Origin of the sequence: Arthrobacter sp. 18067 (assembly GCF_902706295.1) — a bacterium.
Taxonomy (GTDB): Bacteria; Actinomycetota; Actinomycetes; order Actinomycetales; family Micrococcaceae; genus Arthrobacter.
In genome coordinates this window covers 57,672-114,768 of the sequence record NZ_CACSJJ010000018.1, presented here as the reverse complement: position 1 = coordinate 114,768, position 57,097 = coordinate 57,672, and the positions used below count along the sequence as shown (strand labels likewise).

The following is a 57,097-nucleotide window of genomic DNA, read 5'->3' as shown; positions in this document are numbered from 1 at the left end:
GGTGGCGGACTGGAAACGCAGGTTGAACAGCTCTTCCTTGGACTTGCGGAGTTCTTCAACGAGACGCTCGTTGTCGAAACCGTCCAGCTGTGCGGGTGCGAGATCCTTCGACCCTACTGCCATTTCTATTCACCACCTTCGCGACGCACAATGCGTGCCTTCAACGGGAGCTTGTGGATTGCCAGGCGCAGGGCCTCGCGAGCTACCTCTTCATTGACACCGGAGAGTTCGAAGAGAACCCGGCCCGGCTTGACGTTTGCGACCCACCATTCCGGAGAACCCTTACCGGAACCCATGCGGGTTTCGGCAGGCTTCTTCGTCAGCGGACGGTCCGGGTAGATGTTGATCCAGACCTTGCCGCCACGCTTGATGTGGCGGGTCATCGCGATACGAGCGGACTCGATCTGACGGTTGGTTACGTATGCCGGGCTGAGAGCCTGGATACCGTACTCACCGAAGCTGACCTTGGTGCCGCCCGTAGCAGCGCCGGAACGACCCGGGTGGTGCTGCTTACGGTGCTTGACTCGACGTGGGATAAGCATTTAAGCCTGTCCTCCTTCTGCTGCCGGAGCAGCAGCTTCAGCGGCCGGTGCTTCAACGGCAGCGGGTGCTGCCTCAGCTGCCGGACGGTCGTTACGACGACGGCGGTCGCCACCCGGGCGGCCCGGACGGTCTCCTGCGCGGCCACGGGACGGAGCAGCAGCTGCCTGCTGAGCCAGTTCCTTGGCGGTTACGTCACCCTTGTAGATCCAAACCTTCACGCCGATACGGCCGAAGGTGGTCTTGGCTTCGTAGAAGCCGTAGTCGATGTTCGCGCGGAGGGTGTGCAGGGGCACACGGCCTTCGCGGTAGAACTCCGAGCGGGACATTTCTGCGCCACCCAGACGGCCCGAGCAAGCAACACGGATGCCCTTGGCACCCGCACGCTGTGCGGACTGCATTGCCTTCTTCATCGCACGGCGGAAAGCCACGCGGGAAGTCAGCTGCTCAGCGATGCCCTGGGCAACAAGCTGTGCTTCCATCTCGGGGTTCTTGACCTCGAGGATGTTCAGCTGAACCTGCTTGCCCGTGAGCTTTTCGAGCTCGCCCCGGATGCGGTCTGCTTCAGCGCCACGGCGGCCGATAACGATACCCGGGCGTGCCGTGTGGATATCCACGCGGACACGGTCGCGGGTGCGCTCGATCTCGACCTTGGCGATGCCGGCGCGCTCCATACCGGTGGACATGAGCTGACGGATCTTGATGTCCTCGCGGACGAAGTCCTTGTAGCGCTGTCCGGGCTTGGTGCTGTCAGCGAACCAGTGCGAAACGTGGTCGGTGGTGATGCCGAGTCGGAACCCGTGCGGGTTTACTTTCTGTCCCACTTAGCGAGCCTCCTCTTTCTCCGGGGTTGCGACAACCAGCGTGATGTGGCTGGTCCGCTTCCTAATGCGGTAGGCGCGGCCCTGGGCACGCGGCTGGAACCGCTTCATGGTCGGGCCTTCATCAACAAATGCTTCGGTGATGAAGAGGTCGCTGTCGTCGAATGCAACGCCGTCACGGTCCGCGAGGACACGTGCGTTGGCCATTGCCGACTGAAGTACCTTGAATACCGGCTCCGAAGCTGCCTGGGGGGCAAACTTCAGAATTGCCAGAGCCTCATTCGCTTGCTTACCACGAACAAGGTTGACGACGCGCCGGGCCTTCATAGGCGTTACGCGGATGTGACGCGCAATAGCCTTGGCTTCCATTGCTTTCCTTCTCTCGTCTAAGACGTAAGGTCAGGCGCCTAGCGGCGCTTGCCCTTACGGTCGTCCTTAACATGGCCGCGGAATGTCCGCGTGGGAGCGAATTCGCCGAGCTTGTGCCCGACCATCGACTCAGTGACAAACACCGGGATGTGCTTGCGTCCGTCGTGTACGGCGATCGTGTGCCCGAGCATGTCGGGGATGATCATCGAACGGCGGGACCAGGTCTTGATGACGTTCTTGGTGCCCTTATCGTTTTCCCGTGCGACCTTCACAAAGAGGTGCTGGTCAACGAAAGGACCTTTTTTCAGGCTGCGTGGCATGTGTCCAGGCTCCTATCGCTTGTTCTTGCCAGTACGGCGGCGACGAACAATAAGCTTGTCGCTCTCTTTGTTCGGACGGCGGGTACGGCCCTCGGGCTTGCCGTTCGGGTTAACCGGGTGACGTCCACCGGAAGTCTTACCTTCACCACCACCGTGCGGGTGGTCAACCGGGTTCATGGCTACACCACGGACAGTCGGGCGAACGCCCTTCCAGCGCATACGGCCGGCCTTGCCCCAGTTGATGTTCGACTGCTCGGCGTTGCCGACCTCGCCGACGGTTGCGCGGCAGCGCACGTCAACGTTGCGGATTTCGCCGGAGGGCAGACGCAGCTGTGCGAAGCGGCCTTCCTTGGCAACGAGCTGTACCGAAGCACCTGCGGAACGAGCCATCTTGGCGCCGCCACCCGGGCGCAGTTCAACTGCGTGGATTACGGTACCAACCGGGATGTTGCGCAGCGGCAGGTTGTTGCCCGGCTTGATGTCAGCGTCAGGACCAGCCTCGACGAAGTCACCCTGGGACAGCTTGTTAGGAGCGATGATGTAACGCTTGGTGCCATCAACGTAGTGCAGGAGTGCGATACGAGCCGTACGGTTCGGGTCGTACTCGATTTCGGCAACGCGGGCGTTGATGCCGTCCTTGTCGTGACGACGGAAGTCGATCAGACGGTACTGGCGCTTGTGCCCACCACCCTTGTGACGGGTGGTGATCTTACCGGAGTTGTTACGGCCGCCAGTCTTGTGCAGCGGACGAAGCAACGACTTTTCCGGAGTCGATCGCGTGATTTCAGCAAAGTCGGCTACGCTCGAGCCACGACGGCCCGGGGTAGTCGGCTTGTATTTACGGATTCCCATAATTTATTTCCTCGTTAAAGTGGTCTCCGCTACGCGAGCGGACCGCCGAAGATGTCGATTGTGCCTTCTTTGAGGGTGACAATTGCACGCTTGGTGCTCTTGCGCTGTCCCCAGCCGAATTTGGTGCGCTTGCGCTTACCGGCACGGTTGATGGTGTTGATCGAGTCAACTTTGACCGAGAAGATCTTCTCTACGGCCAGCTTGATCTCGGTCTTGTTCGAGCGAGGGTCCACCAGGAAGGTGTACTTGCCTTCGTCGATCAGACCGTAGCTCTTTTCCGATACGACGGGTGCAAGCACGACGTCGCGCGGGTCCTTGATGGTGGTTACGCTCACTTGGAGGCCTCCTCGTTCTTTGCCTTGTCAGCGACGAACGCTTCGAAAGCAGCCTTGGTGAAGACCACGTCGTCGGAGATAAGCACGTCGTAGGTGTTCAGCTGGTCTGCGTACAGAACGTGAACATCCTGGAGGTTGCGCACGGAAAGTGCAGCAACATCGTTGGCGCGCTCGATAACGACGAGCAGGTTCTTGCGCTCAGTGACGGAGCGCAGCGAAGCCAGTGCGTCCTTGGCGGACGGCTTGGTGCCGGCTACCAGTTCAGCGATGACGTGGATGCGGCCGTTGCGGGCGCGGTCAGACAGAGCGCCGCGGAGTGCAGCAGCCTTCATCTTCTTGGGGGTGCGCTGGCTGTAGTCACGAGGGGTCGGACCGTGGACAACGCCACCGCCGGTCATGTGAGGAGCACGGATTGAACCCTGACGGGCGCGGCCGGTGCCCTTCTGCTTGAACGGCTTGCGACCTGCACCGGAAACCTCGGCGCGGGTCTTCGTCTTGTGGGTACCCTGGCGTGCAGCAGCGAGCTGTGCGACGACGACCTGGTGCAGCAGCGGCACGTTGGTCTGGACGTCGAAGATCTCTGCAGGCAGGTCTACCTTGACAGTGCTAGTCATTGAACTAGGCTCCCTTCACGGCGGTGCGTACGAGTACGACCTGGCCGCGGGCACCGGGAACGGCACCCTTGATAAGGAGCAGCGACTTCTCAACGTCAACAGCGTGAACCGTGAGGTTCAGCGTGGTGTGACGCTCGGCGCCCATGCGGCCGGCCATTTTCAGGCCCTTGAAGACGCGGCTCGGGGTGGATGCGCCACCGATGGAGCCAGGCTTACGGTGGTTCTTGTGGGCACCGTGGGAAGCGCCAACGCCGTGGAAGCCGTGACGCTTCATAACACCGGCAAAGCCCTTACCCTTGGAAGTGCCGACGACGTCGATCTTCTGGCCGGCTTCGAAGATCTCAACAGAGAGCTCCTGGCCCAGCTCGTAGGATGCGGCGTCTGCGGTACGCAGTTCGACGACGTGGCGGCGAGGAGTTACGCCAGCCTTTTCAAAGTGACCAGCCAGCGGCTTGGTGACCTTGCGGGGGTCGATCTGGCCGTAGCCGATCTGGACGGCGACGTAGCCATCTACATCTGCGTTGCGCAGCTGCGTGATGACGTTGGAGTCAGCCTGGACGACAGTTACCGGGATGAGCTTGTTGTTCTCGTCCCAGACCTGGGTCATGCCGAGCTTCGTGCCCAGCAGGCCCTTTACGTTACGGGTTGCGGTCATAGTCTCTCAGCACCTCCCTAGAGCTTGATTTCGATGTTCACGTCTGCGGGCAGGTCGAGACGCATAAGCGAGTCAACAGCCTTCGGCGTGGGGTCGATGATGTCGATCAGACGCTTGTGAGTACGCATTTCGAAGTGCTCACGGCTGTCCTTGTACTTGTGAGGAGAGCGAATTACGCAGTAAACGTTCTTCTCCGTGGGCAGCGGCACCGGGCCGACTACCGTTGCGCCTGCGCGCGTGACCGTCTCAACGATCTTCCGCGCTGAAACATCAATGACCTCGTGGTCATATGACTTCAGCCGGATGCGGATTTTTTGTCCCGCCATGTCGCCTGACTCTCTTTCAGCTAGTGCTGCTCTAGTTAGGGCTGCTCTGTTTACTTACCTGTTGTTGTGGCCGCCGAAGCGTTTGAGGATTTACCACCACACGCCGCACAAGCTGAATCCGGATATTCCGGGTTCCTCAACCTGCCGGCGCACCGACCCCCGCGGTCGGGCGTGTCGCGATTTCCACGCAGACTCGACCGCATTCCATGGGGTTCAGGGTTATGTTTGGGCTTCCACCTGGACCCTGACACCCGGCATTATCCGGATCGGGACACGAAGAAGCGCTTGAACAACTCATCCAGTATGGCGGAAATATGAGGCAAAGGCCAATCGGCGGTATAAGGGCCCCGCAGGACCATTGCCCGGGTGCCTGCGCCTGAGGAAGATGGGTGCATGACCGTCCAGGATTCAGGCTCCGTGGAAGATCTTGCCGCGCGCCTGCGTCCAGGTTTCACACTGGGGGTGGCCTCGGCAGCTTTCCAGATTGAAGGATCCCTGACCGCTGATGGCCGCGGTCCTTCGGGCTGGGATGCCTTTGCGGAAAAGCCAGGAGCAATAGTCGACGGCGACTCCCCCACCGTAGCCTGCGACCACTACAACCGCTCCGATGAAGATGTCGCCTTGATGCAGGAGCTTGGCGTGGACTCCTACCGCTTCTCGTTGTCCTGGCCGCGGATCCAACCCGGCGGCAAGGGCTCCATCAATCAACGCGGCCTGGACTTCTACGATCGCCTCATAGACAAACTCCTGGCCGCCGGCATCTCCCCCATGGCCACCCTGTTCCACTGGGACACGCCATTGGAACTGGAGCATGCCGGAGGATGGATGAACCGGGACACTGCCGAGCGCTTCGCCGTCTACTGCGCGGCCGCAGCAGACCGCTTCGGTGACCGCGTTGATCACTGGGTCACGATGAACGAGCCCGTGTCAGTCACCGTGCAGGGGTACTCGTTGGGTGTGCACGCCCCGGGCCGGCAGCTGCTGTTTGATTCACTGCCTGCCGCACATCATCAATTACTGGGACACGGGATGGCCGTTCGGGTCCTCCGGGACGCCGGCGTCAAAGGGCAGATCGGGGTGTCCAACATGCACTGCCCCGTCGAGTCCGCCAGCAACAGTCTTGGCGACCGGCTGATGACGCAGGCGCTGGACCTGATCCTCAACCGCATCTATGCCGACGCGATACTGCTTGGCCGATACCCCAAGCCACCCTGGCCCATGAAGCCGTGGTTCCGCTCACTCGGGACCATCCACGACGGTGATCTTGAACTGATCAGCCAACCTTTGGACTTCTACGGGCTCAACTACTACTACCCCGTGAAGGTGGCAGCGGGCCCCGGGCCGGCGGAGATCCCCACCGGGAGGTCACCGGAGATGAGCGAAGTTCCTTTCCACCTGGCCGCCTACCAGGAGTATGAAACCACAGGGTTCGGCTGGCCTGTTGCGCCGGATTACCTGGCGTTGCTGCTGCGGCAAATGAAGGACCGGTACGGGGACGCACTTCCCCCGGTGTACATCACCGAAGGCGGGGCAAGTTTTCCGGAACCGCCCCACGTTGATGGCCCTCTTCAGGACACCAACCGCATTTCCTACCTGGCTGAACACCTCGGCCACGCCCTGACAGCAACAGGCCCCGGCGGTATTGCCGAGGATGTGGACCTGCGCGGCTACTACGTCTGGACGCTGCTGGACAATTTCGAATGGGCAGCGGGCTACTCACAGCGCTTCGGGTTGGTCCATGTGGACTTCCACACACAGGAACGGACTCCCAAGGAGTCCTATTACTGGTTACGTGCGTTGGAGCGGGCCCGCTCCCATGAACCCTAGCCCAGGCTTGCTAAAACGACGGGTTACTTGTTCTTGTTGGCACGCCTGATGCGCTTTGCGCGTTCAATCTCGCTCCGGAAATTCTTACGGCCCCACAGCACGCCGCCACCGATGGCGGCAATGACTGCCAGGAAAATCAGGAATTCCATGCTGCGCTCCTCTTCGTAGACTGCCAGATTATCGGATTCCGTCCCGACTGCTGTCCGGGCTGACATCGCCGGCTTCCCTTTCCGCCACTGGCACCGGCCCAGGCAGATCCGGTTTCCGGTTCAAACGCCACACCGCCAGAATAATCAGCGCCAAGGCAACGAGCGCCAGCATGGCGAAGGCGTACGAGCGCAGGGCCCACATCACGCTCAGCGCAACACCAGTGGCACCCCACCAAACCAGGACCCTTTCGGCCAACAGCAGCCCTGCGACCAGGAGTACCGCGTGACCCACCAGAACATACAGCTGCTGGGATGCGGTGCCGCCAAAAATGATACCCAAGGACGTCAACGACAAGGCGCCTGCGGCGATGCAGAGCCGAAGCAGGCCGTCGCTCCGTTGGCCCCTGATGTAGCGCAGTCCTGCTAAAACAGCGACCGCCAGGACGTACCACTGCGCAACCCAGAACCACTCCGGCCCGGCGTCACCTACGAACAGCACGGCACGTTGGAATGCCGCCACGGAGGCCAGCGCCGCGATCTCTCCAGCCAGCCACTTGCTGGACGGCAGCTCAACAACTATCAGCACACCGGCCGCCACCACCAGGACGAAGCCGACCCATGAGGTCTCATCGCGGACCATTCCAACGGCAGCCGAGGAGACCAGAGCCACCGCCGCGGTACCAACAACTGCATTCCGCCGAAGGGGCTGCCCGTCGATGGCCATCCCGCCAAACAGCTTCACTGCATACAGGGCCACTGCTGTACCAACACCGCCCACCAGCCAGGGAACGTAATCGCCCCACACCCCCGGGGGCATCCCCCTCAGCAAACCCTCGACGGCGGGCACGGCACCTACCAGCACGGAAGGGGCCGCGCCGAGATAGAGGGCGGGCAGGTTCTCGACGTGCGAGGCAGCGAACAGTACGCAGGCAAAAACAACTACGGCGAGCCCTGTCAGGGAAGAGGACACCTCAAGCGTCAACAGACCACCCGTCACCACGAAAGCAAGCGCCGCGATGAACCAGAACCAGCGCTCCGTGGAGTGCAGTCCAGCAAGCTGTCCGGGACGGAAGACTTCGCGAACAACCCGTACAACCATGAACAAAACGGCGAGCCCGAGGAGCACCGCTGGCACCTGCGCCCTGTCCAGCAGCGGTTGGTGGAGCCACGTACCGGCCGGGTACAGCAAGAACGGGCCCGCTGCAATCACTGCACCGCCCAGCCCAGCGACACCAAAGTACTGGGACCCACGCACACGCAGGAAGCGCCTGGCGATCCCAGCGGACGCCACGGCAAGTGCCAACTCAACGATGACCACCCAACGGCCGCCGCCGTCGTAATTCCCCGCCAGCAGGTAAGCCGCGGGCAACAGGAGTTGGGCAGCCAGCGTGACCCATGCTGTTCCCTGCTCGAAAGCGATATCCACTCCCCGGCCCCGTTGGACCAAGGTCACCACATGCTGCAGCACGAGGACCACAGCCACGGCCAAAGACACGGTGGTGCTCGACTCTGAAAGATCCCCCACAAGCACCCCGACGAAAGCCAGCGACAGGACACGAAGCCCAAGCATGTAGCTGCCCCGGACAATCCGGTCCCGTTCCACAGCAACCATGAAACCGCAGTGGGCCGCGAAGACCCCCAGCAGGATCTCCAGGTCCCGCACATTCCCCATCCGAAGCGCCAGGAGCAGCACAATGGCTGCGGGCGCAAAGATCCAAGCTCCGTGGTTGCGGCGCAGGATCACACCGCAGAGAACCGCCGCCAGGGCCGCTGCAATGGCCGCCGCCCCCGGCTGCCACCCCTCATGCTGGAACCGCTCTCCCCATGCAGTGGAAACAGTCAGGACCGTGGCTGCCCCGGCCATGACGATTACTACGGCTCCGGCGTCGATCATGGAGGCGTGGGGGAAACGCCGCCGGCTTTGCTCCCGTAGGGGAAGAACCAATTGCAGGGCCGCCACCGCCGCTACTACCAGCGGGACTGTGGGAAGCTCACCGGCCAAGCTGATGTTCCAGCCATGCTGTGTTGCGTCAAAGTAGGCCGATCCGGCCAGCAACGTACCTAACGCTCGCGCCATCCACCAATAGCCCTGGCGGTGGAATGAAACCGGGATCCGAAGCGCGGTTGCCACAACGTACGCGACGGTCACCAAGAGGACCACGTTTGCCAGAGCCAACGAGACAACTGCCGCCGCAACCACGCCGGCAACAAGGGCTGTGGCTGGAGCAAGCGACTCCCCCAGGGTTGGCCGCCAGGACCCGGAGCGGGCGTTGAGCCGTGCCGACGGGAACAACAGCAACCCCGATGCCACCCCTGCGAAGAGAACCAGCAGCACTCCTGCCTGGACAAACGGGTGTCCCACCGCGTGGTCGAAGATGGGCAGGACAAGGAGGATTGCCATGGCGAGCCCGGCGAATCCAGCAAGGGACGCCTGCGGGGCGAGCACACGGATACCCCTGCGCTCCAGCCCCGCACTTAGCATCTGCTGAATCACCGCCGCTGCCACGAGCGCCACCAGGGAGAAAGCGATCCGGTCCGGGCTCTTCTCGAAGATACCGGCAGCCACCGCGGGTACTGCCGCCGTCAAGGCAATCCGCCCGGCAACCACCAACTGGCTACGGAGGGAAGCAGGCCGGACAACAGCCAGCAGGAACCAGTACAAGCCGGTAGTCGCCAGGAGCGCGGACACTGGCCAGGCTCCCAGCAGGCCAGTGAACGGCACGGACACCGCGAGGACGACGCCGGGTGCAAACTCCGTGCCGTGGGCCAGCTTCCAGCCCACAACCATGGCGGTGACCATGGTGACAGAGAGCGGAGCATAGGTGGGCAGCTCGTAAGCCCCGAGACCCAAGACGACGGTCAGGATGGCTGCCGTGGCCAACTGCAGGCCCAGGCAGGACACCGCATCGTTCCACCAGGGACCCAGCTTAAGCCGCGTGCCCCAGAAAGCAACACCCAGGGACTGGACACCACAGCAAACGGCTGCGGCAAACAGCACTGCGCTGACATCCGTGGTGATATCCCAGACCGCACCCAGCAACGCCAGGGTCAGGGCGGCACGTGCAGCGTAAAAGTGTTGTAGCCGGTACCGCGTCTGCGGCACGAAGGCCATCACCGCGAAGTAGGCCCCGCACATCAGCATCACCAACGGGTATTCGCCCTTGGACAACAGGTACGGCGTAAACGTCACCGCAAGCGCCACCAACGGCACCACAAAGGGATGGAGCACCATCAGGGGACGGACATAGAGTGGCGGCAACCATCGCGGACGAATCAACGCACCCAGCGTAAGGATGATGGCGATCCCGATGAGCGCTGTGAAGTACCAGACCAAAGCACCGCCCAAAACGGAGACCCCTGACCACGCCGTGGAGACAACGAAGCTCAGGGAGAGGAAGGCCAGGACCCTGTTATCGAGTCGCACCGCAGTGTAGGCGTACACAGCTGTCCCGAGCAGCGAGGTCACCAGCCACGCTGCAGGACCGTTGGGCAGTACAAAGTTGTACATGGCAAGGCCGATGACAGGGACGAGCGCCAAACCCGTACCCACGAAAGCCACCGCAGCCGGACGCAAACGGGGCATTTTCGCGTGAATTACCAAACCTGCCACATAGAACAGGGTGGTGATGAAGCAAATGCCCGCGAAGCGGAAGAGTGCTGGCAGGCTCGTGCCCACAAAGAGGGCACCCGCGGCTACCAGGAGGAGACTGGCGACATAGAGCGTGACGTTGATGTTCTGTTGGTCGCGCCTGGCTTTGCGCGCTGCGGCCGCCTCGGGAGTCTCCCGTGCCATCGGGGCCTGCAGCCCTACCGCCCAAGGCTGCTGCGCCGCCACGACCGGGCGCTGCGGTACCACGGGAGGCTGGGCTCGCGACGGCGCCAAGGGAACCGGAGCTGGAAATGGGATGCCCACGTGTGTTTGAGGATGTACTGGTCGGGAGGCCGGCATCGCGGGTCGGGCTGCAGCAGCAGGAGCAGGCGGAGCAAACGACTGGGGTGCAGGCACCTCCACTACCCCCTTCTTTGCCTCGGCATCGCGCCAACCCGCCAAGTGGCCAGCCATGTATCCGGCTTGATACGCACGGTGTTCGGCCATTGCCGTCGAGGCGGCAACCCCGTCAGCGTCCTTTCGTCCCCGATTCCGACCCACGGAATGGCTGACCGCTCCCGTCACAGCAAGGAGTATCAGTACTAGCAGGACTTCCATGGCTACTCCTTGATGTCACAGGGCATAGGAACACTGTGTTTATCCATTCGATAGATAAATAGTAGCAAAGAAGAGCCCCATCGCCGAAGCGACGGGGCTCTTCTTTGCGTAACTACCGGCAGGGCCGGAAGGTCACTGATCTACAAGTAGTGACTACTTGATGATGCTGGTGACACGTCCCGAACCAACGGTGCGGCCGCCTTCGCGGATAGCGAAGCCGAGGCCCTCTTCCATAGCGATCGGCTGGATGAGCGCAACGGTCATCTCAGTGTTGTCGCCAGGCATAACCATTTCCGTGCCTTCCGGCAGGGTGATAACGCCGGTTACGTCCGTGGTACGGAAGTAGAACTGCGGGCGGTAGTTGGAGTAGAACGGGTTGTGACGTCCGCCTTCGTCCTTGGAGAGGATGTAGACGTTAGCTTCGAAGTCGGTGTGCGGGGTGATGGAACCCGGCTTGACGACAACCTGGCCACGCTCGACATCGTCGCGCTTCAGACCGCGGAGCAGGAGGCCACAGTTCTCGCCGGCCCATGCTTCGTCGAGCTGCTTGTGGAACATCTCGATACCAGTAACCGTGGTCTTCTGGATCGGGCGGATGCCAACGATCTCAACCTCGGAGTTGATGGCGAGGGTTCCACGCTCGGCGCGGCCCGTAACAACGGTGCCACGACCGGTGATCGTGAAGACGTCTTCGATCGGCATCAGGAACGGCTTGTCGCGGTCACGTACGGGGTCCGGAACGGACTCGTCGACAGCTGCCATCAGGTCCTGGACGGACTTGACCCAAACCGGGTCGCCTTCCAGAGCCTTGAGGCCGGAAACGCGAACAACCGGAGCCTCATCGCCATCGAAGCCCTGCGAGCTCAGGAGCTCACGAACTTCCATTTCGACGAGGTCGAGGAGTTCTTCGTCATCAACCATGTCGGACTTGTTCAGTGCGACCAGCAGGTAGGGAACACCAACCTGGCGGGCGAGCAGAACGTGCTCACGGGTCTGAGCCATCGGACCATCGGTTGCAGCAACCACGAGGATTGCGCCGTCCATCTGGGCAGCACCGGTGATCATGTTCTTGATGTAGTCAGCGTGACCCGGGGCGTCTACGTGTGCGTAGTGGCGCTTCTCGGTCTGGTACTCCACGTGGGAGATGTTGATGGTAATACCGCGCTGGCGCTCTTCCGGAGCAGAGTCAATCGACGCGAAGTCGCGCTGCTCGTTGAGATCCGGGTACTGGTCGTACAGCACCTTGGAAATGGCGGCAGTCAGCGTCGTCTTACCGTGGTCAACGTGACCAATGGTGCCGATGTTGACGTGCGGCTTAGTCCGCTCGAACTTTGCCTTTGCCACAGGTTCCTCCTAGAACGATTTCAAGTGAAGTGCTCCTCGGCCGCGCTTTTCGCGGCAGAAACTTTAGCAAGTCTACTTGGGGGCTTGGTTTTGGTGAAATTGCAGATTCAGGAACCAATGGTAGTTCCTCGAGCCTGTTTGCGCAGGGGCCGGGCCGCGGCTCTCGCCGCAGCCCCACCTCATACGCTTAGATGCCTTCCCGATACCGGAATTGCATCCGTTACCGGGAGATTACTCGCCGCGGGTTTTCTGGATGATCTCGTCGGCTACTGCCTTCGGGACCTCCGCGTAGCTGTTGAACGTCATGGAGTACACAGCGCGACCCTGGGTCTTGGACCGGAGGTCACCGATGTAGCCGAACATGCCGGACAGCGGAACGTGTGCACGGATAACCTTCACACCTGCTGCGTCTTCCATGGACTGCATCTGGCCACGGCGGGCGTTCAGGTCACCAATAACATCACCCATGTATTCCTCAGGTGTGCGGACCTCAACATCCATCAGCGGTTCAAGCAGAACAGGGTTCGCCTTGCGTGCAGCTTCCTTGAAAGCCATACGGCCGGCGATCTTGAACGCCATTTCCGAGGAGTCAACATCGTGGGACGCGCCGTCAATGAGCGTGGCCTTGATGCCCACAACCGGGTAGCCGGCCAGGACGCCGTCGTTCAGTGCATCCTGGATACCAGCGTCAACGGACGGAATGTATTCACGCGGAACGCGGCCACCAGTGACCTTGTTCTCGAATGCGTACAGCTCGCCGGAAGCGGTGTCCATGGGCTCGATCGCGATCTGGATCTTTGCGAACTGACCCGAACCACCGGTCTGCTTCTTGTGCGTGTAGTCATGACGCTCGACTGCGCGCTTGATGGTTTCGCGGTAAGCAACCTGCGGCTTGCCAACGTTTGCCTCGACCTTGAATTCGCGGCGCATGCGGTCCACCAGGATGTCCAGGTGGAGCTCGCCCATGCCGGCGATGATGGTCTGGCCAGTGTCTTCGTTGAGGGAGACCTGGAAGGTCGGGTCCTCAGCGGAGAGCTTCTGGATGGCCGTGGAGAGCTTCTCCTGGTCACCCTTGGTGTTCGGCTCGATGGCAACCGAGATCACGGGCTCCGGGAAGCTCATGGACTCGAGGACGATCTGGTTGTTGGCATCACACAGGGTGTCACCCGTGGTGGTGTCCTTCAGACCGATGGCTGCGTAGATGTGGCCGGCGGTAGCGCCCTCAACGGGCATTTCCTTGTTGGCGTGCATCTGGAACAGCTTGCCGATACGTTCCTTCTTGCCCTTGGTGGAGTTAACCACCTGGGCGCCGGCCTCAACGTGACCGGAGTACACGCGGACGAAGGTCAGCTGACCGAAGAACGGGTGCGCAGCAATCTTGAAGGCGAGGGCCGAGAACGGCTCGTCAGCAGAGGGCTTGCGGGTGAGTTCCTTCTCTTCGTCGCGGGGATCGTGACCGATCATCGGCGGGACGTCGAGCGGGTTCGGCAGGAAGTCAACAACAGCGTCAAGCATCGGCTGGACACCGCGGTTCTTGAACGCAGAACCACAGAACACCGGGTAGAGCTCGGAGTTGATGGTCATCTTGCGGATGCCGGCCTTCAGTTCCTCAAGGGTGAGTTCTTCACCTTCGAGGTACTTCTCCATGAGCTCTTCGGAAGCCTCGGCCACAGTCTCTACGAGCTGTGCGCGATACTCTTCAGCCTTGGCCTGGAGGTCCGCCGGGATTTCCTGCACTTCGTAGGAAGCGCCCATCGTGACGTCACCCTTTGCGTCGCCAGGCCAAACCAGGGCGCGCATTTCGAGGAGGTCAACAACACCGATGAAGTCGTTCTCAGCGCCGATGGGCAGCTGCATGACCAGCGGCTTGGCACCAAGGCGGGAGATGATGGTGTCTACGGTGAAGTAGAAGTCAGCGCCCAGCTTGTCCATCTTGTTGACGAAGCAGATACGCGGAACGTTGTACTTGTCAGCCTGGCGCCAAACAGTCTCGGACTGCGGCTCCACGCCTTCCTTGCCGTCGAACACTGCGACTGCGCCGTCGAGGACGCGCAAGGAGCGCTCAACCTCAACGGTGAAGTCCACGTGGCCCGGGGTGTCGATGATGTTGATCTGGTTCTTGTCCCAGAAGCAAGTCACGGCGGCAGACGTGATGGTGATGCCGCGTTCCTTTTCCTGTTCCATCCAGTCAGTCGTCGAAGCGCCGTCGTGCGTCTCGCCGATCTTGTGGTTCACACCCGTGTAGAACAGGATGCGCTCGGTAGTGGTGGTCTTGCCGGCATCGATGTGGGCCATGATGCCGATGTTGCGGACCTTATTAAGGTCGGTAAGCACGTCCTGTGCCACGGGGTCTCCCTTTCGGATGGACTACACGTTCGCCGCCGGCTCAGTGAGCCGGCGGCGTCCGGAAAGTTTTTACCAGCGGTAGTGTGCGAAGGCCTTGTTGGACTCGGCCATCTTGTGGGTGTCTTCGCGACGCTTCACAGCGGCACCAAGACCATTGGAGGCATCCAGGATTTCGTTCTGGAGGCGCTCGGTCATGGTCTTCTCGCGGCGGGCCTTGGAGTAGCCCACGAGCCAACGCAGAGCGAGGGCGGTGGAGCGACCCGGCTTGACCTCAACCGGAACCTGGTAGGTGGCGCCACCAACACGGCGTGAACGCACCTCGAGGGAAGGCTTGACGTTGTCCATGGCCTTCTTGAGAGCGGCAACGGGGTCGCCGCCGGACTTGGCACGTGCACCTTCAAGTGCACCGTAAACGATGCGCTCTGCAGTGGACTTCTTGCCGTCGACAAGAACCTTGTTGATCAGCTGCGTGACCAACGGGGAGCCGTAAACGGGATCGGAAACTAGCGGCCGCTTCGGGGCCGGACCCTTGCGAGGCATATTACTTCTTCTCCATCTTTGCGCCGTAACGGCTGCGAGCCTGCTTGCGGTTCTTGACACCCTGGGTGTCGAGTGCGCCGCGGACGATCTTGTAGCGGACACCCGGAAGGTCCTTCACACGACCACCACGGACGAGCACGATGGAGTGCTCCTGGAGGTTGTGGCCAACACCGGGGATGTAAGCGGTAACTTCCACGCCACCGTTGAGGCGAACACGTGCCACCTTACGGAGAGCCGAGTTCGGCTTCTTGGGGGTGGTGGTGTAAACGCGGGTGCAAACACCGCGGCGCATCGGGCTGCCCTTCAGCGCGGGAGCCTTGGTCTTGGAGACCTTCGGCGTGCGGCCCTTACGGACCAGCTGGTTAATCGTAGGCACTTTCGTGTTCTCCGTTGTTTGATCTCTGCCCCCACACACAGGCGCCAGCCTGAGTAAACGTGGGAACTTTGGCGTTGCTCGTGCAGCCGGCCGAAACTCCGGTAGGCGTGCAAAAGTGCGGCATTCGTTGCGCATGTTGCCCGCAACCCGGAAACAGGCTCCACCCAGCACCATGAGAACAAAACCAAAATGATGCTGCGGCGGCCTTCATCCACTGCCACACAGAACAATTACCAAAAGTCTAGCACGGCTTGATCTGGCGCCTTAATCGGGTGTATGGAGGCCGACGGCGGCAGCCGGGTGCCGCCGTCGGCCTCCACTCCTCCGGTTCTCGCCGTGCACGAGTGCATTAACGGGTCGGGCCCCGCACTCAAGAGTGCGGGGCCCGACCGTCAAAGCGCTGACTGCCGCTTTTAGCGGAAGTCGTTGCCGAGATCGTAATCATCCAACGGGATGGCGTGGAACTCGGGAGCACCGTCGCCACCCAGGGCGTCATAGGAGAAGTCGGTGAAAGCGCTGGGGCCAGTGAACAGGCTTGCCTTTGCTTCTTCCGTCGGCTCCACAGTGACCTCTGTGTAGCGGGGCAGACCCGTACCAGCCGGGATGAGCTTACCGATGATGACGTTTTCCTTCAGGCCGAGCAGAGGGTCGCTCTTGCCTTCCATGGCCGCCTGCGTCAGGACGCGGGTGGTTTCCTGGAAGGAAGCTGCCGACAGCCAGGACTCGGTAGCCAAGGAAGCCTTGGTGATACCCATGAGTTCCGGACGACCCGAAGCCGGGGACTTGCCCTCGGATACGACGCGGCGGTTCTCGTCTTCGAAGCGGGCACGCTCTGCAAGCTCACCGGGGAGCAGGTCGGAGTCGCCGGATTCGATGACGGTTACGCGGCGCAGCATCTGGCGGACGATAACCTCGACGTGCTTGTCGTGGATACCAATACCCTGGCTGCGGTAAACGCCCTGAACTTCGTCCACGAGGAACTTCTGTGCAGCACGCGGACCCATGATGCGCAGAACCTGCTTCGGGTCCACCGGACCGTTGATCAGCTTCTGGCCGACGCTGACGTGCTCGCCGTCCTCGATGAGGAGGCGGGAACGGCGCAGTACCGGGTAGGCAATCTCTTCGGAACCATCGTCCGGAGTGATGACCAGGCGCATCTGGCGCTCGGACTCTTCGATGGTGATACGACCGGCTGCTTCAGCAATCGGTGCGACACCCTTGGGAGTACGGGCTTCGAAGAGCTCTTGGATACGGGGCAGACCCTGGGTGATGTCGTCGCCACCGCCGGCGGAAACAGCACCACCGGTGTGGAACGTACGCATGGTCAGCTGGGTACCGGGCTCACCGATGGACTGCGCGGCAATAATGCCCACGGCCTCGCCGATGTCAACGGTCTTGCCAGTGGCCAACGAACGGCCGTAGCACAGTGCACAGGTACCGACCTTGGACTCACAGGTGAGTACGGAGCGGACCTTGACCTCGGTGATGCCTGCAGCCAACAGCTGGTCGATAACGACGTCGCCGCAGTCGGTGCCGCCGGCAGCCAGGACATTACCCTGGGCATCGACGACGTCGACAGCCAGCGTACGTGCGTAAGCGCTGTTCTCGACGTTCTCGTCCAGGACGAGCTCACCATTGGAATCCGGCACGGCGATCGGCGTGAGCAGACCGCGTTCGGTACCACAGTCCTCTTCGCGGACGATGACGTCCTGCGAAACGTCCACCAGACGACGGGTCAGGTAACCCGAGTTGGCGGTACGCAGAGCGGTATCGGCCAGACCCTTACGGGCACCGTGCGTGGCGATGAAGTATTCCAGCACCGACAGGCCCTCGCGGTAGGAGGACTTGATCGGGCGAGGAATGATCTCACCCTTCGGGTTGGCCACAAGACCACGGATACCCGCGATCTGGCGGACCTGCATCCAGTTACCACGTGCACCGGAGGACACCATACGGTTGATGGTGTTCATCGGGGACAGGCTGTCACGCATCGCCTGGGCGATTTCGTTGGTTGCCTTGTTCCAGATTTCGATCAATTCCTGGCGACGCTCGTCGTCGTCGATCAGGCCCTTGTCGTACTGGCCCTGGATCTTGGCAGCCATGGCCTCGTAGCCGGCCAGGATGGCAGGCTTGGAGGTAGGCACCTCGATGTCGGAGATGGCAACCGTGACACCCGAACGGGTGGCCCAGTAGAAGCCGGCGTCCTTCAGGTTGTCCAGCGTTGCCGCCGTAACAACCTTCGGGTAGCGCTCAGCGAGGTCGTTGACGATCCGGGACAGTTCGCCCTTGTCGGCAACAGCCTCTACCCAGGGGTAATCCTCAGGCAGCGTCTGGTTGAAGATGACCTGGCCCAGGGAGGTCTGGACGAGAGCCTGCTGACCGGGCTCCCAACCTTCCGGAGCTTCCCAACCTGCGTAAGGCACGAAGTCGTCCAAACGGATCTTGACCTGGGAGTTCAGGTGCAGATCACGGGCGTCGTAAGCCATGATGGCTTCCGAAACCGAGGAGAAGATGCGGCCTTCGCCGGCAGAGCCGACGCGCTTGGTGGTCAGGTGGTACAGGCCGATGATCATATCCTGCGAAGGCAGGGTCACCGGACGGCCATCGGACGGCTTCAGGATGTTGTTCGAGGACAGCATCAGGATGCGTGCTTCGGCCTGGGCTTCCGGGCTCAGCGGCAGGTGGACTGCCATCTGGTCGCCGTCGAAGTCAGCGTTGAAGGCGCCACAAACCAGCGGGTGAAGCTGGATTGCCTTGCCTTCCACAAGCTGGGGTTCGAAGGCCTGGATGCCGAGGCGGTGCAGGGTAGGTGCACGGTTGAGCAGCACCGGGTGTTCGGTGATGATCTCTTCCAGCACGTCCCAAACCTGCGGACGGTAACGCTCGACCATGCGCTTTGCCGACTTGATGTTCTGGGCGTGGTTGAGGTCAACCAGGCGCTTCATCACGAACGGCTTGAAGAGCTCCAGGGCCATCTGCTTGGGCAGACCACACTGGTGCAGCTTCAGCTGCGGACCGACGACGATGACCGAACGGCCGGAGTAGTCAACGCGCTTGCCGAGGAGGTTCTGGCGGAAACGACCCTGCTTGCCCTTGAGCATGTCGCTCAGGGACTTCAGCGGACGGTTGCCAGGACCCGTGACGGGACGGCCACGACGACCGTTGTCGAAGAGGCTGTCAACAGCTTCCTGAAGCATGCGCTTCTCGTTGTTGACGATGATCTCCGGAGCACCCAGGTCAAGCAGGCGCTTGAGTCGGTTGTTGCGGTTGATCACACGGCGGTAGAGGTCGTTGAGGTCCGAGGTCGCGAAGCGGCCACCGTCCAGCTGGACCATCGGGCGCAGTTCCGGCGGGATCACCGGGACGGCGTCCAGAACCATGCCGAGCGGGCTGTTGTTGGTGGTCAGGAACGCGTTGACAACCTTCAGGCGCTTCAGGGCACGCGTCTTGCGCTGGCCCTTGCCGTTCTGGATGGTGTCGCGCAGGGACTCAGCCTCAGCCTGCATGTCGAAGGTCTCAAGACGCTTCTTGATGGCTTCGGCACCCATGGAGCCCTCGAAGTACAGACCGTAACGGTCGCGCAGTTCGCGGTACAGGCCTTCGTCGCCTTCAAGGTCAGCGACCTTGAGGTTCTTGAAGCGGTCCCAGACCTGCTCGAGGCGCTCGATGTCGGCGTCGGCACGCTTGCGGACGTTCGCCATCTGGCGGTCAGCGGAGTCGCGGGCCTTCTTCTTGTCGGCAGCCTTGGCACCTTCGCCTTCAAGACGGGCAAGCTCGTCTTCAAGGTCGCGGGCGATCGTGGCGATGTCGCTGTCGCGGTTGTCCACCATCTGCTTCTTCTCGAGGTCATGCTCAACCTGGAGGTTCGGCAGTTCAGCGTGACGGCTTTCGGTGTCAACGCTGGTGATCATGTAGGCAGCGAAGTAGATGACCTTCTCAAGGTCCTTCGGTGCCAGGTCCAGAAGGTAGCCCAAGCGCGAGGGAACGCCCTTGAAGTACCAGATGTGGGTTACAGGCGCAGCCAGTTCGATGTGGCCCATGCGCTCACGGCGCACCTTGGCGCGGGTGACCTCAACGCCACAACGCTCGCAAATGATGCCCTTGAAGCGGACGCGCTTGTACTTGCCGCAGTAGCATTCCCAGTCGCGGGACGGGCCAAAGATCTTCTCGCAGAAGAGGCCGTCCTTCTCGGGCTTGAGCGTGCGGTAGTTGATGGTTTCCGGCTTCTTGACCTCACCGTAAGACCATCCGCGGATGTCTTCCGCGGTGGCGAGGCCGATCTGCATGAGGCCGAAGGAGGATTCGCTGGACATATGGTCCCTGTTCTCTCTTGTTCTCTAAATTCTGAAGTCTTGGTTACGGGAAGAGGGAGCTGTTCCGACGGACAGGTGTTGAGGCTGTCCGCCGGAACAGCTGCTAGACCTCTTCTACGGAACTGGGCTCTGCACGAGACAGATCGATGCCCAGTTCTTCCGCAGCCGTGAAGACTGCGTCATCAGAGTCACGCATTTCGATCGTGGTTCCGTCGGTGGAAAGAACTTCCACGTTCAGGCACAACGACTGCATTTCCTTGATCAAGACCTTGAAGGACTCGGGAACGCCAGGCTCAGGGATGTTCTCGCCCTTGACGATGGCTTCGTAGACCTTCACACGACCATGGATGTCATCCGACTTGATCGTGAGGAGTTCCTGAAGGGTGTAAGCGGCACCGTAAGCTTCGAGCGCCCACACTTCCATTTCACCGAAGCGCTGGCCACCGAACTGAGCCTTACCACCCAGCGGCTGCTGCGTGATCATGGAGTACGGGCCGGTGGAGCGCGCGTGGATCTTATCGTCCACCAAGTGGTGGAGCTTCAGGATGTACATGTAGCCGACGGAGATCGGGTCCGGGAACGGCTCGCCGGAGCGGCCGTCGAACAGACGGGTCTTGCCGGATGAATCGATCAGGCGGTCGCCGTCACGGGTCACGTTGGTTGAGTCGAGCAGGCCCGTGATTTCTTCTTCGCGGGCGCCGTCGAACACCGGGGTGGCAACGGTGGTCTGGCCGGTTTCACGGGGCAGGTTCGGGAGGTTCTTGACCCACTCCGGCTCGCCTTCGATCTTCCAACCGGTCTTGGCAACCCAACCGAGGTGGGTTTCCAGGACCTGGCCAACGTTCATTCGACCCGGAACACCAAGCGGGTTCAGGACGATGTCCACCGGGGTACCGTCTGCAAGGAAGGGCATGTCCTCGATCGGGAGGATCTTGGAAATAACACCCTTGTTGCCGTGACGGCCGGCGAGCTTGTCGCCGTCGGTGATCTTACGCTTGGCTGCAACGTAGACGCGGACCAGCTGGTTCACGCCCGGGGGCAGTTCGTCGTCGTTGTCGCGGTCGAAGACGCGTACGCCGATGACCGTACCGGACTCGCCGTGGGGCACCTTCAGGGAGGTGTCGCGGACTTCGCGGGACTTCTCGCCGAAGATGGCGCGGAGAAGGCGCTCTTCCGGGGTCAGTTCGGTTTCACCCTTAGGGGTGACCTTTCCGACCAGGATGTCGCCGGCTTCAACCTCGGCACCAATGTGGATGATGCCGCGCTCGTCCAGGCCTGCGAGGACTTCCTCGGACACGTTGGGGATGTCACGCGTGATTTCCTCGGCACCAAGCTTGGTGTCGCGGGCATCAATTTCGTGCTCCTCGATGTGGATGGAGGAAAGAACATCCTCAGCAACAATGCGCTGCGACAGGATGATGGCGTCCTCGAAGTTGTGGCCTTCCCATGACATGAATGCCACGAGCAGGTTCTTACCGAGGGCGAGCTCACCCTGGTCCGTTGCCGGACCGTCAGCGATGATGCCGCCAACTTCAAGGCGCTGGCCTTCGTTGACCAGGACACGGTGGTTATAGCAGTTGCCCTGGTTGGAACGGGCGAACTTGTTGATGCGGTAGTTGGTCTCGGTGCCGTCGTCGTTGATCATGACAACCAGCTCGGCCGAAACCTCGGTGACCACACCTGCCTTCTTCGCGATGATAACGTCACCGGCGTCGACGGCTGCTGCGCGCTCCATGCCGGTGCCCACGAAAGGAGCCTCGGAACGGACCAGCGGCACGGCCTGGCGCTGCATGTTGGCACCCATGAGTGCGCGGTTTGCATCGTCATGCTCGAGGAACGGGATCAGGGCTGTTGCCACGGACACCATCTGGCGCGGGGAAACGTCCATGAACTGGACTTCGCCGGCGGGAACCAGAACAGGCTCGCCTCCACCACCACGGGCACGGACAAGGACGGTCTCTTCGGAGAACTTCTTGTCAGCATCCAGCGGAGCGTTGGCCTGTGCGATCAGGACCTCGGCTTCGTCGTCGGCCGTCAGGTACTGGACCTCGTCGGAAACGACACCTTCGGACACCAGGCGGTACGGCGTCTCGATGAAGCCGAACGGGTTGATGCGGCCGTAGGAAGCCAGCGAACCGATCAGACCAATGTTCGGGCCTTCAGGAGTTTCGATGGGGCACATACGTCCGTAGTGGGACGGGTGAACGTCTCGAACTTCCATGCCTGCACGGTCACGGGACAGACCACCCGGGCCAAGTGCCGACAGGCGGCGCTTGTGGGTCAGACCCGAAAGCGGGTTGTTCTGGTCCATGAACTGCGACAGCTGGGACGTTCCGAAGAACTCCTTGATGGCTGCGACAACGGGACGGATGTTGATCAGCGTCTGCGGCGTGATGGCCTCGACGTCCTGCGTGGTCATGCGTTCGCGGACGACGCGTTCCATGCGGGAAAGACCGGTGCGGACCTGGTTCTCGATCAGTTCGCCTACGGCGCGGATGCGACGGTTGCCGAAGTGGTCGATGTCGTCGACGTCGACACGAAGCTCGTGGTCTTCGCCGTCACGCTTGCCCATGAGGGTCTTCTCGCCGGCGTGGAGCGCAACGAGGAACTTGATCATGGCAACGATGTCTTCAACGTGCAGGACCGAAGCTTCCTTGTCGCCAAGGGAGCGGTCGATGCCGAGCTTGCGGTTGATCTTGTAACGGCCAACCTTGGCAAGATCGTAACGCTTGGCGTTGAAGTACAGGTTGTCCAGCAGGGACTGGGCAGCCTCGACTGTGGGCGGCTCGCCCGGACGCAGCTTGCGGTAGATGTCCAGAAGCGCGTCTTCGCGGGTCTCGGTGGCGTCCTTCTCCAGCGTTGCACGCATGGAGTCGTACTGGCCGAACTCTTCCAGGATCTGGCCTTCGGTCCAGCCGAGGGCCTTCAGGAGAACCGTTACCGACTGCTTGCGCTTGCGGTCGAGGCGAACGCCGACCTGGTCGCGCTTGTCGATTTCGAGTTCGAACCATGCACCACGGGACGGGATGATCTTCGCAGTGAAGATGTCCTTGTCACTGGTCTTGTCAGCGGTGCGCTCGAAGTAGGCGCCCGGCGAACGGACCAGCTGGGAGACAACGACACGCTCGGTGCCGTTGACGACGAACGTTCCCTTTTCAGTCATGAGGGGGAAGTCGCCCATGAACACGGTCTGCTGCTTGATTTCGCCCGTGTTGTTGTTCATGAACTCGGCCTTGACATACAGCGGTGCCGAGTAAGTGGCGTCACGGTCTTTGCATTCGGCCATGGTGTACTTCGGGTCAGCGAACTCCGGCTCGGAGAAACTCAGGGACATGGTGCCCTGGAAGTCCTCGATAGGGGAGATCTCTTCGAAGATGTCGGCAAGTCCGGAGGTGGTGGCGACGCTGAGGTCGCCCTCCTCGACAGCCTTCGCTACCCGCGCCTGCCAGCGTTCGTTTCCGACCAGCCAGTCAAAGCTGTCCGTCTGCAGGGCGAGAAGATTCGGAACATCCAAGGGTTCGTGAATCTTTGCGAATGAGAGGCGGCGGGTGGCACCATCGGTGCTTGCCGTATTAGCGGTTTCGTTATTAGAGGTGCTCGAGGCGACCAAGAGGGATCCTTCCACAGACCTTCAGGCGTTTTCAGATCTCCCCCGTTTGCATCCCGCAGAGTGCTCCGCAGGATACTTATTCCGGTTCCGCTATATGACCCGGACCCAGTCTGCTCATGGTTGTGCACGTTGAGGAACGGCACGTCAATGTCGCAGCTGAGAGGTAAAGCCCACCGCTATATGAAGGCTGAAGGTTAACAGGGAAGACGCAAATATCTACAATACGGCAAAGCAGCCTTCCTGTCTACCCCAGATCGTCCGTGATTGCAAGCACCGTTGCTGCAGGCACCTAAGCGGGCACCCCACCAAGGCTCCAGCGTGGAATCGCCGCGATGGAATGTGCGGACCGGCACAACCGTTGAAAGGGTAGGCTGGCGCACGCTCCGCGATAGCCTTGCAACACCACTCCAGGATCGGAAGAGAGACCATGACCAACTCCGCTGACGACAATGACGTTGTCATCCTTGCCGCTTCCCGTACCCCACAGGGTCGGCTTAACGGTCAACTGGCGGGGTTCACCGCCGTCGACCTCGGCGCACATGCCATCACCGCGGCCCTGTCAGCCAGTGGTGTCAAGGCCGAGCAGGTGGACGCCGTCATCATGGGCCAGGTCCTCCAGGCTGGCGCTGGCCAAAACCCTGCCCGCCAGAGTGCGATTGCAGCGGGCGTTGGCTGGAACATCCCGGCAGTGACTATCAACAAGGTCTGCCTGTCCGGGCTGACGGCCGTCATTGACGCCGCACGGATGATCCGCAGCGGCGATGCCACCGTGGTTGTTGCCGGTGGCCAGGAATCCATGACCAGGGCACCCCACATCCTGCCGGGCTCCCGTCAGGGTTGGACCTACGGTGCCATCCAGGCACTTGATGTCGCCGCCCACGACGGCCTCACGGATGCCTTCGACGGACAATCCATGGGCCTGTCCACGGAAACCAAGAACGTCACCCTCGGTATTGACCGCAAGGCCCAGGATGAGGTGGCCGCTGCTTCCCACCAGCGTGCCGCTGCCGCCATCGCTGACGGAACGTTCGACGTCGAAATCGCTCCGGTTCGCGTCAAGCAGCGCAAGGGCGAGCCTCTGGTCCTCACCACAGATGAAGGGGTGCGGCCCAACACCACAGTGGAAACCCTGGCACCGCTGAAAGCCGCCTTCGCCACGGACGGCACCATTACCGCAGGAAACTCCTCTCCCCTGTCCGACGGCGCCTCCGCACTGGTGCTGACCAGTCGCCGCTTCGCCAAGGACAACGGGCTGGATTACCTGGCCGTCGTGGGGAAGCCCGGCCAGGTTGCCGGGCCTGACAACTCCCTGCACTCCCAGCCGTCCAACGCGATAGCACAAGCATTGAAGCGGGCCGGCTGGACTGCGGAGGACTTGGACTTCATCGAGATCAACGAGGCCTTTGGCTCCGTCGCCGTCCAGTCCCTCAAAGACCTTCGTTATCCCTTGGAGAAGTGCAACATCCATGGCGGCGCCATCGCATTGGGCCACCCCATCGGGGCGTCCGGCGCGCGACTTGCACTGCACGCAGCCCACGAACTCAAGCGCAGGGGAACGGGCAAGGCCGCAGTTTCGCTGTGCGGCGGTGGCGGCCAGGGCGAAGCCCTCCTCCTGTACCGGGACTGACGAGGAACTACCACGACTGATGGGATACGACGTGAGTGAACCTGTCATGGACGGGGCCGAACGGTTCCTGGCCGACGCCGCCGCCCGCGGACTGGCCGTTGACGTCGTCGAACGTCCTGCAGCCCGCAGCCTGGAAGAGGCCGCGGGCATCTTGGGCATCAGCCCGGCAGACATCGTGAAGTCGTTGGTGGTCAAGCACCGCGACGGCAGCTTCCTCTTCGCCCTGATCCCCGGGGACCGTCAGATCTCGTGGCCAAAGCTGCGCTCCCTGGTAGGCGTCAACAAACTCTCGCTCCCCCACGCCGATGTTGCTTTGGCTGCAACCGGCTACGAACGTGGCACCATCACTCCCTTGGGCAGCACCACCCCCTGGCCGGTTTACGCTGACGCCAGCATCACGGGGCGCCGCATCTCCATGGGTGCCGGCGCACACGGCCGCAGTGCTTTCGTGGACGCCGATGCCCTGACGGCGGCGCTTGGCGCGGTGGTAGCAGACATCAGCGAACCCAACTAAGTAGCAGTAGTGCGCGTTTTGGCCCGCTGAATCATGCGGTGATCGCAACACCTGATTATTGAAGGGTGTCGATTGCCATGGTGAAGTTCACGAATCGTTTGGTCGCTGAGGTTGTTCAGTCGTTCTGGCAGCAGGTTGCTGATGGTGCCCGTTACGAAGATGCTGGCGCGTCCGTTGGGTGGTCCATCACGACGGTCCGCCGTGAGTTGAGGTCCTCGGGAGGGGTCCGGCCCCGCAGGGGCCGGACCCTGACCGGCCGGTCCCTGTCTTTCGAGGAGCGGGAGTTGATCTCGTTATGGCGGAGCAAGGAATCGGTCCGTGAGATCGCCAGAAGGCTGGGCCAGGCCCCGTCGACGATCTCCCGGGAGCTCCGGAGGAACGCAGACAAGGTCTTTTTCTACCGGGCTACCACCGCCCACGCCCGCGCCCACGCCCGGGCAGCCAGGCCCAAGACCGCTAAGCTCAACAGCAACAAACCCTTGCGCAAGGAAGTCGAAAAGCGGCTCGACAAGAAAGACTCACCGGCCCAGATCGCCGGCAGACTCCGCAAGGACTTCCCGAACAACCCGGAGATGTGGGTGTCACACGAGACCATCTACCAGTCCCTCTATCTCGAGTCCCGGGGCGGACTGAAGCGGGAACTGGTCAAGAACCTGCGCACCGGCCGGACCCTGCGCAAACCCCAACACCGCCCCGACGAACGCCGCGGCAGAATCCAGGACAAGGTCATGATCGCCGACCGTCCCGCCGAGGTCGAAGACCGTGCCGTGCCAGGGCATTGGGAAGGGGACCTGATCGTAGGCAAGGACGGAAAAACCGCCATCGGCACCATCGTGGAGCGCACAACCGGGTTCGTGATGCTCCTCCATGTCCCGACCGGAGAAAACCGTGCCGAGTCTGTTCGGGATGGACTGATCCGCAAAATGGGAGCCCTTCCCGATGAACTGAGACTCTCGCTGACCTGGGACCAAGGCACCGAGATGCGCAGGCACAAGGAAGTGAAGATCGCAGCCGACATCGACATCTACTTCTGCGATCCCCACGCACCTTGGCAACGCGGCTCGAACGAAAACACCAACGGGCTCCTGCGCCAGTACTTCCCCAAAGGCACAGACCTAAGCATCTACAGCCAAACCGACCTCGACTACGTCGCCCACGAACTCAACGACAGACCCCGCCAACGATTCGACTTCTGCACCCCCAATGAGATGATCAGAACCTTCCTGTTGCGATAACCGCTAGAAACCGCCCCCTCAAAACGCGCACAACTGCGACCTACTTGGGGGCGTTAAAGGCAGGAAGCCCCGCCCGGCGAACCGGACGGGGCTTCCACAAGCAAGACGAGTTACTTGAGGGTAACCGTTGCGCCAGCTTCTTCGAGCTGAGCCTTTGCCTTCTCTGCGGCTTCCTTGGTGGCGCCTTCGAGAACAGCCTTCGGTGCACCGTCAACCAGGTCCTTGGCTTCCTTGAGGCCGAGGGAGGTGATGGCGCGAACTTCCTTGATCACTGCGATCTTCTTGTCGCCAGCAGCTTCGAGAACGACGTCGAATTCGGTCTTCTCTTCAGCAGCTTCAGCAGCACCGCCGGCAGCGGGGCCAGCAACTGCAACAGCAGCAGCCGTAACTTCGAAGGTCTCTTCGAAGAGCTTGACGAACTCGGAGAGCTCGATGATGGTCAGTTCCTTGAAAGCTTCAATGAGCTCTTCGTTGCTGAGCTTCGCCATGGTGGCGTCCTTCCATTAGTTGGTGCAGATGCGGACCACGCCGCTCCATGCACCAGAGTTTGATTGGGGGGAGAACTTAGTTCTCTTCGGTTGCAGCTTCAGCGGCTTCGGCCGGAGCCGCAACCTCTTCAGCGGCAGCCTCAACAGCAGCTTCTTCGGCCGGAGCTTCTTCAGCGGCCGGTGCAGATGCGCCGCCCTCTTCTTCAAGCTTGAGGCGCAGAGCGTCGATGATGCGTGCAGCAGCGGATGCGGGAGCCTTGAGGACACCAGCAACACGTGCGAGCTGCAGCTCGCGGGACTCGAGGGCTGCCAGTGCGGCAACTCCTGCTGCGTCCAATGCCTTGCCTTCGAAGACGCCGGTCTTGATAACCAGCTGCTTGTTGGCCTTGGCAAAGTCCGTCAGGCTCTTGGCAGCAGCAACAGCGTCACCCTTGATGAAGGCGATTGCAGTGGGGCCGGCAAGCTGATCGTTGAATGCTTCAACACCAGCTTCCTTGGCTGCAATTGCACTCAGGGTGTTCTTGACGACCGAGAACTTGGTGTCCTGGCCGAGCGCAACACGCAGTTCCTTGAGCTGTGCAACAGTGAGCCCGCGGTATTCGGTCAGGACAGCCGCGTTCGATTCCTTGAAATCGTTGGTGATCTCTGCAACTGCGGAGATCTTGCTAGGCGTTGTCATAACCCTCCTTCCGGGGAATAAAGCCGGTCTTCCGGGTCCCCGCTCACGAGAGCTAAAACTAAAAAACGCCCCGCGCAGATGCACGGGGCTTGGCTCAACACAGTTTGATCCGTGGAGACTAGCTTCGTTCACCTGCGCCGGCCGCCCTATGTTCAGGGTCCTTCGTCAAGGAATTCACTGTGGCCTCAAGGGCGTAGCTGCAGAATTGAGCTGTGCTCTAAAGAGTGGATTCCCATCAACCGACGGTCTTTGGTACTTCAAGGCTACGGGACAGTGCTCCCCAAACCAAATCGAGGCCAGGACTAGTCAGATGACGTCGTGCCCGTACTCCGCCCGGGAAGTTCCTTCTGCCACAGGCCCGTAACGCCCGCAGTGGTGAAACCAAGCTGCTTGTTCACGGTGAGGAGGTAGCGGTTCTCGGGTGCATTCCACGTGTAGATCACCCGGGCATCGGGAAACTGCTCGCTGAGCCGTTCCATGTTCGAGACTTTGATCAGCAGACCGAGCTTGTTGCCCCGGTGTTCCTGCAGGACCAACGTGTCGTCCTGGAAAACCACGTCCTGTCGGTGCGCCAGGACGCTGATGGTGGTCAGGCCCACCAGCCTTCCGCTCTCAACATGCTCGACGGCGGTGACCACCGTGCGTCGGCCCTGCGCCAAGGCTGCGTCTTCCGTTTCGCGGAGGATAACGGGGTCAAAAATCATACCGCTTGCCTCTACTTCAGGGGCCTCGTCCTCCCCCTCATCACGGACAACTTCGCCGGCAGCGTTCTCCAACGCCGCCACCGCCTCCAGCCAAGGTTCCGGGCAGCGGTCAGTCCAGTGGTGAAGGGCATACCGGCCACCGTTGGCTTCCTCGGCTTCGAGCTGCAGGTCACCTACGAGCTTGGAATCAAGGGGAAGCGCGCAGGAACTGAACTGCTCAATGTGCTGGAGGGTATAGCCGGCGCGCTTGGCGAAATCCACCTCCCTGCTGCTTACGGGAACAAAGCCCGCGCCGCTGCCGGGTATCAGCTGGTCCTCAGGAACCTCGGTCAGCGATGTTGCCGGATGGTTCGTGTCCACCAGGATCATGGTGCGGCCTTCTGCCCGGGCCAATTGTTCCGCTGCTTCCAGAAGTTGGCGCCCGACCCCTTGGCTTTGGTATTCGGGCAGGATGTCCAAGGTGAACTCGGCCAGGTCCATGTTGTCCGCCAAAGGCAAGGCAATGTCCACGGTACCAACGATCGCGCCGTCCACCTTGGCCACCAGGATGATCTGGCGTTCATAGGGATCGGAGAACTCAAGCAGCTTTTCCAGTGGCGTGTAGGCGAGGTCGTCGCTCCCCCACGTTTCCATGCGTACCCGGCGGCCGACTTCCACGGCGTCCAGGAAGTCAGTGGCGTCGGGGCTGTCCAGGGTGTCAGGCACCCACAGCTGCTCGACTTGAACGGTCTTCGCCTCGTCTACAGTCATTCCAGCCGTTTCTGCCATTCGCCTTCAAAGCCGGAAGGCTTGAATCCAAGGGCGATATTTATGGCCAGCATATGCCGGTTTTCATTGGCGTTCCATGTCATCACCGACGTGGCGTCAGGCCACAGCTCCTTCGCGCGACGAAGATTGGCGATCTTGACCACCATCCCCAGACGGTGGCCCCGGTGTCCTGGCGCCACCAAAGTGTCCTCCTGGTAGATCAGGGCAGGCAACGCCTCCCGGTGCGTGAGGACCGTGTAGGCCGCCAGTTCACCCGTGGCATCGTGACGCGCAACCGCCACCACCGAGTCAACACCGCTTGCGGTCCAGGTGGACTCCTCCTGACGCACCCGTGCGGCATCCCATTCCTCGCCTTCCCAGCCAAGGCCTGCAATCGGCACCTCGGTGCTCATGAGGCTCTTGAGCCGTGCGAAGACGTCCACCAGTTCGGCGGGGCACCTTTCCCGCCACGCAATGACGCTGTACCCGGCGGCCCGCTGTGTTGCCTCAGCATCGAGTTTCCGCAGCACTTCCTCCTCGACGGGGAAGGGCAGCGTGCTGTTGGTTTCGACTTGTTCCAGCGAGTATCCATGATGAAGGGCGAACCGGGTGGATGCCGAATCCAAGGGGACGCCGCCCGTTCCGGACTTCGCGTCCAGCAGCGCAGGGCCTTCGGAGACCGGCACGATTGGCTCCTCGCAATACGCGTCAAAGGAGATACGGTCCCGTCCGCGCGCCAACTGCTCCATCATCCCGAGGATCGTAGACCCGAAGCCGCGCCGCCGAAAAGGTGGGTGGACAAGGACGTCCACACCCGCCGTCGTCGTGTTTTCACTCAGTGGAAGGGTCAAGGTTCCACTGCCCACTACGGCGCCATCAAGATACGCCAGGAAAACCTGCCGCTCTTCGTAGGCGTTGCCCAGCCAGAAGAGGACAGACTCGGCCAGGGTGGGGCTGCGGTCCTGGTTCCCCCACAGTTCCATGGCGTGGGCGACGATCAGCCCGTGAAATGCCCGGAAGTCGGACGCACCAGACGCGTCAGGACTTTCGGGGACGGCTATCCGCTTAACGGACAAGCCGCCATTGACAGAAGAGTTCGACGACGACACGCACCATAGCCTACGGCGCACCTCCGGCGGTGAACAGGTCAGGACAAGAAGTCCAGACAAGAAAAAGGACCGCCCGGCATAGCCGGACGGTCCTTTTCTCAGAGCCAGTGCTCGCGAAGCTTACGCGTCGGTGAGAACCTTGGTGACGTTCGGGTCAACGGTGATGCCCGGACCGAACGTGGTGGCAACGGTAGCCTTCTGGATGTAGCGGCCCTTGGAAGCGGAAGGCTTCAAACGAAGCACCTCTTCCAGTGCAGCTGCGTAGTTCTCAGCCAGCTTGTTGACGTCGAAGGAAACCTTGCCAATGATGAAGTGCAGGTTCGAGTGCTTGTCGACGCGGAAGTCGATCTTGCCGCCCTTGATGTCGTTGACAGCCTTGGTGACATCCGGGGTAACCGTACCGGTCTTCGGGTTCGGCATCAGGTTACGCGGGCCGAGGACCTTACCGAGGCGGCCAACCTTGCCCATGAGGTCAGGGGTTGCCACTGCGGCGTCGAAGTCGGTCCAGCCGGCTGCGATCTTTTCGATCAGGTCATCGGAACCAACGAAGTCGGCGCCGGCAGCGATTGCTGCTTCAGCCTTGTCGCCGGTTGCGAAAACGAGGACGCGGGCGGTCTTACCGGTGCCGTGCGGCAGGTTGACGGTGCCACGAACCATCTGGTCGGCCTTACGAGGGTCGACGCTTAGGCGGAAAGCGACCTCAACGGTTGCGTCGAACTTGGAAGGGTTGGTGTCCTTCGCGAGGGTGATGGCTTCGATCGGGGCGTAGACCTTGTCTGCCTCGATCTTGGCTACGGCTGCCTCATATGCTTTGCTGCGCTTTGCCATGCTGCTGTTTCTCCTTGTGCAGTTGTGGTCTGCGGACCGCGCTGGGCCCTGCCACAGTCGTGGATCCGGCAAGGATCCTGCGACATTTCAATGTTTCAGATGCCGGTTGCCCGGCGGGTGAAGGCTGGAATTAGCCTTCTACGGTGATGCCCATGGAGCGGGCGGTGCCTGCGATGATCAAGGCGGCTGCCTTGATGTCGTTGGCGTTGAGGTCTTCCATCTTGGTGGAAGCAATTTCCTCGACCTGCGCCTGGGTCAGCTTGGCAACCTTGACGGTGTGCGGGGTAGCCGAACCCTTGGCAACGCCTGCAGCCTTCTTGATGAGCTCTGCAGCCGGCGGGGTCTTGGTGATGAAGGTGAAGGAACGGTCTTCGTAGACCGTGATTTCGACCGGGATAACGTTTCCGCGCTGGGATTCCGTTGCAGCGTTGTACGCCTTGCAGAATTCCATGATGTTGACACCGTGCTGGCCAAGCGCAGGACCGATCGGCGGAGCCGGGTTAGCGGCACCTGCCTGGATCTGCAGCTTGATGAGGCCGGTGACCTTCTTCTTGGGAGCCAATGTAGGGTCCTTCTCTCAATAGCTTCCTGGGACACAGGAGCGCGTCCCAGGTTTTTGGCCGCCATGGCGAGGCGGCCGGCCGCTCCCGAACTGCTAAGCAGGCAGGACTGGAGCGAAATTTTGGAATCAGCTAGATCTTGGTGACCTGGTTGAATGCGAGCGTCACCGGGGTTTCGCGCTCGAAGATCGAGACCAGGACCACCAGGGTCTGGGACTCGGGCTTGATCTCGGAGATCGTTGCCGGAAGCGTCTCGAACGGGCCTTCCTTGACGATGACCGACTCGCCGACCTCGAAGTCGACGGCCACGGGAGCCTGGTTCTGCTTGTTGACCGGCTTGCCCTGCTCTGCCTGCTCTTCTTCGAAGACCGGGGCAAGCATGGAGAAGACCTCGTCAAGGCGCAGCGGGACGGGGTTGTGGGCGTTGCCCACGAAGCCGGTGACGCCGGGGGTGTGACGAACGGCGCCCCAGGAGGCGTCGGTCAGGTCCATGCGGACCAGTACGTAACCGGGAATGCGAACGCGGTTGATGACCTTGCGCTGCGCGTTCTTGATCTCGACGACCTCTTCCATGGGAACCTGGATTTCGAAGATGTAATCTTCCATGTCCAGGGTCTGGATGCGGGTCTCGAGGTTGGCCTTCACGCGGTTCTCGTAACCGGCGTAGGAGTGGATGACGTACCAGTCACCTTCCTGGCGGCGCAGCTTGGCCTTGAATTCTTCAGCCGGATCAGCAGGCGCTGCAGCAGCAGCGGCTGCCAGGTCGTCGCCGTCGGACTCTTCCGAGGCGTCGTCTTCGTCTGCAACATCGCCGGACGCGTCATCAGACTCGTCGTCAACGTCAGCTTCGAAGTCCTCTTCGGAATCGTCGGCGTCGGCAGATTCGGGCGCAGCAGAATCAACCTCGGACTCTTCCACAGCCTCAGCTGCGGCGCCCTCAGTTTCTTCCAGCTCAGTCTCGTTTACCTCGAGCTCCTGCTCAGACACTTGGTCTCCTGCTTCCTCATTGCCTAACATGCCTATTTAAATGGCTCAATTCCGCAAACCCCGCAAAATCCCTGAATTACCAAGGAATTTCACACAGTTTGCGGACAGATCCGCTTAGCGGTCCGTAGCCCCAGACCCACCGAAGACCCAGCTGACTCCCGTGCCGAAGGCCAGGTCCAGAAGAGTGACGATGAGCATCATGATGGCCACGAACACCAGCACCACGAGCGTGTAATTGATCAGTTCCTTGCGGGTGGGTGCAACGACTTTCTTCAGTTCACCAATGACCTGGCGGACGAAGAGCGCAATACGGGCAAAGAAACCGCGATCGGCTTTCTTGGCGGGACGGCCCTTCGAGCTGCTGGCAGCTGTTTCGGTCACCTGGTCCTCACTCACCTTGCAAAGTCGTTGACCCGACTCTGATCAGAGCCATGGTTGCTGCGCATGTCCCGGCGTTTCCGCCGGGACAGCTTGCGCAGGGCAGACAGGACTCGAACCTGCAACCTGCGGTTTTGGAGACCGCTGCGCTACCAATTGCGCCACTACCCTATGGATCGAATCCATGTTTCAGGCCGCACTTCAGCCTGTGGTGCTTTTCAACACCGGTGAACCAGTCTACGCAAGAATTTCGCGATAGTCGAACCGGCTCAATTCCGGCCCTCCCAGCGCCAAAAACCTGTGACCAGCATTACCAGTCACAAAGTCCGGCGGTCGCCCGGGAGGTCCGCAGAACAGCATAAGGTAGTTTACGTCGAATCCCATCATCCAGCCCACGAGCTGCCTGCGAAGAACGGTACATAGATGTCTGCCGGAACAACTACCGCCCGCATTTCACAGCGAATCTCCGCCATCGCCGAGTCCGCCACCCTTGCCGTTGACGCCAAGGCCAAGGCACTGAAGGCCGCGGGGCGCCCCGTGATCGGTTTCGGTGCCGGTGAACCCGATTTCCCCACCCCGGATTACATTGTCCAGGCCGCCATCGAAGCTGCCGGCCAGCCGAAGTACCACCGCTACTCCCCCGCGGGCGGCCTCCCCGAGCTGAAGAAGGCCATCGCGGAGAAGACCCTGCGGGACTCCGGTTACCAGGTTGACCCTTCCCAGGTCCTCGTCACCAACGGTGGCAAGCAGGCGGTCTACAACACGTTTGCCACTTTGGTGGATCCGGGCGACGAGGTCATCATCCCGACCCCGTTCTGGACCACCTACCCGGAAGCCATCCGCCTCGCCGGCGGCGTCCCTGTGGAAGTTTTCGCCGGTCCCGAGCAGGGCTACCTCGTGACGGTTGAGCAGCTTGAAGCCGCCGTGACTGACAAGACCAAGATCCTGCTGTTCGTTTCCCCATCCAACCCCACCGGCGCCGTGTACAGCCCGGAACAGGTTGCCGAGATCGGTAAGTGGGCCGCAGCCAAGGGCCTCTGGGTTGTCACCGATGAAATCTACGAACACCTCACGTACGACGGCGTTGAGTTCACCTCCATCGCCACCGCGGCTCCGGAGTTGGGCGACAAGGTTGTCATCCTCAACGGTGTGGCCAAGACCTATGCCATGACCGGATGGCGTGTGGGCTGGATGATCGGCCCGGCAGACGTCATCAAGGCTGCCACCAACCTGCAGTCGCACGCGACGTCCAACGTCTCCAACATCATGCAGATCGCCGCCGCCGCCGCCCTCACGGGTCCGCTGACCGCCGTCGACGAGATGAAGGTGGCCTTCGACCGCCGCCGCAAGGCGATCGTCGCCGGCCTCAATGCGATCGAAGGCGTTGAGTGCCCGACGCCGACCGGCGCCTTCTACGTATACGCTGACGTCCGTGGGTTGCTGGGTAAGGAATTTGAGACCTCCAACGGCCCTGTCCGCCCCTCCACATCGGCCGAACTTGCCACCCTGATCCTCGACGAGGTTGAAGTAGCTGTGGTTCCAGGCGAGGCCTTCGGGCCCTCCGGCTATGTGCGTCTGTCCTACGCGCTCGGCGACGAGGACCTCGCTGAAGGTGTCCGTCGGATGCAGGAATTCCTGGGCAAAGCCAAGTAGTAACCGGCAAACGCAAACGCTCTTCCACCATGACAGGTGGAAGAGCGTTTCCGTTTAAGGGGCGGAACGTGAGAGAGCGATCGGGAAAACCGGGCGGGACGTGAGAGAGCGTCAGAGGAGGCGGCGCTCGGCCGCCCACTTGGTGAGTTCGTGGCGGCTGGAGAGCTGGAGCTTCCTGAGGACTGCGGAGACGTGCGTTTCCACGGTCTTGATGGAGATGAACAACTCCTTGGCGACTTCCTTGTAGCTGTAACCCCGTGCGATGAGCCGCATGACTTCGAGTTCGCGGGCAGAGAGTTTGTCCAGTTCGTCGTCCGCTATGTCCGCCGGAGCGGTCCCGAAGGCATCCAGCACGAAGCCCGCCAGCCGCGGCGAGAACACGGCATCGCCATCGGCTACCCGGATCACAGCGTCGGAGATCTCCTTGCCGGAAATGGTCTTAGTGACATAGCCACGTGCACCGGCACGGATCACGGAGACCACGTCCTCCGCTGCGTCGGAGACACTGAGCGCCAGGAAGCTGGTGGTGCCCAGCAGCGCGGCCGATCCGGCAATGACCTCCCGGCCGCCACCGCCCAGTCCACCTGGGAGGTGGACGTCCAAGAGCACCACCTCCGGACGGGCTTCGGCAATGACGGCAATTGCCTGTTCCACAGTCCCGGCTTCGCCGACGACATTCATGCGGGCGTCGAGATCGGCCTTCAGCCCGGACCGGAAAATCGTGTGGTCATCCACGATGACCACACGCACGCTGCGTCCTGGACCACCGTCGGGGTTGGTGTTCATTGCTTCGCTTCTCCATTCCGCGATTCGTTGTTCCGGGCTTCATTGTTCCGGGCTTCATTGTTCCGGGCTTCATTGTTCCGTTGTTCGCCCACGTCGCCATTGGCGGACGGCAGCGTCAGACGGACTTCAGTGCCGTCGTCGCTGCTGTTGATGGTTGCAGTGCCGCCGTGCCGCTTCATGCGGCCAATGATCGATTCCTTGACGCCCAACCTGTCGTCCGGGACAGCATCGGGATCGAAACCGGGGCCCCGGTCCTTGATGAAGATCTCCGTACTGCCGGCGGTACTCTCCAAATATACGGACACCGTTCCGCCGCCATGCCGTGCGGCGTTGAGCATCGCTTCCCGCGCTGCCTGCACCATGGCCTCATGCCGGTCCGTCATGTCGGTATCGCCGACAGTCACCACCTCCACCGCATGGCCGTGGGAGTCTTCCACTTCTGCCGCGACGGCCTTGATGCGCTCGGCCAGGAGGCCTGATTCCTTGGCGGCATCGCTGAAGAGCCAGGCCCGGAGTTCGCGCTCCTGCGCCCTGGCCAGCCGGACCACGTCCTGCTCGGAACCGGCCCTGCGCTGGATGAGTGCCAGGGTCTGGAGTACGGAGTCGTGCAAATGGGCCGCGATCTCAGCGCGCTCAGTTTCGCGGATTCGGCCTGCCCGCTCAGTTTCCAGGTCCTTCCAAAACTTGAGGCCCCAGGGCAGCAGGACCAAGGCGACGCCGCCCAGGACGGCCACGGACGCCAGCAACGCCAGCCAAGTCTGTTCCCATGATCCCGAACCGGACACCATCACCAGCACCCCTGCCACCACCAACGCCAGGCCTGCCGCGAGGCGGACCCATCCGCCGGCTTGGTCGGCCTTGGTCTTGTCCACCAGGCCGGCCCTGCGGGTTTCGTCAAGCTGCATCCAGGCGATCGCCGCACCACCCAGGATGGCTGCCGCCGGAATGAGGGTACCCAAAGGAACGTCGACGCCGAACTGGCGGGCGATCAGTATGGCCGCCACCAGGAGAAGAGCCGCGCCCAGCAGGATTTCCTTGCCGTACTGGATCCGCCGGAAAGAGAACCACGACGCCAACGAATTCTCAGCGCCACTGCCGGCCCAGTTCCAGGAGGAAGAGGCGCTGCCAAACGCTGCAGGCTGAGCGGGAGGAACCGAACCGGAGCCCGGGACGGAACTGCTGCCTCGGGCCGGACCGCGGGGAGGGACAACGCCGCCGCGGGGGACAGAACCATGGACCGGAGGGAGGCCGGCCGCCAACGGCGAGGGCCCGGCGTCGTACGCTTTAGGCGCCCGAGCACCTCCAAAGCTGGGTGCGGACACACCAGCGGACCCACCAATGGGTGCCGATGCAGGCGGCAGGCTCACCGCAGGAGCAATGGGCGACGCCGGCCGGCGGGCATTGCGCTTGGCGTTCTCATCCGCGGTAGGAACCATGGTCCACAGCCATGCATAGAAGGCCACGCCTGCCCCGCCGGCGAAACAGGCAAGGATCATGCCAAGGCGGACGAACTTGACCGGCCAACCCAAGTGATCGGCCAGTCCGCTGCAGACGCCCGCGATCATGCGGTCGCTGCTGCGGACCAGCACGGGGCGTTCTACGGCGGTTGTCATGTACCAATCCAAACACGGATCAGGGTGACCCGGACCGGAAACCAGCGTTGTTCGGGGGTCCCTCAGGGATCATTCAGGGTATCCCCCAGTAGAGGGAAGGGGAGGCCGGGCGGCAGGATCGAAGTATGAACGCGAACAGCATGAATCCAGAGGAACCCGGAACGCCAGGCACTGCAGGCAGCTCCGGCTCCGGCGCCGCCACCGGCGCTCCCACCGGCGCTGCCGGTTCCGCTTCCGGGGCACCGGGAGAGCCTACTGCCGGCGCTTCTGCGGGGACTGGTCCCGCCGCCGGCAGCTACCCACCGGCCGGTGACGCACCGACCGGCTCCCAGCAGAACTTCTTCGACTGGATCCGCAGCCAAGGCATCCGCCGTGGGCCGGACCGCTGGATCGGCGGCGTAGCAAGCGGTGTAGCCCACCGCGTCGGCATCGACCCCCTGATTGTGAGGGGCATCTTCATCGTCCTGGCACTCTTTGCCGGTGTGGGCGTGCTGCTGTACGGCATTGCCTGGGCGCTCCTGCCCGAGCCGGATGGCCGCATCCACGTCCAGGAAGCTGTCGCGGGCCGCTGGTCCGGAGGCATGACGGGTGCGTTGACCACCAGCATCATCGGGCTGCCGAGCCTGGGCCGCGGATTCTGGGGCTGGGGTTGGGATGGTCTTCCCGGCCTGTTCTGGACCCTTTTCTGGATGGGCGGCGTCTTCTACCTCATCTACTTCCTGGTCCAACGCAGCAAAGCCTCGAAAGGAAGTCCGCCCGTGAGCCAGCAGAACTACTCCGCGGCACCGGGTCAAGCCGCCTACGGGGCACCGACCTCCCACGGGACACCGACTTCCTACGGGACGCCTACCGCCTATGGGGCGACGGCTACGAGCAACACTGGCGTGCCTGTTTATGGTCCAGCCGCACCAGGCACCAAGCACCAGGGACGGCCCAACCCCACCGGCGGCTACGGCGCCCAGCCAGTTCCGCCGTCAGGCCCGTCCGGTCCCCGTCCGCCGTACGGCCCCACTCCCCCGCAAGGCTGGCAGCCAAAGCCTGCCGCCCCCAAGCGCAAGGGCCCGGGACCTGCGATCGTGGCAGTCTCTGCCGGCGCTGCATTGCTGGCCGGCGGTACCTTGAAAGCGCTCGACGCCGGCAATGTCATTGACTTGGGCAGCTCCGCCAACGCCGTGGTCTGGGCCACCGGCGCTGCCATCCTGGGCCTGGGCATCCTCGTTGCGGGTCTGCGTGGCCGCACGTCAGGGTTCCTTGGTTTCCTCGCAGTGGTTGCCCTGATCATCGGCGGCATCTTCAACGTGATCCCCAGGGACGGAGACCGCTTCACTTTCCACGACGTGACCTGGGCGCCAACCAGCCTGGAACAGGCACGCCTTGGTATTAACGTCACCGGTGCCAAGGGCCAGCTCGACTTGAGCGAAATGAACCTCACTCCGCCGTTGATCTCCGAGGTCACGATTCCCGTTGACGCTACCGCCAGCAACGTCACGGTCATCATTCCCGACGACGTCCCGGTGGAAGTCAGGGCGGACATGACATTCGGCAACCTCAATGAACGCGGCGCCGACCGCGGCGGGCGGCTTCAGGATGACACCACCCTCTACAACACCGAAAAGCCCGGAGCGAACCTCGTGGTGGAGATCGACGGCACGTTCAGCAACGTGACCATCCAGGAAGGAAACTGAACATGAGCACCAATGAGCCTGGCAAAGCGCATGAAGCCCAGCCGACAGCCCCACTGCCCAGGGAAACAAATCCGACGGAAGCCCTGCCCAGGGATACCCGCCCAACAGAAGCCTTGCCCAAGCCACGCCTTGAACAAATCCCGCTCACCCCTCCGCTTGAGCGGAGCTTCCAGGTGGAGCACGTGGACGACGACGAACCCCGGCAGGCACGTATCGGCACCGTAGTGTGGGGTCTGATCGTGATTGCACTGGCTGCCTTGATCGTCATCTCGACGCTCGGTTGGGTGACGCTGAATGGCACCTATGTGCTGATCGGCCTCATGATCGGCGCCGGAGCGGCCCTGGTGGTCGGAGGACTCCTTTCGGCCCGCAAGGGTTCCAAAAAAGTGACCACCACGAAGTGACAAAGCAACCACAACAGGGAAGTCTGTAGCCATGGACAAGTTCTTCAGCATCGTCAGGGGCTTCGGCCTGAAGCGTGGACCACAGCGCTGGTTGGGCGGTATCTGCGGAGGAATTGCGGCAAAGCTCCGGGTGGACGTTGCCTACGTCCGCGTGGCATTCCTGCTCTTCTGCCTGCTGCCCGGGCCGGCGTTCGTGGTCTACATCCTGGGCTGGCTGCTCCTGCCGGACCAGAACAACAAGATCGCTCTCGAGTCGTTCATCAGCCAGCGCTCCCGGTAGTTCCCGGTCATAAAGCGATGCGAAGCGTCCCGCCTCCTGGCGGGGCGCTTCCTTTGTTTTCGGCGAGGTTTCCAATACCGCACGGCCGGGTTCAAAAGTAACCGTTTGTGTCCCACCCCACATGCCCGTCTACAATCATGGGGAGCTCAGCGTGGCGCTCTGCACGTATTCCTCCAAGCCATGAGTGAGCAAACATGAAAATTGGCATTCTTACCAGCGGTGGCGACTGCCCCGGCCTCAACGCAGTGATCCGGGGAGCAGTCCTCAAGGGCATTGCCATCCACGGCCAGGAGTTTGTTGGCTTCCGTGACGGCTGGCGTGGTGTGGTTGAAGGCGACGTCATCGACATCCCCCGCACCATGGTCCGCGGTATTGCCAAGCAGGGTGGCACCATTCTGGGAACCTCCCGCACCAACCCGTTCGAAAACGGCGGTGGCCCGGATGTCATAAAGGCCCATATGGAACGGTTGGGCATTGACGCCATTATCGCTATCGGCGGCGAAGGAACCCTCGCTGCAGCCAAGCGGCTCACCGATGCCGGCCTGAAAATCGTCGGCGTCCCCAAGACCGTGGACAACGACCTCGACGCCACGGACTACACCTTCGGCTTCGACACGGCAGTCCAGATTGCCACGGAGGCCATCGACCGGCTCCGCACCACCGGCGAGTCCCACCACCGTTGCATGATCGCCGAAGTCATGGGCCGCCACGTCGGCTGGATCGCGCTGCACGCGGGCATGGCGGCCGGTGCGCACGCCATCCTTATCCCGGAGCAGAAGGTCAGCATCGAGGAGATCACCGAATGGGTCCAGGAAGCCCACGACCGTGGCCGTGCTCCGCTGGTGGTAGTTGCTGAAGGTTTCGTTCCCGAGCACATGGAATCGCCGCACTCCGAACGCGGCCTGGACACCTTCGGCCGGCCCCGCCTGGGTGGCATTGCCGACCAACTGGCCCCGGAAATCGAGGCACGCACGGGCATCGAAACCCGCGCCACGATCCTCGGCCACATCCAGCGTGGCGGCGTCCCCACCGCCTACGACCGCGTCCTGGCAACCCGTCTGGGCATGGCCGCCATCGACTCCGTAGTGGATGGCCGCTGGGGCACCATGGTGGCCCTGAAAGGTACTGACATCTCCCACGTGGGCTTCGAGGAAGCCCTCGGCAAGCTCAAGACCGTGCCCCAGCACCGCTACGACGAAGCGTCGGTGCTGTTCGGCTAGGCTGAATCCATGACTCTCGAGCCCACGTCCGCTGCCATCATCCAGCTGGCGTGGGCTCGCCATTTGGGGCTCGACGACGACGCTTTCGCCACCGCTGCGGCCCGGGTCACCAACTCGTCGGCGGACCCGGGCGACCCAGCGCAACGCATCACCCTCGTGGACGAGGCTGCACGGGCGGTGGTCTTCCTGAGGCTCTTCGGGGTTTCGGCATTGGTGGGGCCACAGTGGGCATTGGACGCGGCCGCCGGACTGCCCGACACCGAACTCGCCCAGCACGTCACTTTGCTGACCCTGACCCGTTCACACGGTGGGCACGGACTCGGATCAACGGCATTGTTCTTCGCTGACGATTTGCCGCTGCAGCAACCCTCGGACGACCTCACGGTCTCGCGGGGAAACCCCGAGGCGATCAGCCTGGAAGGGCTGTGCCCTCCGGACGACGTCAATGAGGTGGGGCTTCAGGGGCTCGAACACCGTTTCACCATCATGCACCCGGACGAGGAACTGCCCACGCCCGTGGCATGCGGCGCCTACTCCGAATGGGAAGGCATCCTGGCCAACATGGGCGTCCTGGTGGCACCGCCGTGGCGTCGGCGCGGCCTGGGCACCTTGGCTGCGTCCATTGCAGCGCATGAAGCCTTGGCTGCCGGCCTGACCCTCCAATGGAAGGCCGACGTCAGCAACACCGGAGCACTCGCGATGGCCCGCAGCCTTGGCTTTGCCACGGGCGGGCTCCACGCGAGTGTGCTCCTCGGCTAGAAACGAACCGGACCATCCAAAGGTGGGCTTTCGCAGCACCGTGGACCGGCTACTTTCGTGCTGCGTCCTGGGCTGCGTTTTCAGTTGAGTCCTCAGACACCGGAGCCTTCGCAGCAGAGGCGGCGTTACCACCCCAACCGCTGACGGCCTTCGGCTTGCCGAAGAACATCGCCACTACTGCACCCAGCAGGATCGCGCAGGCGGGCAACAGGATGGACTGGCTCATCGCCGTCGAGAATCCTGCATGAAGCGCTTCCGGCAGCACGCCGCCCATGGACGCCTCGCCGACCGGAGCGCCGGCAGGAGCTGCGGGCAGTTCCGCGGCCAGCCGCGACTGGATCAGGGCAGCGATGGCCGCCGAACCCAGGACAGCACCGATCTGGCGCGTGGTGTTGAAGACACCCGAACCTGCCCCGGCTTGGCGCGGCTCCAGGTTGCGGGTGGTCGCATTGGACACCGGTCCCCAGATGAAGGCGTTGGCAACGCCCTGCAGTGCGCTGGGCAGCAGGAACATCCAAATAGGGGTGTCCGGTCCCAGCAACGCCGCAGTCCAGAACAGGGCTCCGGCCATGCACACGAGCCCGAAAGCGGCAAAGTACCGCGGGTTGGCTCGATCAATGAGCTTGCCCACGAACGGCGCCAGCGCCCCCGAAATAACGGCCATGGGAATCATGAGCAGTGCCGACTGGGTGGGCGTCAGGCCGCGCACAGTCTGGTAATAGAAGATGGTGGGAAGCGGGAAGGCCGTCACCGTGAAGCCGACAGCCATGATGGTGCTGTTTCCCAACGAGAAGTTGCGGTCCTTGAACAGGCCAAGGGGCAGCAACGGTTCCCCGCCACGGCGTTCAAGCAGCCACTGCCAGACCACAAAGAGCACCAGGACCACAAGCCCGGTGACGATCAGGCCCCAGACCGAAATGAAGCCGGTGACAGTCCCCCACTTGTAGGTTTGGCCCTCCTGGATGCCGAAGACCAGCAGGAACATGCCGACGGCGGACAGCACTACGCCAACGACGTCGAACGTGTGGCTGTGCGTGGTCAGTTTCGGAACGAAACGGGTCACCAGGATGAAGGCTACGATGCCGATGGGCACGTTGACGAAGAAGATCCACTCCCAGCCCAGGCTGTCCACCAGCACGCCGCCGAGGATCGGGCCCACCAGCACGGCCATACCTGCAGTGGCTCCCCACAGGCCCATGGCAGCACCGCGGCGGTCCGGTGGGAAGATGCGCGTGATCACGGCCATGGTCTGCGGAGTCATCATGGCGGCTCCGAGGCCCTGGACGGCTCGGGCGGCGATCAACATAGTGACGTCACCGGAGAGGCCGCACCACAACGATGCCAGCGTGAAGACTACCAGGCCGATCAAGTAGAGGTTCTTGGGACCGAACCGGTCCCCCAGCCTGCCGGTGATCAGCAGTGGCACGGCATAGGCCAGCAAGTAGGCGCTGGTGACCCAGATGACGGCGTTGATGTCCGTGTTGAGGCCCTCCATGATCCGCGGATTCGCGACAGACACAATGGTGGTGTCGATGAGGATCATGAAGAAGCCCACCACGAGTGACCACAGCGCGGGCCACGGCTTAGCTACGTTTTCCAAGGGATTCCTTTGGCTTGTTTGAAAGTTCGGAGGGAGTTGGCAGGGGTTCGTCCCAGGGCAGCTGCCCGTTGCCCAACTCCTCAAGGAGGCCGCGGATCCACGCGATCTCCGTTCGGCGCATGGCTTGTTGGTACGTGATGTCTATCCAGTATTTGCGGTCCAGCCCTTTGGCCGTCACAGCAGCCTCAGCATGGACAAGGAAGTCGAGGTCGGCACTTAGCGCCACCAGCCGTTCCTCCAGGAGTTCCATCACCACGGCCGCAGGGAGGTGATGCGCCTCGGCAATGGCGTGTGGAAAGAGCGGGTATTCGTTGACAGGGGTAGACAGCATGGCTTGGAGCCGGGCGTCGAGCGCTTCGTGCCCGGCGGACGTGATCCGATACGTGGTCCGTTCGGGGCGATTGCCTTCCCGTTCGGTTCCTGTTGCCTCGACGAATCCGCTTTCCTCCAGCCGGCCGACGGCGTGGTAGAGCGTACCGGGACGTACTTTAACCAGCCTGTCTTCGTGGCGGGCCATCAGCAACTGGTACATCTCGTACGGATGCATGGGTTCTTCTGCCAGGAGTGCAAGGGATGCGACGCCAAGCGGCGTCAGATCGGCAGCTTTGGGCACACCACACCCCTCTCCATGTCATATATTCCACTACAACTATTCCACGTGGAATATAAGGGCGCAAGTAAGCCCGGCCGCCTCAGCGACCGGGCTTACCCGGCGAATAGTGTCGTCAGCCCAGGAGCGCCAAAATCTCTGACCGGGCAAACATGGCCGCAGCCTCGCGCGCCGACGGGGTTCCGGCGTCGGGGTCCGCCCCTGCGTCCAGCAGCACCCGGGCCACGCCCGTGTATCCCTTGAAGACAGCCCCTGCGAGGGGAGTCTGGCCGCGGTCGTTGACGGCATTGGCATCTGCACCGTGGTGGAGGATCAGCTGCACGGCTTCCTCGTGCCCATGGTAGGCGGCGAGCATCAGCAGGGAATCACCAGCAGCATTGGTCAGCGTGGCGGGTGCCCCGGCGGCCAAATACCCGCGCAGCAATTCGGTATTGCCTTCGCGGGCGGCATCGAACAGGGCGTGGGCTAGTGCCAACGTTTCCTCGTCGGCGCCTGCATCGGGGCTTGTGGGCTCGGAACCTACAGGCTGGTTCAGTTGGCTCATCGGTGGGGTCCCTTCAGGAATCCGGTCTGGCGCCCGACGACCTGGCCGGCGTCGGGGGCGACGATCACTTCCTGGGCAGCGACGTAAGGCTCCTCGCCGTCCATCACCGTCAGGGTTTCCTCCGCAGAAACGGACCGCTTAACCACGGCCAACGCCACGGGTCCCATTTCGAAGTGCTGCGCCACCGATGTCAGAGTACCCACCTTGCGTTCCCCGGCAAATACAACACTGCCAACGGCGGGAAGTGTGTGCTGGGAACCGTCCAACTGCAGGAAGACAAGACGGCGCGGCGGGTGCCCGAGGTTGTGCACCCGGGCAACGGTTTCCTGGCCCTTGTAGCACCCCTTGTTCAGGTGCACCGAAGTCCGGAGGAGATCCAGCTCGTGAGGAATCGTCTTCTCGTCCGTCTCGGCACCGAGGCGGGGTCGCCACGCCGCAATCCGCAGGGCATCTGCCGCCAGTGAACCTGCCAACGGAAGACCTTCCACGGCGCTTTCCAGTTCGGCCGCCGGGACCAGGTATTCGAACCAGGGACGTTCAAGTCCCGGGTGCGACTCCTCCGGGACGATGCTGTAGGCATAGCCGCCCGGGCTGACACGGGGCCATGGATCCTCCCAGACCAGGCGGGAAGTCAGCTGCTCAACTGGCTTGGTCGAGCCCAGCACGGCCCACCGCTCCGAGACATCTATGATCTCGACACGGAGCATGAACTTCATCTTGTTCAGCCACTCGGCCAAGGGCGCCGCTTCCGCGGTCTCCACGATCAGCCACGTGGTGTCGCCGTCGTCAATCACCCGGGCATCAAACTCGATACGGCCTTGGACGCTCAGCATCAGCAGTTCACTGGCAACACCGGGCTGCAGGTTGGTGAGCTGCTGCGAGGACAGCGTGTTGAGCCAGCTCAGCCGGTCCGGTCCGGATACCGTCACCACACCGCGGTGCGAAAGGTCGACGACGGCGGTACCGGTCGCCAAGGCGCGCTGCTCACGCAGCGGCTCGCCGTAGTGGGCAGCGACGCCGGCGTCCAGGCCGGTGTCCTCGACGGCGCCAGGGCGCGACAACAGAGGGCTCTTGTAAGTCATATGTAGTAGAAGTCCTTGGGGCTCAGCGGTATTCCGGGTGTGGCAATATTTCAGTTCAGCGGTATTCCGGGTTTTCGAAATCAAATCGGGTTCCCGCTTTCCACTCCTCCGGCAGGTTGCCGTAGGCAGGAATGCCACCTGCGTCGCGCAGGAGCTTGGCCATGTGGAGCAGGTTCCACGTCATGAAGGTCGTATTTCTGTTAGTAAAATCACTCTCCGGACCACCAGATCCCTCGTCCAGATAACTGGGCCCCGGACCCACTGGACCAATCCATCCGGCGTCGGCCTGCGGCGGGATGGTGAAGCCGATGTGTTGGAGGCTGTACAGCACGTTCATGGAACAGTGCTTGATGCCGTCCTCGTTGCCGGTGATGAGGCAACCGCCAACCTTCGGATAAAACGCCCATTGGCCGTTGCTGTTCAGCTCACCGGAATGTGCGTACAGCCGTTCAATGAGTTTCTTGGTCTGGGACGAGTTGTCGCCCAACCAGATGGGACCTGCGATCACCACGATGTCGGCGTCGCGGACATCCGGATAGATCTCCGGCCATTCGTCCGTCTTCCAGCCGTGCTCGCGCATATCCGGATAAACACCACTGGCGATGTCGTGGTCGACGGTCCGCACAAGCTTGGTGGTGACACCCTGCTTCTCCATGATGTCGCGGCTGATCCTGATCAGGCCATCAGTGTTGCTGAGCTGAGGCGACGGTTTCAGCGTGCCATTGAAAAAGACGGCCTTGAGACCCTCGTAGCCCTCGGGCTTGAGGTGGTTATTCACTATCTGCTCCTTTAGCTGGTTGCGTGCGGAACGAAAAGTGAGGCCTCGAGGTCAGGACACCTTATGGAGGAACGCCGAGGCGTGGGCTTCGAGTGACTTGCCGCTGGCAGCAACGTCCCAGCGCCACAGGAGGTTGCCGTCAACCAAGCCGAAAATCCGGGTGGCCGCGGTGTACTCCTTGGAGTGGCTTCCGCGCATCACCATGTCGGTGCTCAGTTGGATCTGCGGGCCCTTGATCTGGCCGTAATAGAGCTCGGTAATGCCGCCGGGGTGGGCAATCGACACAGAGATGTCGAAGCCACCGTCCTCATTGCGGCGCTCCTCAACGTCATCGGCCGTCTTGAGCACCGGAACGATATCGGCCGGGATCAGCCCGGGGCCGCCGTCGCCCTCCTGGAGCTTTCGCTCCAAAGCCCAGAAACCAGTCTCAACCGTCAGCGGACGCAGCTTTGTACCGGCGTCGTCAGCGAGCCAGGTTTCGGCCCGGTACTGCAAGTACGGAAGACCGTTATGGGTGAAGGAGGCATGCTGGATGAAATGCTCCGAATCCTCGTCACCGCTGCCGAGCCGGCCGCGGCCCTCCCACTCACCAATGAGCCAGGAAAGCGGGACGAGTTCAGGCGTCAGGTCTGTTGGGATCTCAATAGGCACAACGACTACCTTGCGTGGACTGCAGGATCAGAAGATTTACTTCTGGCCCTGGAAAAGGCGGTAAACGACAAATCCTGCAAACCAGGCCATGGCAACGCTGGCCAGGCCAAGGAGAACGAGGAAGAAGATTTCAAATGCGAGTACAGACATGATGCAATCCTAACCGCTAGTAGATGAGTAGTTTGTCTATGAAGTACGCCAAGGCGCCCACGGCCCAGACAGGGGCCACGCCCATGCCCACGGCCGCAGGAATGTTAAGCCGCCCTCGCCGGAGAGTAGTCATTCGCCGGAAGCACACCAGGACCGAGCCGACCACGACGCCCACCAAAGCCGCGGGAAGCACCGCGATATCCGAAAATACCAGGCCAGCCAACGGACCCATGAGGCCAGCCATAATAACGCCCAAGGGAGCGACGATGCGGTCCGGCCAACGGATGATTCCCACCAGCAGTGCCACTGCTGCGCTGAGGCCGGCCACCAGGACCATTTCCTTGACTCCGTTGAACCGGGCGCTGGCAATCCAGCCTGCGCCAAGGCAATTGAGCAGTACGCCTGCGCTGCATCCGAGTGTTGATTCCAGTCGCTGGGCCTGGCCCGTGCCCCGCACGAGTTGAACCACGAACACCGCCATCACGCCCAAGGCAACAAAAGCAGGCGTTCCGTCCAGGAATCCAGGAGCAGGCAGGTAGGCGGCAGTCACGGCCGATCCTGCGCCGGCCAGCCCAATGACGGACGCCAACGTCTTTTTCGCCGGGACGCCAAGGAAATGTGGCCAGCCAATGCCCACGGCCGCGGACGCCGCGATGCCAACGCCCACCATGGCTTCCCGGGAAACGAAGGTGCTGGCCACGATGGCTGCGAGCGCCACGAGTCCGAATACCCCGATGCTCCAAGACTTCACTGTGTGCCGACCTCAATCCGATGCGCCCTACGACCTCTCGACAATCCTGCCTTATGCCGGCCCAATATGTCGTAATTCCGGTGCCAGCCCGTCACGAATCCATGTGTCGCAGGGCACTGGTGGGTATACTCAGACTTCAACGGCGCACTGTATTGGCCTTGATCCCGTTACAACGGGCAGAGGTTGCCAATGCGCTGTGACCGACCGGTGAGATTCCGGTTTCGACGCCCGATGATGCGCGTACAGCCCATTGGAGGAACTATGTCGCACATCCTGCTCCTGACGAACAGCACCGGCTCATCGGTGGACATTTTGCCTGCCTTGGAGTTGCTGAACCACCGTGTGCACATCCTCCCGGCAGAGCCCACCGCATTACTCGAAACCGATCCCACGGACATCGTATTCCTGGATGCCCGCAAGGATCTGGTGGGCGCCCGCTCATTGACTCAATTGCTGAAGGCCACCGGCCTGAGCGCGCCCCTCATGCTGATCCTCACAGAAGGCGGCATGGCTGCCGTTTCGTCAGCATGGGCCGTGGACGACATTGTCCTGGACTCCGCCGGTCCGGCAGAGGTGGAAGCGCGCATCCGCCTGGCCATGGCGCGGGCCGTTCCGGGCGAAGAGGAAACGCAGACGGAGATCCGGGCAGCCGGCGTCGTTATTGACGAAGCGAGCTATACCGCACGGGTCAGCGGCCAACCACTGAACCTGACTTTCAAGGAGTTCGAACTCCTGAAGTACCTGGCACAGCACCCGGGCCGCGTGTTTACCCGCCAGCAGTTGCTCACCGAAGTCTGGGGCTACGACTACTACGGTGGTACCCGTACCGTGGACGTCCACATCCGGCGGCTTCGCGCCAAGCTTGGCGTGGACCACGAAAACTTGATCAGCACTGTCCGAAACGTGGGCTACAGGCTCACCCTTGTCCGGCTCCCTGACGATCAGCTCTCTGAAGCCTAAGGGATTCCGCTACACCACTCGGGCCTAGGCCAACGCCCCCATGGGGTCCCATGCCGGCAGCACCAGAGGTGCCGCGTTCAACGCCCGCCGCAGCTCCGGGGACACCCGCGATTTGTTGACCACCACCTCGAAAACATATTCGTCGAACCAGTTGTCGGCCATGGTGAAAAAGCCTTGGTCGCCGATTTCGTCGCCCCAACTGTTCTCCACTCGCCAACGGCGCGTCCTGCCTTCAAATACGTCGACGCCGGTCAGCAGCATGGCATGGGTCATCGCCGACTCGCCAAAGCGGACCCGCTCCTCCTTGCCCATGGAGAGCTCTGCATCGTAGAGGCTCGCATAGTCAAACAGACGTGCGTTCCAAATTCCGTCTTTACGGACCATCTGCGGACCAACGTCGCAGCCGAACCAGACCGGCTCTCCGTCCAGGATCGCGTCCCTGGCCAATTGCTTGGCCAGGGAGATATCCACATTGAGGTAAAGCACCGGATCCGCGCCCACCACATTGCCCAGGTGTTCCACCGTCAAGACAGTCCCCTTGGGATGTTCTCTCCGGGGGTCGTCCACCAGGCACACGTAGTCATCAAGATTGATCGTGCTGAACCGAGCCAGGAATTCCTGCGGAGTCAGGCTTCCCACCCGATGGAAGGACTTCGAGTCATCGGTGTATTCCCAGTCAACACTGCTCGGCGGGGTGCCGAGGTGAAGGGTAAGGATCCGGTGGACATCGGCGATGATCCGGGCTTTTGTTTCTTTCTGCCCGGCTGTGTCGCCGTCGGAGTCAAGACGGCGTAAGTCCATCGCTCCCCGGCGCAGAAGGGAGCGCAGGACCGCGTTCATGCGCCCTGTGTTGGAGGAGGACTCCGTCTCCGGCATCGCGGCCTTGGGCACGGCCCCATACTTGCGGAAGATGTTCACGGCCATGTTCCATTGCCCGCCGTCGCCCAGGACGGTCTGCAGCAGGTATTGCACAAGACGGTCGTCCTCGCTGCGTCCGGCGGTTTCCACCATGGACTCCAGGAAGTAGTTGGCTCGTTCCAGCTTGTCGAAATACATTGCGTAGTTCTGCGAAAACTCGAACTCTTTGATGCCCAGTTTCTCTTTTGCCCCCACCCGCAGCAGGTTCAATGCCGCGAAGAGCCAGCACCGGCCGGACTTCTTCTGGTTTGTGACCTTCCAATCATCAATGCGGTTCGAAACTGTCCTGGACATGGACGTTGCCAGCTGGTGATCAATGGCGAGCTCATCGACGCTGACGCGGACTATGGCGTTTTGCTTCTGCCTCAAGACAGCGTCCGCCACGAAGGACCCGTGCAGGGCGGCCAACTGCCCGGTGGTCAGGCGCGCTTCTGTGGGGGTTGTGGGTTCGGGCAAACCTTCCGACCTCGCTGGAACACCCAACGGGAGCTCCAGCGGCCGGCAGACGATGCTGTTCATGTGGATTTATCTCTCTGCTGCTGCCCACGGACATGGTCATCCGAGGCATTCGGTTGTGGCATAGGAAAGCTCCAGGCGTCATTACTGGTGCACTTCGCACCCGCAGTACATGTTCCGGCACGTGTAACAGGCCGGCATCATCTTGCAGCGTGGACAAACGTTGCAGGAGATTGGCTCTGTGTGCTTGCCGGCATCCAAGGCCGTGTAAGCCTCGCCGCAGCGGTAGCAAGGTGGTCGGGCCAGGCTGCGCTCTATCTGTTCCGCATTCTGCTCAGTCATGACTCCGTGTCCACACCAAACACCCACAGGCCCGCAAGCACCATGAAGAGGATCCCGGTGAGCAGATCAGTGCGGATGCGGGGAATGAAATTGGCAATCGTGCGGCCGAGCTGATGCCCAAGCAAGGACATCACAAAGGTTGTTACAGCGAACAAGATGGGCGCAAGCCATGGTGAATAGCCAGCAAGACCCAGCGCCGCGCCGGCGGCCACGTTATCCAGGCTCAGCGGTATGGGCAGCCAGCGCCTGGCCGTCTTCATATCCAGGTCGGCATGCTCCGGGGACCGGAGCGCCTTGATAATGATCCATAGGCCGTATGCCGCGAGGCCTGCCGCCCCAATCATCTCGGCTGGTTCCTCCAGCTCGGTGGTCAGGTAGGAACCGATAAGAATGCCGACCACCGGCGCCACGCCGTCCCACACTCCGAAAATCAGAGATGTCCTGAGGGACGTACGCCATGTCGGTTTGAGTCCTCCGAGCACCAGCGATGTCCGGAAGTTGTCCAAACCCAATGTGAATCCAAGCCCTATGAGTGCAAGCATTACTTGTCCTTCAAAACTGTCGACGAAAGCGCTACGGGAATGCCTTTCGGTGCCGGTGCAACAGCCCGTTTGGTCCGGCCCAACTGTGGTCTCGGAATCAGCGGGCCAGGTGCCGGCCTCAACGGGTGGTTTGCGGCCGCAACCGCCGCCTCAACCAGCCCATGGTCGGGAGACAAATGGCAGACGGGGTCGGTCCTGGAAGCGTCACCAGTAAGGGCAAAGGCCTGGCAACGACAGCCGCCGAAATCGATCTCCTTCCGCTCACAGCTGCGGCAAGGATCAGGCATCCAAGCGTCGCCGCGGAACTGCTGAAACAAGGGCGACTTCTCCCAGATCCACTCCAAAGAGTGATCACGCACGTTGGCAGGAGGCAATCCGAGTCCGCGGGCCAACTCATGGGCCGCCGGACAAGGCAGCGCCTCGCCGTTGGGCACCACGGTGAACTGGCGGCTGGCCCAGCCGTCCATGCATGGCTTGGGGTATTCGCTGTAGTAATCGGGAATGACATAAATGATCTCCATCCGATCCCCGAGCCGTTCCCGGGCCTCGTTCACCACCACCTCCGCGCGGGCCAGCTGGTCCTCGGTGGGCAGCAACTCCGGCTGATTAGGGCCCGCCCAGCCGGCATATTGGGTGTTTGCCAGCTCAACGCGATCGGCTTCCATTGCTTCTGCCATCCCGATGATCCCGCCGATCCTGTCGATGTTCTGCCGATGAAGCACGACGTTCAGGGTCAGGGGCCACCCCAGCTTCTTCACGAGGCGTGCTGCCACCTGCTTGCGTTGGAACGAAATGGTCCCGGCGATGTGGTCTGATGCGGCTTGCTCATCGGCCTGGATGCTGAGTTGCACATGGTCCAGGCCCGCATCGCGCAGTTGTTCCGCACGCCGGGTGGACAGGCCAAGACCACTGGTGATCAGGTTCGTGTACAGGCCAAGCTGGCTGGCGCACTGCACCAAATCGACAATGTCGTGGCGTTGCAGTGGCTCACCGCCCGAAAGGTGCAGCTGAAGAACGCCGAGCCCAGCGGCTTCGGTAAATACCCGTTTCCACTCCTCGGCGCTCAGTTCGTCCCGGTAGTCGTCGAGCTGAAGCGGGTTTGAGCAGTAGCCACACTGCAGTGGACAGGAATATGTGAGTTCCGCCAGCAGTCCGTAAGGCTTATCCATGGTCTATCTCCATTCCATGCTTGGTGACGAGTTCGGCCACGAAGTGTCGAACGTCGTCGTCGGCGACGTGTTCGTATCGGCTTCGCAGCTCGCTCACGATCTCTCCAACGGTCCGTCGCGAGTCGCACAGCTCCACGATCGAGGCGCCGGTGGGATTAATGGCCCATACCGTTTCCGGCGAGAGCAGCGCGTACTCTCCGCGCGCGGTGTTGAAGACCATCCGCACGTGCGGTGCCAAGCGAGGCCGCCAGGCGTCGTCAATGGTTTCCAAAACCCTGCTCCATCGCATCGAGCATGCTCCAGAGCACATCGCACTTAAAGGACAGGGCCGCCATCGCTGCCGCCTGCGTTTCGTGGGTGACACAGTGCTTCCGGACGACCTCAAGGCCGTGATCCGAGTCCCTGGGCGCCTGCGTAATACGAGCTCGAAAGTAAGCCAGGCCCTCCGGGCTGATCCATGTGTAGTGCCGCTCGAAGGCTGCGAGGCGCTCCGCCATCAGGTTGGGTGCGAACAACTCGGTCAGGGAGGATGCCACGGCCTCAACCCAGGGCCGGGTACGTGCAAAGGTGACATAGGCGTCCACGGCGAAGCGCACTCCGGGGAGGAGATGCCTGCTGTCCTCGACCTCCTTGCGTGTCAGGCCAACAGCTTCACCCAGACGAAGCCACGATTCGATGCCGCCGGTTCCCTCGGACGTACCGTCGTGGTCTATGACGCGTTGGACCCAACGACGCCGGACCTCACTGTCCGGACAATTGCTGAGAATCGCCCCGTCCTTCCTTGGGATGTTCGCCTGATAGTAGAAGCGGTTTGCAACCCACCCGCGGATCTCCTCGGGGCTGGACTGTCCTTCGTTCATCCGGCGGTGGAAGGAGTGCTCGCTGTGGTATTGCTTGGCATGGGCGCGGAGTGCTTCTTCAAGCTCATCGGGGGTCAGTACTGCCGTCATCTTTGCTCCTTAAATCTCTAGTTCCATCCCGTCCACGGCGACTTCCATGCCATGGCGGTCCAGGCACCGACGCTCCATGGAGTCGTGGAGCAAGATCGGATTGGTGTTGTTGATATGGATGTAGATCTTGCGATCAACCGACAGCGGCGCCAGCAGCCCGAGGCTGCCCCCCGGCCCATGGATGGGTACATGGCCCATGTCACGCGAGGTCCTGGTAGACAGGCCAAGACTGGGCATTTCGTCGTCACGCCAGAATGTGCCGTCCACTAACAAGACGGCGGATCCAGACAATTCCCCAAGGATGTCGGACGTCAGCTCCTGCACACACGGCAGGTAGACCAAACTCCTGCCAGTAGTGGTGTCTGTAACCCTGTAGCCCACCACGCGCCCCTCCGCGGCGGCCCCTGCGAAGCGCATCCGCTTGGTGGTGGGGACATCGAACGCGGAATAAGACAAACTCTGGCCGAGAGCCACATCGCTGCCGGGGACTACGGGCACCCATTGGACTGGACAGTATGATTCGAGCGTCCGCAGCAGGCCTGTTCCGGTGGTGAGCGTCTGGTACATCGACGCCGTGGCGTGCACCTCAAGTCCTCGCCCTTCCCGCAGAAGGAGCAGACCGACGGTATGGTCAAGTTCGGCATCAGTGAGGAGCACGGCACGAGGCCGAAGTGCACTGCCGTCCCCGGTATGCAAACCGGGAAGGGACCCAATGTGTGATTGGGTGTCCGGCGAGGCGTTTATCAGGAACCACTCCTGTTTATCCGCGCTCACTGCGATGGAGGATTGAGTGCGCGGGAGGCAGTGGCGGCTTCCAGTCCGTGCCGCACGGCATTGCGGGCAGGAACAGTTCCATTGCGGAAACCCTCCTCCGGCTGCTGACCCCAGGACCCTTACCCACATGACTATCACGCTCTTTTCGTTGCAGCACCGGTGGGGTGCAGGGGCCGGTCAGACCCCTGCACCCCACCGGCTCCGCTTACTTGGTGGCTACGTAGGCGGTTACTTCTGCGGACACGCGGATTTCCGCGAGTGTGGGAGCTTCCCAGCTCTTCATCTTGTTTTCAACAGTCATGTTCCTTCTCCTTTCGTCTATGGATGGGTTGGCAGGGCAGGATTCAGTCGGGCAGCGCGAACGCGATCACAGCACTGCCATGGCCTTGGCCGAGGAGTCCGGGAACGATGCCTTCGAGCCATCCACCCCAGCCGACAGGGACCACGACGAACTGCTTGCCGTCCACGCTGTAGGTCGAGCAGCTGCTGTGGTGGCCGCTGCCGCATTGGAATTCCCAGAGTTTTTCACCCGTGCGGGCGTCAAGCGCTACGAACTCACCGGTCGGGGTGCCGGCGAACACCAGGTCCCCCGCCGTGGCCAGCACAGACGCGGCCATGGGGTAATCGATGCGCCAGCGCCATTTCTCTTCACCGTAGGTGTCGAACGCACTGACCGATCCAGCCATGTCGTCGATGTCCACTTGAACACCAGCGCCCCAGTACGGGATGCCTTCCTTGAACTCCCGCCGCCGACGGGTCGCGGTAGCACCGACGTCGGCCACTGGCACATAAAACAGCTCTGTCTTCTGGCTGTAGGCAGCGTGTGTCCATTCCTTCGCGCCGGCCGGTCCCGGGTAGAAGTGGACCGGTTCGCCTTCTTTGTCGGGGTATTTCCGCGGCGTTACTTTTCCATCCCGGGTGATGACACCCCAGTCGATCCGGTCCACAAAGGGAGTTACGTGCTGCAGCTCGCCGTTGGTCCGGTCCAGGACGAAGAAATAGCCGTTCTTGTCGAAATGGCCCAGCAATTTTTTGCCGTCGCGTTCGAACAGAGTCATCTCCATCGTGGAGTCGTAATCCCACAGGTCGTGCGGAGTGAACTGGTAGTGCCACTTGATTTCGCCAGTGTCGACATCCATGGCGACGACACTGTCGGTGTAGAGGTTGTCACCCTCGCGGACCCCGCCATCGAAGTCCGGAGCCGGGTTGCCGGTGCCTGCGTAGTAGAGGTTCAGCTCCGGGTCATAAGTTCCTGTAACCCAGTGGTTCCCACCACCGCGCTGCCAGGCCTCGCCGTCAGCGGGCCAGGTCTCCGAGCCAGGTTCGCCGGGCTTGGGCACCGTATACGTCCGCCAGCGCTGCTCGCCGGTTTCCAGGTCCCAGCAATCGATGTGGCCTCGGACGCCGAATTCTCCGCCGGCGCTGCCGGTGATGAGCGTGTCCTTGATGACCGTCGGAGCAATCGAGGCACTCTCACCGGCGCGCACGTCTCCGATGGTCTTCTGCCACACCACGTCACCGTTGGTTGCGTCCAACGCCAGCAACTGGGCGTTCGGAGTCACAAAAAAGACCTTCCCGTTAGCCACTGCACAGCCTCGGTTGACATTGCTGCAACAGAGCGAAACATCGAATGGCACCGCATGCTTGTAGCGCCAGAGCTCCTTGCCCGTCACCGCGTCAAGAGCCCAGAACGACCCGTCCCAGCCGGTGACGTACATGACGCCATCGACGACCAGTGGGCAGGCCTCGAACGCGTAGGTCGACGTAGCGGCCATCTGACCGGACTGCCCGGCTTGGAAGATCCAGGCAGGGCTGAGCTTGCTCACATTCCCTGTATTGATCTGGTCCAGCAAGCTGTAGCGCTGTCCGTCATAAGCACCGTAGTAGGTCAGCCAGTTCTGCGATTCCGAACGCGCGTTCAAGAGGCGTTCGTAATCGATGCCGTTTGTCACCGCGGGCGCGATCCCCGGCATGCTGCTCAACGCACTGTGGTTGACAGCCTCGCCGGCGTCCACATATTCAACAGTCATCGTTCAGTCCTTTCTAGGGGCGGGGTTGGCTGGGGCGATCCAGGCGGGCTTCGGGGGGTACTTCTCCCTGCACGACGATCGCGGCTGTGAGACCTCGCCCTTCGTCGTTGCCTCCCGGCGAGCTGTACCAGTAGTAGCCCGGGCCATCCAGCCGCACTGTCGCCCGGCCCCTCGAATGGTTCACCAGCCACAGGAACTTTTGGTCGCCATTACTCGGCAGCAGGCAGGCATGGGTGTTCTTGTCATCATTGATGACCGTCAGCTCGAGATCACCGCCATGCGGCAGGACCAGGATGGCCGGCTCCCAGCAGACCTCGTCTTCCTTGATCCGGATGGTCGCCTCCATAGTGCCGTCAGCACGCTCCGTCGCTTCTGCGATGGAACCGGTGGCCAACACCCGACCCATGGACGCTTTGTTCTGCCCGTCCAAACCAAGTCTGGCCAGCATCTCTGACCGCTCTTCAGTAATTTGTTCTTCAGCAATCGTCACCAGACATCACCTCCTCGTGAATCACAACCGTTGAACGCGAACCTCCGGCACTGCGGGCATATTCACAGTCCGCTCCAGAGCTCGCTCGCTCATCCGAGCCAACTGGGAGTCAACCGTATGCCGACCGAAACCACGCGGCCAGAGACCACCGCTGCACCCGCGGAACCTGCCGTTGGGCACACCAAAAGCCACCGCTCGCCGCCAAATCCAGCACCCGTCCAAGCCTCAAAGCCAGATGACCACCCGGTGTTTGCTGGTGTCTCACCCCGAGGATGGCGTTGGGTTTCCTCCGTCGTTTCCCCGTCATCCATCGCTGCGGCCGGAAGCAGTCGATGCTGGCTGAACGGTGGATGGAGGCGGCTAAGCGGTGGTTCGCGGGAACAGAGCGGCAGTGTCTGGCCGAGCGGTTTGACCGGGCATACGGTTATTTCCCAATTGGCCGGTGTAGGCGGACAACAATGAAGCCGCCTGTCGCGGCGCTTCATATACCTCATCGGACG

Annotated in this window: 55 protein-coding genes and 1 tRNA gene (1 of these 56 running past the window's edge); 11 read left to right on the top strand and 45 right to left on the bottom strand. The window is 61.9% G+C overall.

Features of this window, described 5'->3' with window-relative positions; all coding sequences use genetic code 11:
* The 10 genes in view from rpmC to rpsJ are tightly spaced (at most 38 nt apart) and all read right to left on the bottom strand, a layout consistent with a single transcriptional unit that may run on beyond the window.
* Positions 1-123, bottom strand: the start of a protein-coding gene (gene rpmC, locus GVL04_RS24710; protein ID WP_014922387.1) for a 50S ribosomal protein L29. 198 nt of this gene lie to the left of the window's left edge; the window shows 123 of its 321 coding nt (coding positions 1-123); the start codon lies at positions 121-123; the stop codon falls past the left edge of the window.
* A gap of 2 nt (positions 124-125) precedes the next feature.
* Positions 126-542 (bottom strand): 50S ribosomal protein L16, encoded by a 417-nt coding sequence (rplP, locus tag GVL04_RS17725; protein WP_003803795.1) that lies wholly within the window; start codon positions 540-542, stop codon positions 126-128.
* A complete protein-coding gene (gene rpsC, locus GVL04_RS17720; protein ID WP_011775589.1) occupies positions 543-1,364 on the bottom strand; it encodes a 30S ribosomal protein S3 in 822 nt (273 codons plus the stop codon).
* Positions 1,365-1,730, bottom strand: coding sequence for a 50S ribosomal protein L22 (gene rplV, locus GVL04_RS17715; RefSeq protein ID WP_011775590.1), 366 nt, complete (start codon positions 1,728-1,730; stop codon positions 1,365-1,367).
* A gap of 38 nt (positions 1,731-1,768) precedes the next feature.
* Positions 1,769-2,050, bottom strand: coding sequence for a 30S ribosomal protein S19 (gene rpsS / locus GVL04_RS17710; RefSeq protein WP_011775591.1), 282 nt, complete (start codon positions 2,048-2,050; stop codon positions 1,769-1,771).
* A 12-nt stretch (positions 2,051-2,062) separates the two neighbouring features.
* A complete protein-coding gene (gene rplB / locus GVL04_RS17705) occupies positions 2,063-2,902 on the bottom strand; it encodes a 50S ribosomal protein L2 (protein ID WP_011775592.1) in 840 nt (279 codons plus the stop codon).
* A gap of 29 nt (positions 2,903-2,931) precedes the next feature.
* Positions 2,932-3,237, bottom strand: coding sequence for a 50S ribosomal protein L23 (rplW, locus tag GVL04_RS17700; protein WP_011775593.1), 306 nt, complete (start codon positions 3,235-3,237; stop codon positions 2,932-2,934).
* On the bottom strand, positions 3,234-3,851 hold the full coding sequence (gene rplD / locus GVL04_RS17695) for a 50S ribosomal protein L4 (protein ID WP_018776684.1): 618 nt from the start codon (positions 3,849-3,851) through the stop codon (positions 3,234-3,236). Before rplD ends, rplW begins: the two co-directional genes overlap by 4 nt.
* Positions 3,852-3,855: 4 nt before the next feature.
* Positions 3,856-4,506: a 50S ribosomal protein L3 gene (gene rplC / locus GVL04_RS17690; protein ID WP_018776685.1), complete on the bottom strand. Its 651-nt coding sequence runs from the start codon at positions 4,504-4,506 to the stop codon at positions 3,856-3,858.
* 17 nt (positions 4,507-4,523) lie between these two features.
* Positions 4,524-4,832 (bottom strand): 30S ribosomal protein S10, encoded by a 309-nt coding sequence (gene rpsJ, locus GVL04_RS17685; protein WP_003803825.1) that lies wholly within the window; start codon positions 4,830-4,832, stop codon positions 4,524-4,526.
* 393 nt (positions 4,833-5,225) lie between these two features.
* Here rpsJ and GVL04_RS17680 point away from each other — a divergent pair, with 393 nt between their 5' ends.
* On the top strand, positions 5,226-6,659 hold the full coding sequence (locus GVL04_RS17680) for a GH1 family beta-glucosidase (RefSeq protein ID WP_159706970.1): 1,434 nt from the start codon (positions 5,226-5,228) through the stop codon (positions 6,657-6,659).
* 23 nt (positions 6,660-6,682) lie between these two features.
* Here the strand turns inward: GVL04_RS17680 and GVL04_RS24845 are convergent, their stop codons facing one another.
* The 8 genes from GVL04_RS24845 to rpoB form a co-directional block, all read right to left on the bottom strand.
* The gene (locus GVL04_RS24845) at positions 6,683-6,808 is read right to left on the bottom strand and encodes a hypothetical protein (RefSeq protein ID WP_268825391.1); all 126 of its coding nucleotides are present in this window, start codon (positions 6,806-6,808) and stop codon (positions 6,683-6,685) included.
* A gap of 28 nt (positions 6,809-6,836) precedes the next feature.
* Positions 6,837-11,015, bottom strand: coding sequence for a hypothetical protein (locus tag GVL04_RS17675; protein WP_159706968.1), 4,179 nt, complete (start codon positions 11,013-11,015; stop codon positions 6,837-6,839).
* 153 nt (positions 11,016-11,168) lie between these two features.
* Positions 11,169-12,359 carry an elongation factor Tu gene (gene tuf, locus GVL04_RS17670; protein ID WP_011775598.1) on the bottom strand — a complete coding sequence of 397 codons (1,191 nt, stop codon included), beginning with the start codon at positions 12,357-12,359 and terminating at the stop codon, positions 11,169-11,171.
* 231 nt (positions 12,360-12,590) lie between these two features.
* On the bottom strand, positions 12,591-14,705 hold the full coding sequence (gene fusA, locus GVL04_RS17665; protein ID WP_026539805.1) for an elongation factor G: 2,115 nt from the start codon (positions 14,703-14,705) through the stop codon (positions 12,591-12,593).
* 69 nt (positions 14,706-14,774) lie between these two features.
* Positions 14,775-15,245 carry a 30S ribosomal protein S7 gene (gene rpsG, locus GVL04_RS17660; RefSeq protein WP_003803829.1) on the bottom strand — a complete coding sequence of 157 codons (471 nt, stop codon included), beginning with the start codon at positions 15,243-15,245 and terminating at the stop codon, positions 14,775-14,777.
* Between the two features lies 1 nt (position 15,246).
* The gene (rpsL, locus tag GVL04_RS17655) at positions 15,247-15,621 is read right to left on the bottom strand and encodes a 30S ribosomal protein S12 (RefSeq protein ID WP_009358312.1); all 375 of its coding nucleotides are present in this window, start codon (positions 15,619-15,621) and stop codon (positions 15,247-15,249) included.
* 413 nt (positions 15,622-16,034) lie between these two features.
* Positions 16,035-19,934 carry a DNA-directed RNA polymerase subunit beta' gene (locus tag GVL04_RS17650; RefSeq protein ID WP_159706966.1) on the bottom strand — a complete coding sequence of 1,300 codons (3,900 nt, stop codon included), beginning with the start codon at positions 19,932-19,934 and terminating at the stop codon, positions 16,035-16,037.
* Between the two features lie 103 nt (positions 19,935-20,037).
* Positions 20,038-23,544 carry a DNA-directed RNA polymerase subunit beta gene (gene rpoB / locus GVL04_RS17645; protein ID WP_159706964.1) on the bottom strand — a complete coding sequence of 1,169 codons (3,507 nt, stop codon included), beginning with the start codon at positions 23,542-23,544 and terminating at the stop codon, positions 20,038-20,040.
* A 427-nt stretch (positions 23,545-23,971) separates the two neighbouring features.
* Between rpoB and GVL04_RS17640 the strand changes: the two genes are divergently transcribed.
* From GVL04_RS17640 to GVL04_RS17630, 3 genes are all read left to right on the top strand, one after another.
* Entirely contained in the window at positions 23,972-25,171 is a 1,200-nt protein-coding gene (locus GVL04_RS17640; protein WP_159706963.1) for an acetyl-CoA C-acetyltransferase, read from the top strand.
* 46 nt (positions 25,172-25,217) lie between these two features.
* A complete protein-coding gene (locus GVL04_RS17635; protein ID WP_235036339.1) occupies positions 25,218-25,685 on the top strand; it encodes an aminoacyl-tRNA deacylase in 468 nt (155 codons plus the stop codon).
* A gap of 77 nt (positions 25,686-25,762) precedes the next feature.
* On the top strand, positions 25,763-26,920 hold the full coding sequence (locus GVL04_RS17630) for an IS30 family transposase (RefSeq protein ID WP_159706959.1): 1,158 nt from the start codon (positions 25,763-25,765) through the stop codon (positions 26,918-26,920).
* Between the two features lie 110 nt (positions 26,921-27,030).
* On the opposite strand, the gene rplL is transcribed toward GVL04_RS17630, so the two are convergent.
* The 9 genes from rplL to GVL04_RS17585 all read right to left on the bottom strand — a co-directional run bounded on the left by rplL (position 27,031) and on the right by GVL04_RS17585 (position 33,571).
* Positions 27,031-27,408, bottom strand: coding sequence for a 50S ribosomal protein L7/L12 (gene rplL, locus GVL04_RS17625; RefSeq protein ID WP_090817745.1), 378 nt, complete (start codon positions 27,406-27,408; stop codon positions 27,031-27,033).
* Positions 27,409-27,484: 76 nt separating this feature from the next.
* Complete coding sequence (rplJ, locus tag GVL04_RS17620; RefSeq protein ID WP_089595808.1) at positions 27,485-28,087, bottom strand: 50S ribosomal protein L10; 603 nt, start codon at positions 28,085-28,087, stop codon at positions 27,485-27,487.
* Positions 28,088-28,389: 302 nt separating this feature from the next.
* A complete protein-coding gene (locus GVL04_RS17615) occupies positions 28,390-29,541 on the bottom strand; it encodes a GNAT family N-acetyltransferase (RefSeq protein WP_235036336.1) in 1,152 nt (383 codons plus the stop codon).
* Positions 29,538-30,647, bottom strand: coding sequence for a GNAT family N-acetyltransferase (locus tag GVL04_RS17610; protein WP_159706955.1), 1,110 nt, complete (start codon positions 30,645-30,647; stop codon positions 29,538-29,540). Before GVL04_RS17610 ends, GVL04_RS17615 begins: the two co-directional genes overlap by 4 nt.
* Positions 30,648-30,767: 120 nt before the next feature.
* Positions 30,768-31,475 carry a 50S ribosomal protein L1 gene (gene rplA / locus GVL04_RS17605; protein ID WP_159706953.1) on the bottom strand — a complete coding sequence of 236 codons (708 nt, stop codon included), beginning with the start codon at positions 31,473-31,475 and terminating at the stop codon, positions 30,768-30,770.
* A gap of 130 nt (positions 31,476-31,605) precedes the next feature.
* Positions 31,606-32,037, bottom strand: coding sequence for a 50S ribosomal protein L11 (gene rplK, locus GVL04_RS17600; protein WP_011775609.1), 432 nt, complete (start codon positions 32,035-32,037; stop codon positions 31,606-31,608).
* A gap of 130 nt (positions 32,038-32,167) precedes the next feature.
* Complete coding sequence (nusG, locus tag GVL04_RS17595; RefSeq protein ID WP_159706951.1) at positions 32,168-33,022, bottom strand: transcription termination/antitermination protein NusG; 855 nt, start codon at positions 33,020-33,022, stop codon at positions 32,168-32,170.
* Between the two features lie 114 nt (positions 33,023-33,136).
* Entirely contained in the window at positions 33,137-33,418 is a 282-nt protein-coding gene (gene secE, locus GVL04_RS17590; RefSeq protein ID WP_024817604.1) for a preprotein translocase subunit SecE, read from the bottom strand.
* An 80-nt stretch (positions 33,419-33,498) separates the two neighbouring features.
* Positions 33,499-33,571, bottom strand: a tRNA-Trp gene (locus GVL04_RS17585).
* 252 nt (positions 33,572-33,823) lie between these two features.
* Between GVL04_RS17585 and GVL04_RS17580 the strand changes: the two genes are divergently transcribed.
* Positions 33,824-35,053, top strand: a complete 1,230-nt coding sequence (locus GVL04_RS17580; RefSeq protein WP_159706949.1) for a pyridoxal phosphate-dependent aminotransferase — start codon at positions 33,824-33,826, stop codon at positions 35,051-35,053.
* A gap of 111 nt (positions 35,054-35,164) precedes the next feature.
* Here the strand turns inward: GVL04_RS17580 and GVL04_RS17575 are convergent, their stop codons facing one another.
* Together GVL04_RS17575 and GVL04_RS17570 are read right to left on the bottom strand one after the other, a co-directional pair.
* The gene (locus GVL04_RS17575) at positions 35,165-35,839 is read right to left on the bottom strand and encodes a response regulator transcription factor (protein ID WP_159706947.1); all 675 of its coding nucleotides are present in this window, start codon (positions 35,837-35,839) and stop codon (positions 35,165-35,167) included.
* The gene (locus tag GVL04_RS17570; RefSeq protein WP_159706945.1) at positions 35,836-37,452 is read right to left on the bottom strand and encodes an ATP-binding protein; all 1,617 of its coding nucleotides are present in this window, start codon (positions 37,450-37,452) and stop codon (positions 35,836-35,838) included. The genes GVL04_RS17575 and GVL04_RS17570 overlap by 4 nt, the downstream gene beginning before the upstream one ends.
* Positions 37,453-37,577: 125 nt before the next feature.
* Here GVL04_RS17570 and GVL04_RS17565 point away from each other — a divergent pair, with 125 nt between their 5' ends.
* The 5 genes from GVL04_RS17565 (at position 37,578) to GVL04_RS17545 (ending at position 41,800) form a co-directional block, all read left to right on the top strand.
* On the top strand, positions 37,578-39,137 hold the full coding sequence (locus GVL04_RS17565) for a PspC domain-containing protein (RefSeq protein WP_200846889.1): 1,560 nt from the start codon (positions 37,578-37,580) through the stop codon (positions 39,135-39,137).
* A gap of 2 nt (positions 39,138-39,139) precedes the next feature.
* A complete protein-coding gene (locus tag GVL04_RS17560) occupies positions 39,140-39,541 on the top strand; it encodes a hypothetical protein (protein ID WP_159706943.1) in 402 nt (133 codons plus the stop codon).
* A 31-nt stretch (positions 39,542-39,572) separates the two neighbouring features.
* Complete coding sequence (locus tag GVL04_RS17555; protein WP_026539791.1) at positions 39,573-39,821, top strand: PspC domain-containing protein; 249 nt, start codon at positions 39,573-39,575, stop codon at positions 39,819-39,821.
* 194 nt (positions 39,822-40,015) lie between these two features.
* Positions 40,016-41,041 (top strand): ATP-dependent 6-phosphofructokinase, encoded by a 1,026-nt coding sequence (locus tag GVL04_RS17550; RefSeq protein ID WP_159706941.1) that lies wholly within the window; start codon positions 40,016-40,018, stop codon positions 41,039-41,041.
* Between the two features lie 9 nt (positions 41,042-41,050).
* Positions 41,051-41,800: a GNAT family N-acetyltransferase gene (locus GVL04_RS17545; protein ID WP_159706940.1), complete on the top strand. Its 750-nt coding sequence runs from the start codon at positions 41,051-41,053 to the stop codon at positions 41,798-41,800.
* 49 nt (positions 41,801-41,849) lie between these two features.
* Here the strand turns inward: GVL04_RS17545 and GVL04_RS17540 are convergent, their stop codons facing one another.
* From GVL04_RS17540 to GVL04_RS17510, 7 genes are all read right to left on the bottom strand, one after another.
* Complete coding sequence (locus tag GVL04_RS17540) at positions 41,850-43,400, bottom strand: DHA2 family efflux MFS transporter permease subunit (RefSeq protein ID WP_159706938.1); 1,551 nt, start codon at positions 43,398-43,400, stop codon at positions 41,850-41,852.
* Entirely contained in the window at positions 43,384-44,013 is a 630-nt protein-coding gene (locus tag GVL04_RS17535; protein WP_159706936.1) for a PadR family transcriptional regulator, read from the bottom strand. Before GVL04_RS17535 ends, GVL04_RS17540 begins: the two co-directional genes overlap by 17 nt.
* 112 nt (positions 44,014-44,125) lie before the next feature.
* Complete coding sequence (locus GVL04_RS17530) at positions 44,126-44,554, bottom strand: ankyrin repeat domain-containing protein (RefSeq protein ID WP_159706934.1); 429 nt, start codon at positions 44,552-44,554, stop codon at positions 44,126-44,128.
* Positions 44,551-45,636, bottom strand: coding sequence for a folate-binding protein YgfZ (locus GVL04_RS17525; RefSeq protein ID WP_159706932.1), 1,086 nt, complete (start codon positions 45,634-45,636; stop codon positions 44,551-44,553). Before GVL04_RS17525 ends, GVL04_RS17530 begins: the two co-directional genes overlap by 4 nt.
* Before the next feature lie 55 nt (positions 45,637-45,691).
* Positions 45,692-46,414: a flavodoxin family protein gene (locus GVL04_RS17520; protein ID WP_159706930.1), complete on the bottom strand. Its 723-nt coding sequence runs from the start codon at positions 46,412-46,414 to the stop codon at positions 45,692-45,694.
* A gap of 51 nt (positions 46,415-46,465) precedes the next feature.
* Positions 46,466-47,065, bottom strand: coding sequence for an FABP family protein (locus GVL04_RS17515; protein ID WP_159706928.1), 600 nt, complete (start codon positions 47,063-47,065; stop codon positions 46,466-46,468).
* A 166-nt stretch (positions 47,066-47,231) separates the two neighbouring features.
* Positions 47,232-47,966, bottom strand: coding sequence for a permease (locus tag GVL04_RS17510; protein ID WP_159706926.1), 735 nt, complete (start codon positions 47,964-47,966; stop codon positions 47,232-47,234).
* 261 nt (positions 47,967-48,227) lie between these two features.
* Here GVL04_RS17510 and GVL04_RS17505 point away from each other — a divergent pair, with 261 nt between their 5' ends.
* On the top strand, positions 48,228-48,926 hold the full coding sequence (locus tag GVL04_RS17505; RefSeq protein WP_159706924.1) for a response regulator transcription factor: 699 nt from the start codon (positions 48,228-48,230) through the stop codon (positions 48,924-48,926).
* A 24-nt stretch (positions 48,927-48,950) separates the two neighbouring features.
* Here GVL04_RS17505 and GVL04_RS17500 read toward each other — a convergent pair whose 3' ends face one another.
* The 9 genes from GVL04_RS17500 to GVL04_RS17460 form a co-directional block, all read right to left on the bottom strand.
* Positions 48,951-50,363, bottom strand: coding sequence for an aminopeptidase C (locus GVL04_RS17500; protein WP_159706922.1), 1,413 nt, complete (start codon positions 50,361-50,363; stop codon positions 48,951-48,953).
* A 275-nt stretch (positions 50,364-50,638) separates the two neighbouring features.
* Positions 50,639-51,184 (bottom strand): manganese efflux pump, encoded by a 546-nt coding sequence (locus GVL04_RS17495; protein ID WP_159706920.1) that lies wholly within the window; start codon positions 51,182-51,184, stop codon positions 50,639-50,641.
* Positions 51,184-52,353 (bottom strand): pyrroloquinoline quinone biosynthesis protein PqqE, encoded by a 1,170-nt coding sequence (gene pqqE, locus GVL04_RS17490; protein ID WP_159706918.1) that lies wholly within the window; start codon positions 52,351-52,353, stop codon positions 51,184-51,186. The genes GVL04_RS17495 and pqqE overlap by 1 nt, the downstream gene beginning before the upstream one ends.
* A complete protein-coding gene (gene pqqD, locus GVL04_RS17485; protein ID WP_159706916.1) occupies positions 52,346-52,624 on the bottom strand; it encodes a pyrroloquinoline quinone biosynthesis peptide chaperone PqqD in 279 nt (92 codons plus the stop codon). Before pqqD ends, pqqE begins: the two co-directional genes overlap by 8 nt.
* Positions 52,611-53,303, bottom strand: a complete 693-nt coding sequence (gene pqqC / locus GVL04_RS17480) for a pyrroloquinoline-quinone synthase PqqC (protein ID WP_159706914.1) — start codon at positions 53,301-53,303, stop codon at positions 52,611-52,613. Before pqqC ends, pqqD begins: the two co-directional genes overlap by 14 nt.
* 9 nt (positions 53,304-53,312) lie before the next feature.
* A complete protein-coding gene (pqqB, locus tag GVL04_RS17475) occupies positions 53,313-54,206 on the bottom strand; it encodes a pyrroloquinoline quinone biosynthesis protein PqqB (protein ID WP_159707000.1) in 894 nt (297 codons plus the stop codon).
* A 76-nt stretch (positions 54,207-54,282) separates the two neighbouring features.
* The gene (gene pqqA, locus GVL04_RS17470; protein WP_159706912.1) at positions 54,283-54,378 is read right to left on the bottom strand and encodes a pyrroloquinoline quinone precursor peptide PqqA; all 96 of its coding nucleotides are present in this window, start codon (positions 54,376-54,378) and stop codon (positions 54,283-54,285) included.
* Between the two features lie 43 nt (positions 54,379-54,421).
* Positions 54,422-56,107 carry a PQQ-dependent dehydrogenase, methanol/ethanol family gene (locus GVL04_RS17465; RefSeq protein WP_159706910.1) on the bottom strand — a complete coding sequence of 562 codons (1,686 nt, stop codon included), beginning with the start codon at positions 56,105-56,107 and terminating at the stop codon, positions 54,422-54,424.
* 13 nt (positions 56,108-56,120) lie between these two features.
* The gene (locus GVL04_RS17460; protein WP_159706908.1) at positions 56,121-56,597 is read right to left on the bottom strand and encodes an MSMEG_3727 family PQQ-associated protein; all 477 of its coding nucleotides are present in this window, start codon (positions 56,595-56,597) and stop codon (positions 56,121-56,123) included.
* Positions 56,598-57,097 lie beyond the last annotated feature (500 nt).

What these genes read in the sequence shown, in the direction of transcription:
- pqqB (WP_159707000.1), bottom strand. Translation starts at nt 54,206, where the DNA reads ATGTGGGTAAGGGTCCTGGGGTCAGCAGCCGGAGGAGGGTTTCCGCAA.
- pqqA (WP_159706912.1), bottom strand. Translation starts at nt 54,378, where the DNA reads ATGACTGTTGAAAACAAGATGAAGAGCTGGGAAGCTCCCACACTCGCG.
- GVL04_RS17575 (WP_159706947.1), bottom strand. Translation starts at nt 35,839, where the DNA reads ATGAACACCAACCCCGACGGTGGTCCAGGACGCAGCGTGCGTGTGGTC.
- rplL (WP_090817745.1), bottom strand. Translation starts at nt 27,408, where the DNA reads ATGGCGAAGCTCAGCAACGAAGAGCTCATTGAAGCTTTCAAGGAACTG.
- GVL04_RS17565 (WP_200846889.1), top strand. Translation starts at nt 37,578, where the DNA reads ATGAACGCGAACAGCATGAATCCAGAGGAACCCGGAACGCCAGGCACT.
- rplP (WP_003803795.1), bottom strand. Translation starts at nt 542, where the DNA reads ATGCTTATCCCACGTCGAGTCAAGCACCGTAAGCAGCACCACCCGGGT.
- GVL04_RS17615 (WP_235036336.1), bottom strand. Translation starts at nt 29,541, where the DNA reads ATGACTGTAGACGAGGCGAAGACCGTTCAAGTCGAGCAGCTGTGGGTG.
- GVL04_RS17675 (WP_159706968.1), bottom strand. Translation starts at nt 11,015, where the DNA reads ATGGAAGTCCTGCTAGTACTGATACTCCTTGCTGTGACGGGAGCGGTC.
- GVL04_RS17505 (WP_159706924.1), top strand. Translation starts at nt 48,228, where the DNA reads ATGTCGCACATCCTGCTCCTGACGAACAGCACCGGCTCATCGGTGGAC.
- GVL04_RS17495 (WP_159706920.1), bottom strand. Translation starts at nt 51,184, where the DNA reads ATGCTTGCACTCATAGGGCTTGGATTCACATTGGGTTTGGACAACTTC.
- GVL04_RS24845 (WP_268825391.1), bottom strand. Translation starts at nt 6,808, where the DNA reads ATGGAATTCCTGATTTTCCTGGCAGTCATTGCCGCCATCGGTGGCGGC.
- GVL04_RS17680 (WP_159706970.1), top strand. Translation starts at nt 5,226, where the DNA reads ATGACCGTCCAGGATTCAGGCTCCGTGGAAGATCTTGCCGCGCGCCTG.
- GVL04_RS17555 (WP_026539791.1), top strand. Translation starts at nt 39,573, where the DNA reads ATGGACAAGTTCTTCAGCATCGTCAGGGGCTTCGGCCTGAAGCGTGGA.
- GVL04_RS17545 (WP_159706940.1), top strand. Translation starts at nt 41,051, where the DNA reads ATGACTCTCGAGCCCACGTCCGCTGCCATCATCCAGCTGGCGTGGGCT.
- rplA (WP_159706953.1), bottom strand. Translation starts at nt 31,475, where the DNA reads ATGGCAAAGCGCAGCAAAGCATATGAGGCAGCCGTAGCCAAGATCGAG.
- GVL04_RS17635 (WP_235036339.1), top strand. Translation starts at nt 25,218, where the DNA reads ATGGACGGGGCCGAACGGTTCCTGGCCGACGCCGCCGCCCGCGGACTG.
- rpsS (WP_011775591.1), bottom strand. Translation starts at nt 2,050, where the DNA reads ATGCCACGCAGCCTGAAAAAAGGTCCTTTCGTTGACCAGCACCTCTTT.
- GVL04_RS17640 (WP_159706963.1), top strand. Translation starts at nt 23,972, where the DNA reads ATGACCAACTCCGCTGACGACAATGACGTTGTCATCCTTGCCGCTTCC.
- GVL04_RS17550 (WP_159706941.1), top strand. Translation starts at nt 40,016, where the DNA reads ATGAAAATTGGCATTCTTACCAGCGGTGGCGACTGCCCCGGCCTCAAC.
- pqqE (WP_159706918.1), bottom strand. Translation starts at nt 52,353, where the DNA reads ATGGATAAGCCTTACGGACTGCTGGCGGAACTCACATATTCCTGTCCA.
- GVL04_RS17530 (WP_159706934.1), bottom strand. Translation starts at nt 44,554, where the DNA reads ATGAGCCAACTGAACCAGCCTGTAGGTTCCGAGCCCACAAGCCCCGAT.
- rpsG (WP_003803829.1), bottom strand. Translation starts at nt 15,245, where the DNA reads ATGCCTCGCAAGGGTCCGGCCCCGAAGCGGCCGCTAGTTTCCGATCCC.
- pqqC (WP_159706914.1), bottom strand. Translation starts at nt 53,303, where the DNA reads ATGACGGCAGTACTGACCCCCGATGAGCTTGAAGAAGCACTCCGCGCC.
- GVL04_RS17465 (WP_159706910.1), bottom strand. Translation starts at nt 56,107, where the DNA reads ATGACTGTTGAATATGTGGACGCCGGCGAGGCTGTCAACCACAGTGCG.
- GVL04_RS17630 (WP_159706959.1), top strand. Translation starts at nt 25,763, where the DNA reads ATGGTGAAGTTCACGAATCGTTTGGTCGCTGAGGTTGTTCAGTCGTTC.
- GVL04_RS17560 (WP_159706943.1), top strand. Translation starts at nt 39,140, where the DNA reads ATGAGCACCAATGAGCCTGGCAAAGCGCATGAAGCCCAGCCGACAGCC.
- GVL04_RS17650 (WP_159706966.1), bottom strand. Translation starts at nt 19,934, where the DNA reads ATGTCCAGCGAATCCTCCTTCGGCCTCATGCAGATCGGCCTCGCCACC.
- GVL04_RS17500 (WP_159706922.1), bottom strand. Translation starts at nt 50,363, where the DNA reads ATGAACAGCATCGTCTGCCGGCCGCTGGAGCTCCCGTTGGGTGTTCCA.
- GVL04_RS17580 (WP_159706949.1), top strand. Translation starts at nt 33,824, where the DNA reads ATGTCTGCCGGAACAACTACCGCCCGCATTTCACAGCGAATCTCCGCC.
- GVL04_RS17525 (WP_159706932.1), bottom strand. Translation starts at nt 45,636, where the DNA reads ATGACTTACAAGAGCCCTCTGTTGTCGCGCCCTGGCGCCGTCGAGGAC.
- rpsJ (WP_003803825.1), bottom strand. Translation starts at nt 4,832, where the DNA reads ATGGCGGGACAAAAAATCCGCATCCGGCTGAAGTCATATGACCACGAG.
- rplB (WP_011775592.1), bottom strand. Translation starts at nt 2,902, where the DNA reads ATGGGAATCCGTAAATACAAGCCGACTACCCCGGGCCGTCGTGGCTCG.
- rplJ (WP_089595808.1), bottom strand. Translation starts at nt 28,087, where the DNA reads ATGACAACGCCTAGCAAGATCTCCGCAGTTGCAGAGATCACCAACGAT.
- GVL04_RS17570 (WP_159706945.1), bottom strand. Translation starts at nt 37,452, where the DNA reads ATGACAACCGCCGTAGAACGCCCCGTGCTGGTCCGCAGCAGCGACCGC.
- rplC (WP_018776685.1), bottom strand. Translation starts at nt 4,506, where the DNA reads ATGACCGCAACCCGTAACGTAAAGGGCCTGCTGGGCACGAAGCTCGGC.
- rplD (WP_018776684.1), bottom strand. Translation starts at nt 3,851, where the DNA reads ATGACTAGCACTGTCAAGGTAGACCTGCCTGCAGAGATCTTCGACGTC.
- rplV (WP_011775590.1), bottom strand. Translation starts at nt 1,730, where the DNA reads ATGGAAGCCAAGGCTATTGCGCGTCACATCCGCGTAACGCCTATGAAG.